Here is a 57,671-nt window from a genome sequence, read left to right on the forward strand (position 1 = left end):
GAAATGGACAAAATCGGAGTACACGACAACTTCTTTGAGATTGGCGGTCATTCATTGCTCGCTACCCAGCTTATCTTCAAGGTTCGCGAAGAGCTACAGCTTGAGGTACCGCTGCGAATCCTGTTCGAGACCCCGACTATTGCGGGTATGGCCAAGACCATCGAGGAAATTCTTAAACACGGTCTTTCTGCTGTTTCCCATGACATCGACGCCAAGGATCTCAAGGATGAAGTCGTACTCGATCCAGCGATTCAGGCTGAACATCCGTATGTGGGCGATCCAAGCCAGTTCCAAGCGGCATTGTTGACAGGAGCCACTGGTTTCCTTGGTGCTTTCTTGTTGCGTGACCTGCTACAGATGACAGACGCTGACATTTACTGCCTCGTTCGAGCTTCTGACGAAGAGGAAGGAATGGCACGACTACGCAAAACATTAGAGCTATACGAGTTATGGAATGAGGAGCAAGCGCATCGGATTATTCCAGTAATCGGTGATTTGGCACAGCCACGACTCAATCTGTCCGACGATCAGTTTTCCGAGTTGGCTGAAAAAGTGGATGTTGTCTACCACAACGGTGCTCTCGTTAACTTTGTTTATCCGTACGCAGCTCTGAAGAAAGCAAACGTAAAAGGGACTGAGGAAATCCTCCGCCTTGCTGCTGCCAAAAAGACCAAGCCTGTGCATTTCGTCTCAACGATTTTCACGTTTGCATCAGAAGAAACGGAAGAATCCATGGCCTTCCGCGAAGAGGACATGCCAGAGAACAGTCGCGTCCTCACTTCCGGTTATACACAGAGCAAGTGGGTAGCCGAGCATCTCGTCAATCTCGCACGCGAACGCGGCATTCCAGCGGCGATTTACCGTTGCGGACGGATGACTGGGGACAGCGAAACAGGAGCATGCCAGAAGGACGACCTGATGTGGAGAATTGCAGCAGGGATTATAGATCTGGGCAAAGCTCCTGACATGAGCGGCGATCTGGACATGATGCCCGTTGATTTTGCAAGTAAAGGAATCGTTCATCTCTCCATGACCGAACAGAGCTTGAGCGAAAACTTCCACTTGCTCAACCCGAACTCAACCGATTACGAAGACCTGATTTCAGCGATTGAAAACAGAGGATTTGTTTTGGATCGAGTCACCATGGATGAGTGGATTGAAGCGGTGCAAGAAGATGCGAAAGAAAAAGGCAATGAGGCCAATTCAGCCGCTCCACTCGGTAACCTGTTCACAGACGGCCACACTAGCAGAGGAAGTGTAGTCTATGTAGGCAATAAAACGACTCGTTTGCTGCGCCAAAACGACATTGAATGCGCGGAAATCGACGAAGAAGTTTTTGGTAAAGTCCTTGATTACTTTATCAGAAGCGGCCAACTAAAATTACCGGAACAAGCTTTACAATAAAAAAATAAAAGCCCATCCGTCACCTCATTTCATGGCGGCGGGTGGGAAAATTATCAAAATAATGATAAACTTTATAATAACTATAAAAATTGGAGGTTTTATCCATGCCATTCGACATTCAGCTTCTTGCGCCTATCATTGCTATTCAATTGATACTAGCAGTTATTGCTTTAATTGATTTGGCAAGACGCGAAGCATACCGAGTTGCAGGTGGAAAAAAATGGCCGTGGGCTCTCGGCATTATCTTTATAAACACCTTGGGTCCAATCGTGTATTTCTTTGTAGGCAGAAAAGACTAGCTCAAGAGAACCGAGGAAAGGGTTGACATTCTTTGCGAGTTATTGAATGTGAAGGCCTCACAAAGGAATATAAAGACCATAAAGCGTTAAAGAACGTAACCTTTTCCGTCGATGGCATCGGTTGTGTCGGTTTTCTTGGGGGGAATGGTGCCGGGAAAACGACGACCATTCGTATCCTAACCGGATTAGCTGCACCGACCAGAGGAAAAGTGAGAGTAGTAGGCTACGACGTCGTGACCGACCGCAATAAAGTCACAAGTGAAGTAGGGTATTGTCCACAAATCCCAGCCTTCTACAACTACATGACAGCGACAGAGTGGATGCATTGGGTGGGTAGACTTTATGGATTGGACAAGCGCACAATTACGCAGCGGACAGATGAACTCTTGGAGTTATGCGGAATCAATGAGGCGAGGAACCGCCCAATAAGCGGTTACAGCGGAGGGATGAAACAGCGTCTGGGGATTGCCCAGGCACTCATCCACAACCCCAAGCTACTTGTCTTGGACGAGCCCGTTTCCGCGCTAGACCCCATGGGCAGATATGACGTCTTATTGCTAATAGAAAAGTTGAAGCAACATATGACTGTCTTCATGTCGACCCACATTTTGGATGACATCGAAAGAATCGCCGACCATATCGTCATCATCAAGGACGGTACGGTGGTGCTTTCGTCCAGTTTGGATCAGCTGCGAGCAAACCATGTGGAGCCACTGATTGAGTTCAAGTTTGATCAACAGGACATCGATTTAACCGATGTATTGAATGGGCTAGCCTGGATCAGGGAATGGAACCTAGACGGCGGTATTTACAAAGTTCATACCAATGACATGGAAAAAGCCAAGGCACTCCTGCCTCACATTCTTCTGGAGTCTGGCGGGACACTGGAGTATTATCGCTTGTCCGTATCGACCCTCGAAGATATTTTCCTAAAGGTTGTGAATAACTGATGACTTCCCACCCAATGATCAGAAAAGAATTTAATGAATTGGTCAGAACCTACAAGATTCTCATTGTCCCGATTGTGTTTATTGCTTTAATGATTACACAGCCGATTACGATGAAAATGCTCCCTGATATTTTGGCCAATTCCACTGGACTGCCGGAAGGGGCAGTCATCAAAATTCCAACCCCGTCTGCTCCAGAAGTACTCTCGACGGCGATTAGCAAATTTAGCTCACTCGGCACGTTTGTGCTAATCCTTATCGTCATGGGATCCATTGCCGGAGAGAAAGCCTCTGGGGTAGCATCTATGGTATTCGTCAAGCCCATCAGTCGAGCCAAATACTATCTCGCCAAAGCCATTACCTATTACACTTTGACAATTGCAAGCATGCTGATCGGGATGGGGATAACCGCCTACTATACAGAGATCCTTTTCGGAAAACTAGATTGGACGCATGTATGGATAGGTACGTTGATGTACATACCGAATCTATTCCTTGTCGTCACAACAACACTGTGCGCCTCCAGTTTTTTTAACAATGCTGTTGGTGCGGGTGGAGCCTCGCTGGTATTCAATATCCTGATCTTCACGGTTCCACAATTTCTCGGTAAATTTTTGGATATGGTATCTCCAGGTGGATTGTCAAATGCGGCGATGATGATTATTCAAGAAAACTCAACTCTGTCGCAAGCATTCATCACAGGTTTACCGGGGCTCGCAGGTGTCTTTACACTCAACATCGTGTTTTTCTTCATGGGCTGGTACTTTTTAGAACGATCAGAAATCTAAAAAGGAGGCGTAGAAATGGAAGATTTTTGGCTGATCTGGTTGGTTAGCGTACTGTGCGCGCTATGCGCTATACCTATTCAATCCAACACGATTCGCCAATATGTGCAACTGCAAGCCGCCATCTACCCTAACAAAAAAGTCCCGCCTATTTCCGTCATGGTTGCGATTATGATCATTCAGAGTTGTGTATTTCTGGCTCTGGCGACTGCGATAGGCTTATGGCTCATACCTTCCACTGGTCTTCGACTCTGGATTCTCGATCACTGGGTGTCCGGAGCGGAGCTGCCTTTTTCCATCTGGTCGTTTTGGGCCGTATCTATTGGTTCAGGTATCGCGCTAGGTCTTTTGGTAAAATGGGTGGATCGTTCTTTCTTTCAACAGCACATGACCACAATAATGGGTAAAGAACCCATTTCATCACGGTTCTTCGGCTTTCTCTCGTCTTTTTACGGAGGGGTTTGCGAAGAAGTACTCATGCGTCTAGGGGTTATGACTGTTGTCGTATTTTTGGCACAGAAAATGGGATGGATGGGAATTTCCTATTGGTTGGGCATCTGTATTGCCGCCATTGTTTTCGCTGTATCCCATCTCCCAACCAATTACATGACGTACGGAAAAAGCAACGTGGTCACTGTATGGACGCTGTTGCTAAACGGTATCTTAGGCATCTTGTTTGGCTTCCTATATTGGCGATACGGTTTAGAAGCCGCGATCATTAGTCATTTTAGCGCTGACATCGTGCTACATGTGATCTTCAAAAATAAAAGCAGAAAGTAGGAGAAGCAAATGATCGTCGTAACAACAGAAAACATTCCAGGATATCGTGTCGTTGAAGTGAAAGGAACAACATTCGGCTTAATCGTTCGAGCACGCGGAATTGGGGGAGACATCATGGCAGGTCTTCGTTCAGTAGTTGGCGGAGAAATCAAGGAATACACGGTGCTCCTGGAGGACGCGCGGAAACAGGCGCTTGACCGCATGATTAAAAACGCAACTGCCATGGGAGCTAACGCTGTGGTAATGTGTCGTTATGACTCTGGAAATATGGGAAATATGGGGGAAGTTGTCGCATACGGTACAGCAGTTGTCGTTGAAAAGGTGTAATGAATGATTTATATCCTTTATTACATTGTTTTTCAGATCTTGCTTTTCATCACCTTGCTAATCATTTCCAAAATCAAGGACAAGCGACTGCACGCCGACCACGGAGAAATCGTCCCGCCCGGATTTGAGTCGACGAATGAAGTGACGATCGATCCGGTAACGCAGGAAAAGCGTCGTGTATATTTCAATCCGAAGACCGGGGATCGCTATTACAAAGTTGAAAAATAAGCGATGAGGATGATTGTCCAACTCGTGGGGCAGGAAAGTATGTAAATAGTAGATTAATAGTAGAAACGAGCCAAATCTTGTTAGATGACAAGATTTGGCTTTTGTTGTGTGCCCAGAAAGGCCTCTACGACCATTTGCAACACTGCCCATATTGTGACGACTCCAAAGTCATGATACCATTCTAAAAAATATCTTTTGGAGAGATAGAGGACGAGAGGTCATTAGCATGACGAAAACGATACTGATTGTGGAAGACCAGCAAGTTTTGCGAGAAATTATGAAGGAATACTTGATGGACGAAGGTTACGAAGTGCTGGAAGCGGGTGACGGGAGTCAGGGGCTGACGTTATTTCAGGAGCATGAAGTGCATTTGATCATTTTGGACGTTATGCTGCCGGAATTGGACGGGTGGTCAGTATGCAGACGCATTCGTAAAATTTCCAACGTCCCCATTCTGATGTTAACAGCTCGTTCGGATGAGGATGACACGTTGCTTGGATTCGAGCTTGGGGCGGACGATTATGTGGTGAAACCGTGCAGTCCACCCATCCTGCTGGCACGCGCCAAACGGTTGCTGGAAAACCGGCAAATGCACGAACCTGGGGATATGTTGTTCGGCGGCGGCATTACGATCCACTTGCCGTCCCGAACTGTTTCGATTGAGGGAAAGAATTATAGCCTGACGCACACGGAATTCGAAATTTTGGCCTACTTAATGAAAAACAAAGGCATCATCCTCACCAGAGAACAGCTCATTACAAAAATCTGGGGTTACGACTTTGACGGCGAGGATCGTACGCTCAGCAGCCATGTTCGGAATTTGCGTTCCAAGCTGGGAGAGCATGCGAAGCATATCGTCACAGTTGTTCGTTCCGGTTATAAATTCGAGGAACGGCCATGAGAACAAGCATTGTGCGCAAGCTGTTTCTGCTCACGACGGGATTATGCCTGTCTGTGATCGCGAGCATTTTTATCGGACAAACCGTTTTTTTTGAGCAGTATTATGTGCATCAAAAGGTAGAAAAGGTGAAGGAAGCCCTTCAATCCTATCGGCAAAACGTGTTGACTCATGCCGGAGCTTCTCAGGATGAAGTCAGGAAGGAACAGGAGTTTTATCAAAAGACGAATGCCTGGTTTGCTCGATTGGATGATAGAGGCCATTTGAAATACACGGACGATTTCCAGATGGAGGTCCGTCTGGAGGACTCAGACACCATCCCTGCTCTTTCTGGCAAGTCGATTGTCATTCCGTTGTACACGGTCATGGATGTGGAGGATGTAAGCACCGATACCCCCTTCCTCGATCCTTATGTGAAAGTGGGACAACAGCTTGCCATGGAAGGGATCATGTTCGATAATCAATGGTTTGCGCAACGGATCGGGAGGAGTGTCTCCAATCTCAGAGAGGAAGATCGACTGGAGAATCAGCAACTCGTCAAAAAAGAGTATGAGGTCGTCCCGAGATTCAAGAGTGGCACCGAATACCATGAGCGTTATCCCAGCGTTTTGGTGCGCGGAACCATCACACAGGTCCGGACACCGCAAGGCGCGGATGTATCCCGCTATACGAACCGCTTATTTCTTGAACGGGTGAAAGCTTTTCAAGCGGATCTTCTATACGGGGATGATGTGGAGCAAACAAGCACCATAACAGACTACCAAGAGAACAATATTGATTACAAAATATTCGTTGAGCGTGTGACCGATCAAACAGGGAAGCCCGCCTATCTGTTTGCCATGACATCGCTGCAGCCTGTGAACGAAGCGGCGGGAATCATGAGAAGTTATTACGGCTACATCATTGCAGGTACCTTGCTGCTCGTTCTGCTCGCCTCCTTCTATTACTCCCGCAGAATAGCAGCTCCTTTGCTCCGCATGGACGACATGACGCAAAAAATGGCTAAGCTGGACTTCTCTGAAAAAATTCCGATCAAGACAGAGGATGAGATCGGTAGCCTGTCACGGAATATTAATCGGCTTTCGGATATGCTGCATGCCCATATTGTCCGGCTGGAGCAGGATATTGAGAAAGAAAGGCGGCTGGAGCAAACGCGTAAAGAATTTATAGCGGGCGTGTCGCATGAGCTGAAAACTCCGCTAAGTATCATGGAAAGCTGCCTGTACATTTTGAAGGATAAGGCGGACAGCCCGAAGCGTGACTACTATTTTGCTGCGATGGAAGATGAAGTGCAGAAGATGAACGTGCTGGTTACCGATATGCTGGAATTGGCAAAATATGAATCCGGTGCGTATAGAATGCAGATGGATTCGTTCCGGATTGATATGCTACTGGAGAAAATCTGTGTAAAGTTGGCACCAGAACTCGCCGACAAGCAGTTACAATTGCACCACCGTTTAGCCCAAGTTGAAGTCATCGCCAATCAGCATCGAATCGAGCAGGTGATCGTGAATTTCCTGACAAACGCCATACGCTACACGCCGGAACAAGAGGATATTGTCATCGCAACGGTTGAAGGGGAGGATACCGTCAAGATTTACATCGAAAACAAAGGCATCCAGATTCCTGCCGAGCAGTTGGAGAAGATATGGGATCGTTTCTACCGCGTCGAGCATTCCCGCAACCGTTCGACTGGAGGAACCGGTTTGGGCCTGGCGATCTCCAAGCAGATACTAGAACTACATGGGGCGGACTATGGGGCAATGAATACGGACGAAGGAGTCTTGTTCTATTTTGAATTGAAGAAAAAGAAAGTGTAGAACCTCGGTTCTGCACTTTCTTTTTGCATTTCTACCCAATCTGCAACTGATCTGCATCTGATCTTGATATCCGACGTTTACTCTTTACCTTGTTCAAGAAGAAAGGGGAAAGATGAAAGTGCAAAAGAAACTGATGGGTATTACACTGTTCGCCATGGTCGCCTTAACGGTTGCGGCATGTGGCACCAATGGACAACCACAACCACCCGCTTCCGAGATTACCAGACAAGCTGGTGACATCTCCACTCCGGAGCAAACCTCATATGCATCACTGTATCAAACAAGCGTTTTTCTCGGAGATTCGATTACGGAGGGATTGTCTTACCATGATGTGTTGAAAGAGGAGAACGTGCTGGCAGGTGCAGGGAAAACGGCTGAATTCGCGCTGGAAGATGTGGACGAATTAGTCAAGCGAAAGCCTGAGCATATTTTTATCCAACTGGGTTCGGACGACATTTTATGGCCGACCGATCATCCCAAGGAATATTCGTTATCGTACTACGCCCAATTGATTGATCGCATCAAAGAAAGGCTCCCTGAGGCGTCCATCACGATATTATCCGTTACACCGGTTACGGCCAAGGCAGAAAAAACGGAGCCCCGCTATCAAAATATCGGCGACTACAATAAGGGATTGAAAGAGCTGGCAAGCAAGGTAAAAGTCGGATACATCGATGTATCGTCAATTGTTGCCGATCATCCTGACATGTACGATGAAGACGGGGTTCATTTCCAGGCCAAGTTTTATCCGATCCTGCTCGATTACGTAAAAGATGCGCTGGCGCGTATGGAGAGCTCAAAATAACGGCGCGGGAGGAAACGAACGTTGGTATTCAGCAGTCTGATTTTTCTGTTTCAGTTTTTGCCCGCCGTGCTGCTCGTTTATTATTTGTCGCCCAATAAGCTGAGAAATGCTGTTCTGTTCGCAGCGAGCCTCATCTTTTATGCATGGGGCGAACCGGTATATATCATCCTCATGATTTTTACAACGGTATTTGATTATATCAACGGGCTTGTGATCGACAAGTACAGACACCGCAAGCCGATCGCCAGAGCAGTGTTGTTCGGTTCCATCTGTGGCAGTTTGGCGATTCTCGGTTTCTTCAAATATGCCGGGTTTGTCGTTTCGAATGTGAATGATCTATTCGGTCTGCAAATACAGGTGGCTGATCTGCCACTACCCGTCGGTATTTCCTTTTATACGTTCCAAACGATGTCCTATGTAGTAGATGTATACCTAGGAAAAGTGCCGGCACAACGAAATTTCGTCGCTTTCGGTACTTACGTCACGATGTTTCCTCAACTGGTCGCAGGTCCGATCGTCAAATACGGAGATATTGCGGAGCAACTGGTCTTTCGTAAAGTGACGCTGGAGAGGTTCGGCGAAGGAGCGGAGTGGTTCATCCGAGGATTGGCCAAAAAAGTGCTGCTCGCCAACAATATTGGACTCTTATGGACGAATGTGAAGTCGACGCCGATGGAGGAATTGACGGTCCTATCCGCGTGGCTCGGCATTCTGGCGTTTACGTTTCAAATTTATTTTGATTTCAGCGGGTATTCGGATATGGCGCGCGGGCTCGGCAAAATGTTCGGTTTCGAATTCCCAGAAAACTTCAAGCATCCGTATATTTCACGAAGCGTTACGGAATTTTGGCGCAGGTGGCATATTTCCCTCGGTTCCTGGTTCCGGGAGTATGTCTATATTCCGCTCGGCGGCAACCGGATGGGCTTGGGCAAGCAGTTCCGTAACCTCTTGATCGTATGGTTCTTAACTGGTCTGTGGCATGGGGCGAGCTGGAACTTTATCGTTTGGGGTTTGTATTTCGGCTGTTTCGTTGTGTTTGAGAAGCTGTTTTTGCTGAGATGGCTGAAGCATTGGCCGAACTGGGCAGGACATCTCTACACGCTGCCAATTGTCGTTGTCGGGTGGGTTCTTTTTGAATTCGAACATTTGCCTTCCGCGTGGATGTTCATCAGTGCGATGTTTGGTTTCGGGGCGCACGAATGGGTGGATCGCCAGGCGCTCTACGACCTGACGACGTATGGGGGATTGCTCGTACTGTTGGCCTTGTGCGCGACACCTCTGCCCCGGAAAGTATTGGAGCAGATGAAAGCGCGATGGAATTCGGTAGGCATGATCGCTGCTTTGGCATTTTCTATCATCAGTTTGGTTGTGTCGTCAGCTTATTTGGTCTTTGAGGATTACAATCCATTCTTATATTTTCGGTTTTGAGGGGAGGGAGCGGTCTTGACCGGATATGACAAACGGACGCGAACCGTGACCGGCTTGTTGTTTTTGCTGTTTATCCTCATGATGGCCGTTTTGAACATACTGACACCTGATCAAGCATTCTCGGAATCGGAAAACAGGGTGCTCGAGAGGAGGCCACCTTTTTCATTACGATCACTGTTGGCGGGGAAATTCACTTCTGATTACGAGACCTATATCACCGATCAATTTGCTTTCCGGGACGTTTGGATCGGGCTAAAAACGGATGCGGATCGTGTTATGGGCAAAAAGGACAGCAACGGTGTTTATCTGGGCAAGGATGGGTACCTGATTCAATATTTCTCAACGCCGCTGGACGCAGAGGTGAAAGACAGAGTTCAGGCCATCCATTCGATTCACCAGACAACGCCCGACCTTCGCAAGTACTTCATGCTGGTACCGACCCCAGCAGCGTTGCTTCGGGATAAACTGCCCGCCTACGCACCAATTGGCGATGAACATGCTGCTCTGAATCGAGTTCGGCAATCGCTTCCACCCGATATTCGCTTCGTTGATGTCTATCCCGCGCTGTATGCGGGACGCGAAGAAGCCATTTTTTATAAAACGGATCATCATTGGACGAGCAAAGGCGCTTATTATGCTTACCGGGTGTTGTGCAAGCAGATGGGGATTGTTCCAAAAGACGAAGCTGCGTTCAACATCCGGCAGGTGACGGATGCATTCTACGGATCGCTCTATTCGAAGAGCGGCTTCCGTCATCTGCAGCCTGATCGTATCAATCTTTATCTGCCAAAAGAGGAAAGCAAAATGAAGGTGGAGTACGTGGACGAAGGCCGTACCGCGGATTCCATGTACCAGATGGACAATTTGGCCAAAAAGGATAAGTATGCGGTATTCCTGAACGGCAACCATGCACTGGTCCGAATCACAACCGACCATCCAGACAGGAAGAAGCTGCTGATAGTGAAAGATTCGTACGCCAATAGTCTGATTCCCTTTTTAGCCGAACACTTCGCAGAGATTGATGTCGTTGACCTTCGATATTACGAGGCATCTGTAACAAAGCTCATACAAGTTCGGCAGTTTCATGACATGCTATTCCTTTATAATGTCAAAACGATTTTTGAAGACACCTCTATTCTGAATATCATGGAGTGAATGTAATGAAGCGATTATTGTCTGTACTACTTATGTTTGCTATCGGAATGGGAGTGTTAGCCGGATGCTCCAATGACGGCGGGACTTCCGAAGAACTTTCGGCTGCAGAAGTGGGAGAAAGAATTCAACAAACGGTAAGTTTTCAGGATATGAAGCAAGGGGATCTGGAGAAACTGCAAAAGTTGTATCAGATCGAGGCAGGAAAAGTGGAGGATTTCATCCTATACACGGCTTCCTCCAATGTGAAAGCGGATGAACTGGCTATTATCAAAGTCAAAGATGCGAGCGACACCGAAAATGTAAAAGTGAACATACAACAACGGATCGAGGCACAAACAATCAAATTGAAAGACTATCGCCCAGAGGAGTATTTTCTCATCGAAAAGCATGTTTTGAAGACGAAAGGGCAGTTTGTCTTATTCGCGGTGTCGAAAGAGGTAGATCAAATAGAGTCTGTGTTTGACGAAGCGCTGAAGTGAAAACACGGTTGCTCCTTTTTCTGACGAATGGAAGCCCTTGATAATCCAGTGAGTTTCTCATAATTGAAATTGTGTATGTTGTAACAGCAGAAAACGGTAACTCTATTAGCTACCGTTTTCATACAGACCTACTTATCTTACTCGGATAAACACCAAAACATTATCTCTCGATAACACACGTTGGAACCCGTTATTCAAAAGACAACGAGCAGCTGGACCCACACGTCTACCAATCATTAAAAATCGGTTGCATGGTGCGGCACTTCCAATGATGCTAACGTCGCGAATAATTCGCCTCCGTACGCCATTCACTACGGTACGTCTGAAAAGGATCACTACTACGTCAGTCATATTCATCACCTCGCTTCACTCTGCATGGTATAGAGCATGCAATTGGGTGAAGCTTGGCAACTGATACGAGCCTGTAGTAAATGAAAATGTGCGAATGGATACGGCAATTTACAAGAAAGCGTTAGACAACTATTCTTCTTCTCCATTCTTATGTTTTAATGAAAAAAGATATTGCAGTCGAGTAGCTATGGAAGAGGGATAACATGAAGCGTCTAACGATCGGCTTGTTTGCCCATGTCGATGCTGGCAAGACTACTTTCGCCGAACAGTTGCTATACCATACGAACAGTATCCGATCGCGGGGCCGGGTGGATCATCAAGATGCCTTTTTGGACAGCCACGATATCGAGAGGAAAAGAGGCATTACCGTGTTCGCCGATCAGGCGGTTATGCACCATAAGGGCGACGTTTATTATTTGATCGACACGCCTGGACACGTCGATTTTTCTTCCGAGATGGAGCGGGCGATCGGGGTAATGGATTACGCTATCGTGATTGTCAGTGCAGTAGAAGGGGTTCAGGGTCATACCGAGACAGTCTGGCAGTTGTTGCGCAAACATCGGATACCGACATTTTTCTTCATCAATAAAACAGATCGGATCGGCGCGGATGCCAGCAGGACGAAAGAGGAGATACGCAGTCAGTTGACAGGGGATGTCTGTTCCGTCAAGGACAACTTCGCCAACGGTATCGTCGGTGAGGAGCTACGAGAGATGATGACGGAGCGGAACGAGTCATTGCTAGAAGCGTTCATAGAGGAACGGGACGATCAAGCTTTTTGGCTGGGTGCCTTGCAGGAGATGATACGAGATGGGAGTCTTTTCCCCTGCACCTGCGGTTCGGCACTGCAGGATGATGGTGTTGTAGAGTTCCTGAATCAACTGTCCTTGTTGACGACTGCGTCTTATGACGAAACGGCTCCGTTCGGGGGGCGCATTTATAAAATTCGACACGCAGCAAACGGGTTGAGGCTAACGTTCGTCAAAGCGCTAAGCGGCAAGCTGAAGGTACGGGAGCTGCTTAGCTATGAAAGCGGTGGGCTTCGATACGAAGAGAAGATTACACAAATCTTACTGTTTAATGGTAGGAAATCACACTCGGTTGAACAAGTGACTGCCGGCGATTTGTTCGCGGTCGTCGGCTTGTCCGAGGCCGAAGCTGGACAAGGCGTGGGGCTCTTCTCAGACAAGTTTGCTTATGAGACTGAGCCGACACTACAGTCGAAAGTACAGTTTGACGGTTCGCTTCACGTGCAGCAAGTGCTCGGTGCGTTTCGCATTCTGAATGCGGAGGACCCGTCTCTGAATGTGGTTTGGGAAGAGAGTTTGCAAGAGATTCACATTCGTGTCATGGGTCTGATCCAATTAGAAGTGCTGGAGCAGGTTGTGAAGGAACGCTTCGGTTTCGTTGTCTCATTCGGCCAACCAGAAATCTTGTATAAAGAAACGATACAGTCTGCTGTTACGGGATATGGACACTTCGAACCGCTCAGGCATTACGCGGAAGTGCACCTCCTGCTTGAACCGGGTGAGCGAGGCAGCGGGATCCACTTCACTAGCGTTTGTCATCCTGATGAACTGAATTTTAGCTACCAGAATCTAGTTCGGTCTCATCTCTATGAACGGGAGCATCATGGGCTATTGACAGGTATGCCGGTCACCGACATGAAAATTACGCTCCTAAGAGGCCGTGCGCACAACGAACATACGAATGGGGGCGACTTTCGTGAGGCCACCTTCCGCGCGCTGCGGCAGGGGCTGGAGAAAGCGGAGAATTTGCTGTTAGAACCCTATTATGACTTCAAAATAAAGGTGGGAATGAACGAGATGGGGAGGGTACTTTCGGATATTCAGCGCGCCTCAGGTTCATTCGAGCCACCGCAAATGTCGGATACGCATGCGGTCATTACGGGAAGGGTGCCTGTAGCAACATTCATGAATTACAGCACCGAATTCGCTTCTTTCACGCATGGACGAGGTAGCATCCGCTGTGTATTTGGCGGATACGATCGCTGCCATAACGCGGAGGAAGTGATTGAAAGGAAAAGCTATGAAAAGGATGCAGATCCGCTTTATACATCCTCTTCGATCTTTTGTGCCAAGGGGGCAGGCTACTCGGTGCCGTGGGACGAGGCAGAATCCAAGATGCATCTGCTCTAAGAAGAATCGAACAATGCTGTATCACAAGAGTTTCAAAGGTTATTTTCAATGCAGAAGGGCGAGCCTGATTAGGCTTCGCCCTATTTACATTGGATGCGTGAATAAATCTCACGCAATCCCTCTATATCCACAACTCGAATGGCACTACGCTCAGATAGCTCAATCAAGCCTTGCTGTCGCCATTTCTGCAAGGTCTTGTTCACTGTAATCCGAGACGTATCAATATAGCGTGCAAAAGACTTCTGATCGATAGGGATATGATTATTTCCGTGCACAGCTATCAGTTTGAGCAAATAATTAGCCATCGCAAGCTCAACCGGACTGTCAGTAAACGCGATGATTTCAGCCAGGAGACGGAGCTTATAGATTTGTGAGTTGGTGAAGATCACTGCCGACTGTGGGTGGTCTTGGCATACGCGCGATAAGACCTCGTCGGAGAAAAAGTACATGACGGAAGGAGAAGTAGTTATGGCTGATGTCAGGTATGAGCCGTTATAGGCGCCGTGCTCCCCGAACAACCCACCTGTGGGAATGTAATCGATAGACCGCTCATGCCCGTTCTCAGATAAGAGAGTGATCTTTACGCTCCCTTTGTCTAGATAATAAAATCCAGTTCCCACATCGCCTTGATGGTAGATCGTTGTATGTTTTCCCATTTCGATCTTCTTGCCATACATGAGGTATGGGGTCCACTGATAGCGGAGACAGGCCATTGTGACCACCTTTCACATGGATAGGCTTACACTGTGCGAGCAGTGTGTGCCGTGAGTTGTGGAGGCTTCAGCATATCTGGGCGTTTGACGACAAAGGATCGGTTTTTAATTTCAATGATGCCATGTTCCTTCCATGCCTTCAGGATCTTATAGACAGTGATACGGGTGAGGCCAGCACATTCAGCAAGCTCTTGTTGCGTAAGGGGAACCTCGTGGTTTTTAAAGTCTTCGCAAATGTTGAGCAGAAGACGAGCGATTTGTTCTTCTGAAGTCAGTGCCTTCATGTTGATGGCGGTTAGAAGAATCCGCATTTTTTGATTGAGTGTTTGGGTGAACAGAGACAAGAGTTCAGGGCGTACCTTCAGCATTTCGAGGAATTGCAAACAGGAGAAATGGTAGACGACTGCATTCTTTACAGCAATAGCCGTGGTGAAATGAGGTTGTTGATCCATCGTTTGAAGTCCCATGATTTGACCAGGGACTACGATGTTCACTAGGCGATCTTTCCCCTTGAAGGTAGAGGTCACAATCTTGACTAATCCCTTATGAAGATAATAAAAACCTTCTCCCATCGTCCCTTGCTTATAGATAGCTGTTTTTCCTTTCACAAATTGACGGGTGCCGTATTCTAAAAGGCTTTCCCATTTCAAATCAGTTTCAAAAGGGGATACCATCATCACCGCTCCTTTCCTCATCAATGATCTTGCCTCTTCCAATCACCACCCAAGATTAAGTCTTAATTTTCTGAACTCACTACTTTTGATTATATGAAAATAAAAAGCTCCTTACCAATATTTCAACGTGAAAATCACGTGCATTCGAAAGAAAAACAGAATGGATGTTAATTCGTTTACATATCCTCAGTGGCCCATGAATCGGGTGAGCGGCATTATATATTTTTCACCCATGATGTTAAGCGGGATACATTTTTCAGAAAAGACAGACATTATAATGCGGTTTAAGAACAAAAACGAGTCAACCAACCAAAAACAACAGGGAGGAATTGTGGTGGGAATCCGTACAGGTGACCAATACATTCGGGGATTGAGATCGCGGCAACCGGAGATTTGGCTGCAAGGCAGAAAGGTGACAAATGTATATGAGGAAGCTGTTTTTCGACAGCCGATTCATGAAATAGCCAAGCTGTATGACATGCAGCATGACGAGAAGTACCAGGAGAAGATTACCCATATTTGTCAGGAGACCGGCGAGCGTGTGAACAACGCCTTTCTCGTTGCAAAGACCCCTGAGGAATTGCAGGCGAAACGAACCTTGTACGAAGCTTATGCGGAAGCCACTTTTGGCTTGATGGGAAGAACGCCGGATTTTCTTAATGTCGTCTTGACGTCGCTATACAGCAATGCGTCTTTCTTGGAAAAGTACAATCCGCAGTGGGCAGAAAACGTGAAAAATTATTACAAGTATGTACGCGACCAAGACCTGTTTTTAACGCATGCGATTATCAATCCACAAAATGATCGCAGCAAGTCCTCGCACGAACAAAACGATGTGTACACCCATTTAGGGGCAGTAGAGGAGACGCCGGACGGGCTGATTGTCAAAGGAGCGAAAATGCTCGCGACACTGGCGCCGATCACGGATGAAGTCATCATTTATTCGTTTCCGGGGTTCAAGCCAGGAGATGAGCGTTACGCCTTGGCATTTGCCATTCCGATTAACACGCCGGGCTTGCGCATCATTTGTAGAGAGCCCATGCAGGATGGACTTCGTTCCGTTTATGACCATCCTTTGGCATCGCGCTTCGAAGAAATGGATGCTCTTCTTGTCTTTCATGACGTACTCGTACCTTGGGAGCGCTTATTCCTGTACAACAATGTAGAAGCAGCCAACCTGCTTTATCCAAAGACAGGCATCGGACAGCAGCCGGCGCACCAGACAGGGGTGAGAGGACTGTTGAAGCTCCAATTTGCCACGGAAGTTGCCATGCGGCTGGCAGACTCCATCGGGGTAGACGTCTATCCGAATGTCCAAAACAATCTCGGGGAGCTAGCGCAATCGCTGGAATCGGTCAGAGCGCTCCTAAGGACGGCTGAGCTGGAATACGAGACCTTGCCGTCGGGCGAGCTCATGCCGGGTTACGTACAGCTCGAAACCATTCGCGGACTGCTTCCGAAGCTGTACCCGCGGGCGATTGAAGTCATTCAAATTATTGGAGCAGGCGGATTGCTCATGTCCCCGACTGACAGTGATATGGAGCATCCCGAGTTGGTGGCGGATATGGAAAAGTTTTATGCCGGACGGGAGGGTATCTCCGGTACAGAGCGGGTTCGCCTGTTTAAGCTCGCTTGGGACCTGTGTGGGGAAGCCTTCGGACAGCGTTTGCTGCAATACGAGCGGTACTATACCGGTGATCCGGTGCGCAAATTAGCGATTTTTTACAACAATTATAAGAAGTCTCATGCATGCACGATGGTGGATGACGCGCTCAGCGTTTTTGCTGCCAAATCGACATCGCAGACGGAGCAGATTCTTTAAACAAGTAAAAACAGGGAGGGAATAGAGCATGCGTACATTGGCACCTATCCATTTGTGGAAGTTTATCGAGGATCACATCGATCAGCTCAAGCCACCGGTGAATAACAAGGTGATTTGGAAAGATGCAGAACTAATGGTCATGGTAGTGGGAGGGCCGAATAAGCGGCGGGATTTTCACATTGATCCATCCGAGGAAGTCTTTTACCAGCTCAAGGGTGATTGCTTCGTAGAGATCATCAATCAGGATGGGAAGCGTGAAATCATTACGGTCAGAGAAGGTGAAATGTTCCTTCTTCCTGCGAATGTCCCGCATTCCCCACACCGGATCGCGGATACAATCGGCCTCGTGATTGAGCGCAACAGAAATGAGGGAGAACTGGAGGACTTTGCTTGGTTCTGCGAAAACTGCGACCACGAAATGCACCGCGTACGGATTCAACTGACCAACATAGAGGTGCAGGTAAAAGAGGCGATCGAAGGATTCAACAGCAATCTGGAGCTGCGGACATGCCAAAAATGCGGGCACGTCATGTCTCCGGAAGCGAGTGAATGGAAATGCGAGTAGACTTCCATACCCACATTATTCCAGAGGATCTTCCCAACCTGGCTGAACGCTTTCATGGAGAACGCTGGCCAGTTCTGCACCGTACTTGCACATGCGGGGCAAATATCATGGTCGGGGGGAAAGTATTTCGCGAAGTGACGGATCAGGTGTGGGATCCCCAAAAACGGATTCATGACATGCAGCAAGAAGGCGTGGATATGCAGGTGTTATCACCCATTCCGGTCACGTTTTCCTACTGGGCCCTAGCGGCCGAAGCGGAAGTGATGGCGCGGATTCAAAACGATTTTATCGCAGAGACGGTCAACCAACATCCGAATCATTTCATCGGATTGGGTACAGTTCCATTGCAAGACACCGAGGCAGCCATTCGGGAAATGGATCGCTGCATGCACGAGCTCGGCCTGAGAGGGATCGAAATCGGTACCAACGTAAATGGCAACAATCTCGACGACCCGGGACTGATTCCTTTTTTTGAAATGTGCCAGACATGGGATGTGCCACTCTTCGTACATCCATGGGAGACGCTGGGCAGAGAACGTATGCCGCGGCACAACCTGATGTACACCGTCGGGATGCCAAGCGAGACAGCGCTTGCCGCAGCAAGTCTTATCTTGGGAGGCGTGATCGAGAAATTTCCCCGCCTGAAAATCTGCTTTGCCCATGGCGGCGGCTCTTTTCCTTATATTCTACCCAGGCTGGACCAAGGCTGGAAGGTATGGCCACATCTGCGTCTGACTGATCAACCGCCTAGTGTGTACGCGAAACAATTCTACTTTGATTCCTTGACGTACGACCCACTGAACATCCAATACATGATAAAGCGCTTTGGCGAAAATAAAATTATGATGGGATCGGATTATCCCTTCCTGCTTCGTGAAACACCTCCCGGGGAAGTCATCGATCATACTTTGGAGCTGACGGACGGGCAGAAGCGGGCGTTGCTGGGTGAAAACGCGCTTCGCTTCCTGAACATAAAGGAGATGAACGGACTGTGAAGCATCAGACTGAAACGCCGGAACAACGTCTACAGGCTATGGGCCTAGCCCTGCCCGAACCGAGACAGCCGGCTGGTAATTATGTCGGTTGTGTCCAAACGGGCAATCTCTTGTTCCTGGCAGGCCAAGGGACAAACGAATATCGAGGGAAGCTGGGACAGAATGTCACGATAGAGGAAGGCTACCTAGCTGCCAGGCAGTGTATGCTCAATCTGCTGGCTGTTGCCAAACATGAGCTAGGCGAACTGTGGAGAGTCAAACGAGTGGTCAAAATTCTCGGATTCGTTAACAGCGATCCAGCTTTCACGGATCAGCCTAAAGTCATGAATGGGGCGTCCGATTTGTTGGTGGAGCTATTTGGAGAGAAAGGCAGGCATGGGCGGTCCGCTGTGGGGATGGCACAGCTCCCGCTAAATAACGCCGTAGAAGTAGAGATGATCTTGGAAATCGAGAATTAGGAGGATTCCCATGAGTCAGACTACCAAGGAAAACCAGGTACGAAAAGACGCAAAGTTATTCATAGACGGAGAATACGTGGACGCTCTTTCCGGTGAAACCTTCGATACGATCAACCCAGCGACAAATCTCAAGCTGGCTTCTGTGGCCAATGCAAGTGAGCAGGATGTAAAAAGGGCGATCGACGTGGCGCAGCGTACGTTTGAGTCAGGCGTTTGGAGTGAGATGTCTGTAGATGAACGCGCCAAGATTCTCTGCAAAATGGCTGACCTGGTGATGGAGCGTGTGGACGAACTCGCTTTGGTGGAGACTCTCGATGTCGGCAAACCGATCAAAGAAAGTCGGGGCTTCGATATTCCGAGGGCGGCGGCCAATTTGCGCTTTTTTGCCGAAATGGCTAAGTACATGGTCCATGAGCATTATGAAATGCGCCATTTTATGTCCTACGCCAAATATGCTCCGGCAGGTGTGACAAGTCTGATCATTCCATGGAATTTGCCCTTCATGCAGATGACCTGGAAAGCATCGGCGGCTTTAGCGGCGGGAAATACCGTCGTTGTAAAACCAGCCTCGTACACGCCTCTCTCGGCTGTAATGCTCGGAGAGATTGCCAATGAAGCAGGTCTACCTCCTGGCGTGCTCAACATCATCACTGGTCCGGGCGGGACTGTCGGGACGGCGATGACGACGCATCCCCATGTGCGCAGGATATCTTTTGTAGGAGAATCCAATACCGGCAAGACCGTCATGCAGAATGCCGCTTCGCATCTGATTCCAGTATCGCTCGAATTGGGAGGCAAATCAGCCAATATCGTGTTTGAAGATGCCGATCTTGATGAGGTGGTAAAAGGATCGATTGAGGCGATATTCCGCAACCAAGGCGAGATTTGTCTGGCAGGATCGCGTTTGTTGGTACAAGAAAGCATTTATGATCAGTTTCTGGACAAATTTGTGGCGGCTGTTCAAAGGATCAAGGTGGGAAATCCTCTGGAACCAGAGACGGATATGGGAGCGTTGGTGTCCCGTAGTCACTTAGAGACGGTGGAGCACTACATCCAGATCGGACTGGAAGAAGGTGCCAAGCTAGGTTACGGCGGAAATCGGATCAGCGGGCTGGGTGACGGTAATTTCCTAGAGCCAACCGTTCTCTATGATGTAGACAACAAAATGAGGGTGGCGCAGGAAGAGATTTTCGGTCCGGTCATCGTGATCATTCCATTTCGTACAGAAGAGGACGCTATTCGGATCGCCAATGATTCGGCTTACGGCCTGGCAGGAGTGGTTTGGACCAACGACCTGAGGCGCGCGCATCGCGTGGCTGATCGAGTGAAGTCAGGTCTTTTATGGATCAATTGCTGGTATGTGCGTGACTTGCGAACGCCGTTTGGCGGTGCCAAGGACAGCGGGATTGGCCGCGAAGGCGGGCGTCACAGCTTCGAATTCTACTCCGAGGTCAAGACAGTCACAATGAAATTATAGCGAGAAGGTCAGAATCAGGGAGGGAGCCGTGTGGACATAGAAAAGATCACACGATACGCCGATCATTTAGCGGCGGCGAGTCGTGAAGGGGTGGGAGTAGCGCCACTCACTTTACTGGATCCGCAAATCAGCGAGATAGAGGCATACCACGTTCAATTGATGACGATTGAACGAAAAGTGAAAGAAGGCGCGAGGAATACAGGGAAGAAAATTGGCCTAACCTCTCGTGCCATGCAGACACTGCTTGGCGTAGAACAGCCAGACTATGGACATCTATTGGACGACATGGTCGTGGAAAACAACGGAGAATTGCCTTTCGAACATGTCCTTCAGCCAAAAGTTGAAGCAGAAATTGCCTTCCTGCTGAAACGCGATCTGGAAGGGCCACATGTAACCATCTATGACGTCTTGATGGCAACGGAATATGTAGTGCCTGCTTTGGAAATCGTGGACAGCCGTATAGCCAACTGGCAAATCAAACTAGAAGACACAATTGCGGACAATGCATCCTCGGGCTTCTATGTGCTGGGTGACCATCCCGTGAAACCGCAAGATCTGGATCTTCCTCTGGTAGGAATGGCGTTTTATAAAAATCAGGAGCTGGTCAATACCGGTGTTGGTGCCGCCGCATTAGGCAATCCCGCATCTTGTGTAGCGTGGTTAGCGAACAAGCTGTACGAATTAGGGATTACACTCAAAGCAGGAGAAATCATCTTGTCCGGTGCGTTATCGGCAGCGGTTGAAGCTAAGCCTGGCGATGTATTTCACACACGGATTGCTGGACTTGGTTCAGTAGGAGTCAAGTTTGGCAAGTAAAAAATAGGAAAGGGGTGCATGTATGAAGAAAGTAAAAGTAGCAATACTGGGCTCGGGTAACATCGGGACAGACCTGATGACCAAGCTTGGAAGGTCGCCAGTTCTTGAACTGACGTCCATGATTGGAATCGATCCTGATTCGGATGGTCTGCGTAGAGCAAAGGCAGTTGGATACTACGTATTTGACGGCGGATTAAAACCGTTTTTGGAAAGCGGTGCGGATCTTGCGGATATCGTCTTTGACGCTACTTCAGCCAATGCACATATTCGGCACGCTACGGCGCTCAGGGAGGCAGGAAAGCTCGCCATCGATCTGACACCTGCTGCTGTAGGGCCCTATGTAGTACCTTCTGTGAATCTCGGTGCACATTTGAATGAAAAGAACATCAATCTGATCACATGCGGCGGCCAGGCTACGATTCCGATCGTTCATGCGATAGGCAGTGTGAGTCCGGTCAGTTACGCAGAGATCGTGGCCACTATTTCCAGTAAAAGCGCGGGTCCTGGCACACGTTCCAACATCGACGAATTTACGGAGACGACTGCACATGGTATCGAAGCGATTGGCGGAGCGAAGAAAGGCAAGGCGATCATCATCCTGAATCCGGCGGAGCCGCCGATCCTGATGAGAGATACGGTCTATGCAGTAGTGGAGGAAGGTGCGGACCGACAGGCGATCGTGAAGGCTATCCACCAGACAGTTGTCTATATTCAAGCATACGTTCCTGGTTATCGACTGCGCTCAGAACCGATCTTTGATGAAAACAAAATCACCGTTTTTTTGGAAGTGGAAGGCGCGGGCGACTACCTCCCTACTTATTCAGGCAATCTGGATATCATGACGGCGACAGCAGTGAAGGTAGCAGAGGAATATGCCAAGCATGCTGTCGGCATCGGCACGGGTATATAGCCACGAATGAAAGGAGGACCCGCATATGAGTCGTGATATTGTGATCACCGAGGTAGCACTTCGAGATGGAAGCCATGCGATCAATCACCAGTTTACTGTTGAGCAAGTAACCGCTGTGGCGCGCGCATTAGATGAAGCGAACGTCCCGTATATTGAAGTCTCCCATGGAGATGGGTTGGCCGGATCGTCCCTGCAGTACGGGCTGTCCAGGACCCCTGAACTGGAGCTGATCAAGGCTGCCGTTTCCGTTTGCAAACAAGCGAAAGTGGGCGTGCTCTTGCTGCCGGGAATCGGCACGATCAAAGATTTGAAGACGGCTGCAGGGCTAGGGGTAGGCATGGCACGTATCGCCACACATGCGACCGAGGCGGACGTATCCGCTCAGCATATTTATCGGGCTAAAGAACTTGGCTTGACGACAGTTGGCTTTTTGATGATGTCGCATATGGCTACTCCGGAAAAACTGGCAGAGCAAGCTAGACTCATGCAAAGCTATGGAGCCGATGTCGTGTATATCGTCGATTCTGCTGGCGCTCTGCTACCTGATCAAGCAGGGGAACGAGTCCGGTCGTTGAAGCAATGCCTGCATATTCCTGTTGGCTTCCATGCACACAATAATTTGTCCTTAGCCATGGCCAATACGCTCGTTGCCATTCAAGAGGGTGCCACCTGGATTGACGGCAGTGTTCGGTGCTTGGGGGCTGGTGCGGGCAATACACAAACCGAGGTTCTCCTTGCAGTACTGGATCGAATGGGCATTCAGACGGGCGTCGATCTGTATAAAATGATGGATCTGGCAGAAGAAATCGTGTCACCGATTCTTCAAATACCACAGGAAATTACCAGAGACGCTCTGGTTCTCGGATACGCGGGTGTCTATTCCAGCTTCCGGCTTCATGCCGAGCGTGCAGCCAGGAAATTCGGCATCGACTCCCGGGATATTTTGATCGAGCTGGGAAGACGAAAGGCCGTGGGGGGACAAGAAGACATGATCGTGGATGTCGCAGCGGAAATCGCCCAACTGAACAGCTCTACCAAAATCATTTAGGGGGTGGTCTGCGTGCAATTGGAACTACTGTACAAAAAGCTGGCTCAGAAGCTGGTGGATGCGGAGTTGAATAGGGAGGTGGTCGTGAAACTGACGGCTGAATACCCCGAGCTGACAGTGGAAGATGGATATCGTATTCAAAATGAGCTGGTCTCCCTCAAGCTTGAGCAGGGACATCGAATCTTTGCCTCTAAAATGGGTTTGACCAGTCAGGCAAAAATGAAGCAGATGAATGTGCACGAACCGATTCGGGGCTACATTTTTGACTATATGAACATCGAGGACGGCATTCTACCGATCAATGAATTGATTCATCCCAAGGTGGAAGCGGAAATCGCCTTTGTTTTGAGTGAGGATTTGGAAGGACCCGGCATCACGGAGGATCATGTCCTGGCCTCCACTGACTATGTGGTTCCCGCACTGGAGATTATCGACAGCAGGTATGCGCAGTTCCAGTTTGCCTTGCCAGATGTCATTGCCGACAATACTTCGTCTTCCCGTGTGTTTATCGGATCGACGTGGAGAAAGCCTGATGAACTTGAACTCGATTTGGTAGGTGTTACTCTTTCGATCAATGGCGAGCTCAAAGACTTGGGGGCTGGTGCGGCAGTTCTCGGTCATCCAGCCCACGCGGTCGCGATGCTGGCGAACATGCTTGCTCGCGAAGGACGCAAGCTGCACAAGGGAGATTTGATTTTGTCCGGGGGCATTACCGGTTCCCACCAGCTATGGGAGGGGGATGTCGTAAGCGCCAAATGGGGTGGCCTTGGAAGCATTGAGTTTGTGGTGAAAACGAGATAGACAATAAGGCGAAGAGCCGAGAAGAATGCACGGAGTTATCCCGTATTCTCTCGGCTCCTTTTATGTTGGGAAGCGAATCCCCTAATGAATCATCTTGACAATCAGCGAAAGTAGGCGCTATTATCTAACTAACGTTAGGTAGAAAATGGTGATAAAATGAATAAAAGCGAAGCAACACGACAAAAAATTCTTGAAACGACCACATGGTTGATCGGACAGTATGGAATTGAAAAAGCTTCACTTTCCATGATTGCTCATTCTGTAGGCATACAGAAGCCATCCATCTATTATTATTACTCTTCGAAAGAAGAACTAATAGACGCTGTATTCGCTTGGATTTTAGAAGAATATAGTTTTGAACAATACTTTCAGATTAATGAGTATACGAAAAAGAATTTTGTAGAAAAGATGGTTCGTGACGGCTTGCAATTGTTGGTTGAAGAGACTACAGATACACAAATGCTTGTTGTACAGGTATTAAATGAGTTTCTTTTATATGGAAACCGAGAATCTTCTCATAATAAAGAGTACCGATTAAAAATTAAAGCCGTACAGGAAGGCTTTATTGACGGTTTTTTAAGATTACTACAAAAAGGTGAAGAATTTGGTCACACTGATTCAAAAGGCTTACGTGAAAAAGCATGTGTATTAGCGTTAACACTCGATAACTTATCAAATTATCCGATGATTGGTATTCAACTAGATGTTTCAGCTGTTTGGAGAGAAACCATTACAAGTGTATTATCTAAAAAAGGAGACTTTACATGAGTGAGAATCATACATTATTAAATTTTTCAAAAACGGATAAAGTTATCTTGTGGCTTGGTTTCCCTCTTATCGGTTTAGTGTTCGGCTGGTTTCTTCCGAGTATTGCTAAATGGGGGAGTTCTTTGCCGTGGATACCTTTCCAGGGGCCCTTACAACTAATTGCATCCTATAGTGGAGCATGGGTAGGCATTGTTACAATGATCCTTGGCCTGATTGCGGGCATTGCCTTGACTCTACTCTCTTTTCATGAAAGCTTAGAAACGTCTGTATACAATGATAAAATTACATGTAAACTTAGAGATGATGAAATTCTTTTTAAAAAGATAGATATCTCCCTTGTATTTATGGATAAAAAGCAATTGGTGTTTTTAGGTCATGATGAGAAAGAACTATTTCGTTCTAAGCAGGAACTTACGAAAAACACAGTAGGTGCTGCATTTAGAAAACATAATTATATTTGGAGCGATACGGATCCATTTCAAGATGATTTTAAAATATGGGTTGTGGATTCTCCTGATCTATCTCCTGCTGCGAATGCTCTATTAAAGGCAAGGGGAATAGCAATAGAAAAAGGAAATGATAAAGAAGCTTTTCAATTGGCGCAAGAACTTTGGAAGCTAAGAGTATCAGTAAAAGAAAAGGACAAAAGGCAATATTATCGATAAAAATCAACAGGCATTTCAATATTCTCGTTTTATGAGGTTAAGCAGCTTCATCTGCTTAACCTCAATTTCATTTAAAATAACGATAGCTGGGGAGGGCGATAAAATATCTGAGCATTAATCCCGTATTGAGTTTGTGTGAAAACGGGATAGGCAGTAAAGGCGAAAAGCCGAGAAGAATGCAGGGACTTATCCCGTATTCTCTCGGCTTCTTTTTACGTCTCTTCTAGCAACGGTCTCCGCTGAACAGCTTGCATCTACCAACACGAGATTCGCTTTATCTCTTTTTTGAAGGCGCTAGAGAGGAAGAGGTAAGTTCGGAGGGGGAATTGGAGCCCTTCTGTTAAAACTTTATAGGAACTTTTCAGTAGATGTAGCATCAGCAATTACTATTGCGGCCTTGGATCTTACCAGGGTGTCGCCTAAAAATATGAAAATCATTCATTATCCATGAGGTGATAGTTATGAGTACAGAATCCTTTGATGAAATTATGAAAAAGATAATAAATGATGAGGAAACGCTGCAATTCACTACATTTACTAACGAAGACGCTCTTCAATTAGGTTTGTTGATTGTTGATATGGCCAAACAAGAAGAAAAACAGATCGCTGTAGATATAACCAAAAATGGAGTGCAATTGTTTCACTTTAAGATGACAGGCACATCTCAGGTAAATACCGAATGGATTCAACGCAAAAATCGAGTTGTAGCACTGCATGATCACAGTTCCTATTATTTGCAAAGACAAAGTGAAATAACTGGAATGTCGTATCACGAATCAAATCGAGTTGATGTCTCTAAATACGCGGGATATGGGGGAGCTTTTCCCATCATGGCTAAAGGCGTCGGGATCATCGGGACCATAACGGTATCAGGACTAACTCCCGAAGAAGATCATGAATTGGTTACAAAAGCAATCCACTCCTATTTAAACAGATAATAAGAGGAGCAATCTTCTGATTGAAGAGGGTGGTTCATGCAATTCATTGTTCATGCTTATATAGAACATAGTTTGGTTATATTTAAGTAAACAGCTTCTTTTTATCTAAAATAAGGATGTGTACGAAATGCCATTCATTGTGCTAAATACGTGGCCAGCTATGTCGAAAGATATCAAAAAAGAATTCATTAGACAGGCAACAGAATTAACAACAAACGAATTGGAGATCGTACCGGATAAAATTCAAGTGTTGATACATGAACTTGAAAAAGAAAACTGGGGGAAAGCAGGAGCCTCAGCAGCGGATCATGACTTTGCTCTTAAGAGCCGGCGTATCAATTGGGTTACAGAAGAGTCTTATCACACAGATGATTCTGAAATAAATGGTATGGCTGTCGTTACAGTTGATATTTGGAATACGTTCGACCAGGTAACTAAAGATAAATATGTAAATGACCTGACTCACCTCACTATGAAATTCACCCGTGCACCTTTGGATAAAGTTTTAATCCTTATTCGAGAAATGGTACCAGGTAATTGGGGACAAAGTGGTGTGACAGGAGCAGATAAAGATTTTCTTTCAAAAAGTCGACAATTGTAAACCAAAATAACAATGATAAGGAAGATAATGTTCAATGGCGAAAAATTTGCAAGATACTACGACTCTTCACAATGGTGTTAAAATGCCTTGGTTTGGGAGTATTTAAAGTGGAGGAAGGTCCAGAACTTGAGAATGCGGTAAAAACATCAATCAAGCATGGATATCGCAGTATTGATACAGCTGCTATTTATGGAAATGAAGAGGGAGTCGGTCGCGGGATCCGTGAAGGGCTGAAAGAGGCTGGTATTTCCAGAGAGGAACTCTTTGTTACTTCAAAAGTTTGGAATGCAGATTTAGGATATGAGTCAACCTTAGCAGCTTATGAAACCAGCTTAAAAAAATTGAATTTGGAGTATCTGGATTTATACCTCATTCACTGGCCAGTGGAAGGGAAATTTAAAGAGGCTTGGAGAGCATTGGAAACACTTTATAAAGAGGGGCGAGTAAAAGCCATTGGGGTAAGTAATTTCCATATTCATCATCTCAAAGAGTTGATGAAAGATGCTGAAATAAAACCGATGGTGAATCAAGTGGAACACCATCCACGTTTGACCCAAAAGGAGCTTCAAGATTTTTGCAGAGAGCAAGGCATTCAATTTGAAGCATGGTCTCCGTTAATGCAAGGACAACTATTAGATAATCCAGTTTTAAAGGAGATTGCTGAAAAGCATCACAAATCCATTGCACAAGTTATCCTGCGCTGGGACTTGCAAAATGGTGTCGTAACGATTCCAAAATCTACAAAAGAACATCGAATCGTTGAAAATGCGTCGGTGTTTGATTTTGAGTTGACAAAAGAAGAGATGAATCGGATCGATGGCTTGAATCAGAATCTTCGAGTCGGTCCAGACCCGGACAATTTTGATTTTTAAAAGATAAAGGAAAAGGATATAGAGACTCTCTATATCCTTACTTTTTTTAGAGGACAACGTAATACACTCGGGTGTCATAACCCGGTTCTCCAAAATGGTCCCGGTGGTCAAACGTACGTTCCATTGCTAAGATTTGAAGGTTACCATAAAACTATGTGGAGTCTAATTTGACTCATTTGCCTTTATGTAAGGAGATTGAGGAAATGGAGCGGGGGAAGACAGATGAAAGCTATTCAAATGTCAATAAGATGTGTATAAAGCACTTGCCTTGGGAGCGAAGATGGTGTTCGTCGGTCGCCCATACCTTTAGGCGTCATCATACCTTTGTTCGTTCGGCTAACAGATCGCTAGGAAACGGCTGCCACGGGTGCAGCCGGTTTTACGTTTACGGACAACGCAGATATTTTCATCGCACTTTATTTTCTAGTCTAGACGAACGTTTTTACAAATCTGCTATTCAGCATGCGCAGGGAGCTTCTTAAACAAGCTCCCTATTCTTTTGTAGAAACATATTGTCGAAAACTAACGATTGAATCTCCTCTTGCTGGAGGTTTTATAATCGGGACCAAGGGGGCTGATACGTTTGCCAAATCGGCGCTTTAAACGTAAAGGAGGTCAGATATCTTTCAAAATTATGTCATCATGTAGATTTTTTAAACAATACAGAACAAGGGAGCTGTAACATGGTAAAGAAGAAACAGAGATTTCATGGCATTATTTTAGGATTCCTAATTATGATATGTACGTCGTTGGTGGTTGCATGCAGCACACAATCAACCACACCTGAACCAAATCAACAGCCAGAGGCTAACAAACCAAAGACAGGTGGAACCATCACTGTGGCTTACCCAAGTGAAGCAGATACCCTAGATGTTCACAAGTCAGTTGGCAACGATATGAGTGTTACTTGGAATATGGGTGGATCGCTGCTCTACAAGGATCCTGTTACAAAAGAATTCAAACCTAATCTCGCAAGTGAATTCAAGATTTCAGAGGATGGAAAAACGTACACCTTTACCATTCGTTCTGATGTTACGTTTCACGATGGAACACCTCTGACTGCCAAGAGTTTTAAGGATACCTTTGAACGCATTAAGAATCCGAAAACAAAAGCAAAACTGGCGGGAATAGTTATGATGCCGGTGAAGAGCGTCAGTGCCCCTGATGATAAAACCCTCATCCTTGAATTACATGAACCCAATGTGTCGATTCTTGAAGATTTAGGCACTGGTGTAACTCAACCGCTATCCATGAAGGCCATTGAAAAATATGGTGAGGAATATGGACGAAATCCTGTGGGAATGGGTCCATGGAAGTTTGAGAGCTGGAAGGCTGGCGAGGGGGTTACATTGATTCGGAATGAAGCCTTTAAGTGGGCCATGCCGCTCGATGAAAATCAAGGACCGCCAAGAGCTGATAAACTGGTGATCAAAACAATTCCAGATAAAAGTGTTATGTTGGCCGCTTTGGAAAACGGTACCATCGATGTTGCATTCGATGTACCCGCAAAAGATATCAAGAAGTATCGAAATAATCCAAAATATCAGGTTCTGGAACTCTTACGGGCTGGGATACCTCTTAGTTTATATATGAACTTGACAAAACCCGAGTTTCAGGATATCCAAGTCCGAAAAGCATTCAATATGCTGGTTAATAAACAAGCGATGGTCCAGGCGGTTTTGATGGGTGAAGCAGAAGTTGCCCAATCGTTGTTATCCCCTTCAACATTGGGGTATGATAAGTCATTGGAAAAATACGGGTACCAATACAATGTGGAAGAAGCAAAGAAGCTCCTTGACGCTGCTGGATGGAAGGTAAACGGAGAAGGCCTGAGAGAAAAGGATGGAAAAGTATTTACCCTTTCCTTTTTGAGTTCGGCTAGGTTTGAGATGCAAGCTCAGTTGTTGCAAGCTATGCTGGGCGAGGTGGGTATCAAAGCTACCATTCAAAATTTAGAGGAGTCAGCGTTTAGTGATGGACAAATGAAAGGAAATTTTGATGTGACGATGGTTACTTATAGTTACGATGACCCTGATGCTTTATACCAAAGTTTCCACTCTAGCCAAATTGGTGCTGGCTTTAACATAAGTGGTCTAAAAGACGGCAAGCTGGATGCCTTATTAACAAAAGGACGTGCAACCGCTGAAACGGAAGCCAGAAAACAGGTATATGTAGATGCCCAACAACATCTCCTTGAGCAAGCATATGTTGTTCCCATCTATAGTGACAAGCTCTTTGTGGTAGTAAGCTCGCGAGTAAAAGGCGTGAAATGGACGTCTTATTCTCCCAATTTCCAAGATAGCTGGGTAGAAAAATAAACGGAGTCTTTACGTCTACGTCAAGAACCTAATCGATACGCTAAGGAATAGCATCTTTTTTTAGAATGACTTGGAAGATTGCAACTGAGACAAGATTAAAATATGGCATCAGACGAGGGGGAATGATCGATGAATTTTCAACATGTGATTGATAAGGTTCCAGACTACAAGGTTTTTCTAACAGTAGATGAAATGGATGAAAGCACCAGAAAGCTGGCCGAAGAGTTTCCTGATGCTGTAACCGTATTTGAGGCGGGAAAGTCCCGCGATGGACACCCCATTCAATGTATCAAAATCGGAGACGGGCCCAAAAATGCGTTATGCTTTGCCTGCCCGCATCCTAACGAGCCAATTGGCGCGATGACGATGGAATATCTCTCCCGCGCATTGGCAGAGGACAAGGCTCTGCGCGACGAGCTGGGCTTCACGTGGTACATCATCAAATGTGTTGACCCTGATGGTACGCGACTAAATGAAAATTGGTTTAAAGGACCATACAATATTTTTAACTACATTAGAAATTACTATAGACCTGTCGGCTATGAGCAGGTGGAATGGACTTTTCCGTTTGAATATAAAGAATATCGCTTTGACAAACCATTGCCTGAAACGCAAATGCTCATGAAAATCATAGACGAGACTAGACCTGAGTTTATGTATTCTCTACACAATGGGGGGTTATGCGGTGCTTATTGGTATATTTCGCACGATTTGCCAGAATTATACGAGGGATTTCACAATTCAGCAAGGAAGGAAGACGTGCCTTTAGATCTAGGAGAACCAGAGACGCCATTTGCGACAGAGTTTGCTCCGGCCATCTTCAGTTTAAACGGGCAAGACGAATACTATGATTATATGGAGAAACATACAGGAAAACCCCCGACACTTGATGTGGGGGCAGACAGCCACACATACGCCTCTTCGAAAGCGAATTGTGTAACATTAATCACCGAGCTGCCATATTTTTTCGATCCACGAATAGAGGATCAGAGTGACTCAGATATCTCCCGCAGAGAGGCACTTCTCTCCGAAGCAGATCAAAGTGAGGCTTTCTTTGAAATGCTGGAGGGACTTGTGGGTGGCATACGATCCTATATTTCGCAGGATAACCCGTTTTTCAAGTTGATGGACCCCTCTTCCCCGGCACGCAAAGAAAGGAACGAAGCACAGAGAAAATGGGCAATGAGCGATCCTGAATTTGAAAAGCCGGCAAAGGGTTCCCAAGTTTTCAGCAGTTTCGTGGTATCGAAGTTTTATCGAGGATTGAGCTTAGGACTAGCGGTCCGCACTTGCGAATTTGAGCTAGAGCGGCTAGCAAAGGAAGGCTCAAACGACCAAGAAGCAATTACAAAACTGAAAGCAGTGCTGCAAGAAGGGCTTCGCCAATTGCGACAGTATACGGATGAGCTGGAACGAGAACTAAACTATACAGTTATTCCCATTCAGAAATTGGTACGTATTCAGTTGGAATGCGGTTTACTAGTCTCCAATCACATCAGCAAGAATCGGTAGTGGCCTATGATGGTTTGAGATTAGATCGTTAATATGGCTGCACAAAAAAACCACTTCTCATAAAGGTGGTTTTTTGTATTGAACTAGAAACCTCGACAAAAAGCAGAACAAATACTGGGCGTTTGAAGATCAAGAATAGATACCCTTGGTCAAGAGCAATCAACAGTGACTCTAATGCTACTCGAGCAGCTATCGCCGTCGGTTACAGAAAGAAGAAAGCCTAAGCAATTGGCTGGGAAAACCCGCGAAAATCTCAAATTAAAGCCGAGATCAAGCGTCACAAGGAAGCAACGGCTGATAACCTGGGACTTGGGGTTATCGCAGAATACATGAAGATTGTATTCGCGGACATTACAGACCTGATAGAATTTGCTCAAATGGATGAACCGTTGTTTGATGGAGAAGGTAGACCAGCCATCGATCCTGTAACCAGCGATCATATAAGTTGAACTGGGTTTGACGAGCAATTCATTCATGCTTCAACAAATCGTCAACCTAAATCCGAAGAAAAACCGATTGTTCTGGCATCGCTCATGGCTATGGGTAACAATATCGGCATAACAAAAATGGCTGATGCAACGCCTGGGATCTCCTATCATCAAATGGCCAATGCTGCTCAATGGCGGATGTACGATGATGCCATGAACAGAGCACAAGCTACACTGGTGAATTTTCACCATCGCCGTTCACTGGCTTCTTATTGGGGAGATGGAAGTACATCCTCATCTGATGGTATGTATGCGTGTACAGGTAAGCGTTTCGTCTCTTAGTGCTGATCCAAATCCGCATTACGGATCAGGAAGAGGAGCTACTATTTATCGATTCGTCAGTGATCAATTTTCATCGTTCTACACGAAAGTTATCAATACGAACGCTCGGGATGCGGTCAACGTCATAGATGGCCTACTGCATCATGAGTCGGACCTGACAATTGAAGAACATTATACGGATCAGGTATTCGGCTTGGCTCATTTTGTCCAGAGATATATTTTAGACTGATTAATAAAGTATTGGACTGGATAATAAAGTTCTAGACTGGGGCCACGTTAAAATAGCTGGCAGGATAGTATGAATAACTCACGAATTACTAGGATGAACCATGTCCCTCATCTGTCGTCTATATAAACGAAGGCAAAAATGAACACAAACTAATTTGACGAAGAGGTGTTTTGAAAATGGCATTAACGTCCGCATTCACGAGCTTCAACCTGCCTGTAAAAAACGTAGAACAATCGAAAGCGTTCTTCACCGGACTCGGATTCGAGCTCAACCCGCAATTCCCCGAGAACGAGAATTCGGTAGCCATCGTGATCGGCGACAACCTGCAGGTCATGCTGATCAATCAAGCATTCTTTAATACGCTCACGGAGAAGGAATCCGTCGATACGAGCAAGTATGCGCAGATGACGATCGCATTGGCCTTCGAGAGCCGGGAAAAGGTCGATGAAATCGTGAATACTGCGGTCTCCTTGGGCGGGAAATTGCACGCTGAACCTGAAGATCATGGGTTCATGTATCATTGGGGCTTCGTGGACTTGGACGGCCATCTGTGGGCCATTAACTACATGAACATGGATGCGGCACAAGGTTAAGGCTAACGGAGAGCACGCTCGTACTAGGGTTCAAAAAGAAAGACGCCGGGCATCTTCCCCGGCGTCTTCTTCGCGATGATTAGTTTTGTTCGGTATAGGCTTTGAAATTGTCCATGATCGCTTGGCAGCCTGCTTGCTGGAACTCGACGGGATTGGAGCTTTCCGCGTCGAACGTTTCAATGACCTTCGTCTCATTCCCTTGATCGACGAAAGCAATATCCACTCTTCTTCCGTCTCCCATAGAAGCACTAAGAAAACTTTATTATTCAGTTTAGATCCGTGGATGGCTTCATTCTGACGTATAGTCTAAAACTAATTTTACGAAGGCAGTTGATTTAGCACTGCAAGAAACTGATTAAATAAACAATGTCAGTCTAAAACTTTATTATCTTTGTACACATATTTCTTAAGTATTAGGGGAGAGACCTGCTCAAAATACTCGAATGAAAACTGTTGGCATAGAAGATACCATTTTCCTTGGCTTGGATTTTATCCGATACCTCAAAAGATAGAAAAGGGAACACCACTTTATGAAAGCCTAATCGATGAGTTTGTTGAAGCAGAAAAAAAGAGAGAGACTTCAAGTGTTTATAAGTCTTACTTCACACAGAAGGAGCATGAAAGGTTCAATAGAATTTAATGTCTATAAAAGAGTAAAAATAATACCGAAATTTCAGTACATGAAATGGCTCTTTTATGAACTGAAATGAAAAAATCAATAAACGTACGCCAACTTTCCATTTGATAGTAGTAATTTAGGTGCTACGCGAGTTCATAGGTATATTCCAGTATATTGTTATGATAATTGATTACTTTCTTATGCTGGTGTCGTTAACATTAATAAAACTGTGACACAAACAAGTATACTAAATTAAGAACTCTGGTATACATGTTTGTGTCACAGTTACAGCAAAGAAGTGTTAGTATACATGTTTGTGTCATTTTGGTATACATGTTTGTGTCACTAGACACCAGACAAATCCTATTATATTTACGCCTATGCGATTTCTGCTCTTTTTATAAGTTTACATAATATATATTATCGGACTCAACACGAAATGCATAATTTCTGAAAGGGGTACTCACCTGTTTTTATAAACTACGTGTCACAAACTCATTCGTACATGGATCTAATTGAAAGATGATGCAAAATAAATAGCTTTTTCCCATCTATCGATGCCATATGACATACATGTAATGTATTATCGAAACTTGCTCTCATAAAAACCTAACTAGTCATAAGGAGCTTTTCCAGTATGTTTATCAGCTTCACAATAAGACATGAACAGCAGCAACCAAACTGCTGATCATCTATTAAGACCACTCAGTCATTTATCATCTATCTACATAAACCACTTAAAATTCATCAGAATAAAAAAATTCATTTAAATTAAAAAAACACTATTTACATTTATTGTAAATTCACTTATATTATAATTAAGATCACTATAACTAAAAACGCCCGGAGGTCCCCAAATGACCAAAGTAATCCCAAAATCGAAAACGATCACCACTTCACCGAAAAAAAGATCGTACGAAAATACCTTGAATAACCTGGCGCAATACCTCGAACGAAATAAGAAAAAATAACCAATAAAAAGAGTGCCACCGGAGGCACTCTACTTTGGCGTCTATAAGCTTTTCTTCTCTCTTCCTTCCCGTTTCCCCCAACTTCTATTCTTCAGCCGTTCCCATCCAATCCAACAAGTAAAAATCTGTTACCAAACGAGCGATTTGTCCCTCGGCATCATAACCGATATAGCTCGCGTAGCTGCCGTCTCCCCATCCTGTTGAAAACATGGCAACATTACAGCCTTCCCCTATATCGATCAGACCCCAACTACGCGTGTGTTTATACGTTTGGTCCATTTTCTTCGTCAACGTCTCATAAAACATCTCGTCCTTCTCCATTTCTCGTTCCAAGAGCGCGCACGCTTCTGCATCCATGAACGAGCCTGTCCCTGCATCCACACCGTAGCCAAAGAATTCACCTTCGCCAAGTTGTGACACATCTGACTCCGCCCAAACAGCCATTTTCCAAGACACGACAGGTTTCTCTGAGAAGACAATCCGTGCCAATGCGACCCGTTCATCTGGCTCTAGAGAGTCATCCGTTTGCTCTTCTTTTGACAGGGATTGAACTTGCGCAATAGCGAGCTGTACGGAAAAGCTCCCCATCGGGAAAACCTCCACAAACGGTTCCGTCTCAAACATGACAAATGGATCATTCGCCACGATTTTTCCTGTATTCACCTGAAGCTTGCCTATATCTTGGCGGAACAACCGATATAAATAGCCATCCTGCTCTATCGTATACCCTTCGTCAAATGCCGTTTCAAAAAAGGCAGGGCAATTATGTTTCATGATTCCATCCCCTTTTTCTATCCTCTACATAAAATCCCACTGACGATAGTTTGCCAGTGGGATGTCGTCTGCATGCTAATTTACTTGATCAGAGCTGCGTCCAGCGCCACTTCAATCATTTCATTGAAAGTCGTTTGGCGCTCATCAGCGGAAGTTTCTTCACCGGTTAGAATGTGATCACTCACAGTGAGGATAGACAATGCGTTGCGCTTGTATTTTGCAGCCAATGTGTACAGCGCGGAAGATTCCATTTCAATGCCAAGCACTTGATAGGATGCCAATTTTTTGTACAAATCCAAGCTTTCGCGATAGAAGCTGTCGCTCGTAAAGATATTCCCTACTTTGACAGGCAGATTGCGCTCAGTCGCTACTTGATATGCTTTGTGCAGCAAATCAAAGTTAGCAGTAGGAGCAAAATCAATCTGATTGAACAGGAGACGATTCGTTTGGGATTCGGAGGATGCGCTCATCGCGATAATCACGTCACGAACTTTGATGTCTTCCTGGATCGCGCCGCAAGTGCCTACGCGGATCAGGTTTTGAACGCCATAAGATTCCATGAGCTCATTGACGTAGATCGAGATAGAAGGAACTCCCATGCCCGTTCCTTGTACAGAAACGCGCTTACCTTTGTATGTACCTGTGAAGCCGAGCATGCCACGCACGTTGTTGTAGCACTCTGCTCCTTCGAGGAAAGTTTCAGCAATGTATTTGGCCCGTAGCGGATCGCCCGGCAGTAGGATGGTTTCAGCAATTTGACCCTGCTTTGCTCCAATATGAATACTCATAATCTGTTTGCCCCTTTATCAAGAAAAAATGACCTACTTGCCTATCGTACTACAAAAACCGAACAATGCAAAGTCAAGAGATCAAATGATTCCAGCGGCTTATGATTGCACGTTTGCGCGAGACTTTTGAAAATAACGAATAAGCGATACCGACAGATGGCATCGCCTCGTCAACGGTTTCATTCATTTAAGGGACATCACGTAATCCATTGCTTCCAGGTGATCTCCCAGGATCGTCTGGTTAACGCTCGGTTTATTCTTTCTTTGTGTCGCTCTTTTTCTCGTAAGCTTTGCTGATGCAATGTAATGAGATGGCACGACTCGCAATTGATTGTGTAGAGCAATGGCGTGCGCAACGGCTGGTACGACCAAATGTTGAACGCCGATGATAGAGGCAGCTTGTCGCGTCATGGCAAAAGGTAAATCGTACATCGAGGAAGTTCCGAGTTCATATTGTGAAACCAAGGTATTGAGAAATGTCTTCGCTAGCAAAACGGTATCCGGTTCTATTGATGGTTGTCGAAGTGGCGTCATGCATTTTCTCAAGGCGATGTCTGCTCCGCGGTAACACGTTCTGACAAAGGACTGCATGTCATTTGCAGCAACCACGTGATCTGCATCGAGAAACAACCACACATCTCCTGTGGCCTCCTTGGCACCAATTGCTCTCCATACATCTTCCCCTAAAGGAAACGGGTACACAAACGCTGTGAGTGGACAAGAGGAATACGTCAGTATCTTTTTCACCGATTGATCCGGGCAGCCATCCACAACGAGTACGATTTCCATGGGCCTGAGCTTCTGGATTTGTTTGAGTACTTTTTTGATCGTCCGCTCGTGGTGAACAGAGAGGATGACACTTAATCGATTTAAATTCTGGCATTTTTCTTTGCCATTAATGTTCTCTTCTCTGCGATTTTTTGTGGGATCTCGCATATTTCGCTTTGCGTTTGCCACCCCATCCACCGCCCTCCTTTACACGCGATTCCAGATGATAGACCGAGCGCAAATGCAGAACACCTGATGAATCCACCAAGTCGCGGTGTCGTTGTCCATCCTGATCTGCGTGTCGCAGCTTCGTTCCAACCGTTAGTAACTGGATTGCCTTCGCATGCTCCCGATAAATCGTGCGGATGTCTTTTTGTACGATATCACGAGTGGCTGTTGGTAGTTTTTCCGAGGCAAACGGGGCAATTGTTGTTATTTTGAGCCCCAAGACGGACGCTTGAACCAAGGCAACTGCCGGATTGCATAAAGTCCCGGAACCAATTGCCTCCAGAGCATTTCGGCTCAAGGCAAATGGAATATTTTCAAAGGAAGCGGAGCCCATTCTTTTTTGACCAAGAAGATGGTTCAACAAGCAATAGGCACTTCTTGGTGAACGCTTTCCTCTTTTGGATACCGAGCGGTCCGAGCATGTCGTGATAATGACATCTGATCCCTTTTTGACCATCGTGACATATTTCTTCAAGTATAAAAGAGGCATCGCGAGGCGTTCGTCGATAAAGAGGACAACGTCCCCTCTCGCGTGAGCAGACCCGATCGCTCTTGCCTCATGGCTGTCTACATCCAAACCGATTGAAATGACTTGTGCCCCCCATACATTGGACATCATAGCCTCTTGGGAGCTCACTCTGTTGCATACGACGATTACTTCCGTGTGTGGATTTATTCTTTTGACAACAGAGAGCAGTTTTTTCATATTCCTGGCGTTGTCACTTATTGGGATGATGACGGACACGGCAGGGTGATCATAGATTCGGTTGTCCATCTCGCTCCCCCTCACCAGATGATAAATGATTACTCTAATGTACGCTCGTTTTCCACGATTGGACACGGCATCTATCCCTCACAACTCAACAAGAGATGACCTGCTTGGAACACTCGCTTTCACCAACGTTTCGCAAAAAAACAGGACGCGCATATTGCCACGTCCTGTTGTGATTCTCATTTTCGTATTAATAGAACCGCCGTTGAAGACTGCGCTCACGAATTCGTTTATTCCTCTGTGCACGGGAAAACGTATATACGATTAAGAAAAGGTTCATTCCTAACCAGACGATTAATACGCTATAGCGAGCCATTGGATGCGTGTTGTCGCTTTCTAAATCCCCAAACACAGTAGCAGCAGGAGCAGGCGGATCATGACGAAGCAACGGATAAGAGACGGCCAGGTTGCCAGCCTGGACAGATAGGTTCCCATCTGCTTTTAGCTCTACCAAAGGCTCCACACCTTTGGGAACCGTCGCATACAAGTCCTCCTTGGCTGAAAAAGTCACAACCGAGTTGTTACCAGGAACAGCTACTTCTGAAAAAGAATCCCCTTTTTTGGCGATTGGTTTGGTCTCAAATCCTTGAAAACCATAGTCCAGTAGCTTTTTCACATCTTTGTATGCATTTGCACTCGTAGAGGCCTTCATCGTGACAGCGATGAACTCCATTTCACCACGCTTGGCGGAGCCTACCAGCGTATGCATCGCCTGATCAGTAAAACCGTTCTTGATTCCCGTCGCCCCTTCGTAATCGCGCAGGAGCTTGTTGTGATTCACCAATACCGTTTCCCACGTTTGTCCATGCCAAGGCAGCCGCTTCGTACCGACAATTTCCCTGAAAACGGGGTTTTTCATCGCGTACTGCGAAATTTTGGCCATGTCAGCAACAGTCGTGTAATGATTCGGATCATGCAGTCCGTGTGGATTGGTAAAATTCGTTTCGGTGACACCTACTTTTTCTTTCAAATAGGCGTTCAAATCCACTGCAAAACGTTCTGTCGTCTGGCTCATATGCTCAGCAATCGCTGTACCAGCGTCATTACCTGAATTCATGAGGAGACCGTACAACAAATTGCGTAGGGAAATCTGTTCTCCCTCTTCCAAATAGACACGTGTTCCTTCTTCACGACGTGCTTTTTTTGAGACAGTGACAGTGTCATCCAGATTCCCTTTTTCTATCGCGTAAATACCTGTTGCGATTTTTGTAATACTAGCAGGGTACAACTTCTCATGAGGGTTCTTTTCAAACAAGACTTGTCCCGTTGTAGCATCAATCAGAATGGCTGATTGTCCAGTGAGAGTGCTAGGCTCCAGGCTTGATGACTCCTCGGCAAAAGCGGAAGGCATGCCAAGGTTGAACAAAACCATCACCACAACGAGTAGGTTCGTTAGCAAAAAGCGCATGTTAGTCAATATCCTTTCCTACTTTGTCGCGTTCTTTCAAGTTACATTTGGTCTGTAGACAACAAAAGACGTTATTTCAACCGGATCCCCAACAAATCGTGAATCATTTTAAACTTAGGATTGTCCGCAAAAGCCTCTTCGAACCCACTGACATGTTCTCTGTACAAGGCCGCAGCAGAATCCAAATCTTGCTTGACGTACAAGGAAAATATTTCTTCCAATTTTTCTTCCAGTGTCGTATCAACTTCTGCTGGTGTGAGAATTTCTTGACGCAAATTGTTCATCAACACGTCGAGCTGATGTGTAATCACGGACGCCTCATGAAGCTGCTCCAACACATCTGTCGGAATGTTGCCCGCATACTTGTAGCGCAGTTCGTGTTCATTCGTCGCCCAGAAGTTCATTCCCAATGTACGGATTTGGATCTCGCAAAAGAGTGTTTTCTTTTCGCTGCCGTGGTAGACCGTATAAGAAACAATCATGTGAATACTTCTGTAGCCGGAATCCTTTGGAGCTGCGATGTAGTCTTTGACATCGTGAATGACGATATCCTCCCGCTCCTGCAACAACTGCAGCACCTCGCGCACGTCGTCTACATAGCGGCATACGACTCGAAGGCCCGCGATATCCTGGACTTCCTTGGCGACGTCACTTTGCCAATGATCTCCCAAAAAGTCGATTCCTTTTTCGTTCGCCTTCTTTACTAAACTGTCGACTTTTTTCACTCGTCCGACAACAAATTCAATAGGAGAATAACGGCCGCTTTTTTGAAAGCCGTATTTAATTCCTTTTAATTTTAACTTTAGCTCTTCAACTGCCTGTTCATACGGCGCCAAGAAATGAACCATGTTGTTGAGCACTTTGCTTGGCACATTTGTGACTCTCATGAAGACACCTCCAATTACTTCCAGAGGAAAGGTGATGCATCAAAAAACGGCTGCGGATTTACATACGTATTACCCACTAACATGCCGTAATGAAGGTGAGGACCTGTAGAAAAACCGGTGCTACCCATTTGTCCAATCACCTGTCCCTGTTTCACTTCTTGCCCTGTCTTGACATCTAGCTTGGACAAGTGAGCATATATGGAAAAAATATTTAACCCGTGATCGATGATGATGGTATTGCCTGTTAAGTATAAAGAGTCGGCCAGAACCACTTTCCCATGGTTGCTCGCCCAAATTGGCGTTCCTGTTTTGTTTGCAATGTCAATCGCCGAATGCCTGTTGGCTGCTACACCATTTACTACGCGTTGATAGCCGAATGGAGTCGTTAATTTTCCGACTGCTGGCTGTTTAAACGGCTCCGAGAAATACGGAATCGCTCTCGAGTTGGACCTAGCTGCATTGATCTTTTTTTGATCTGCATTGATTCGATTCGTATCCTGTCGCATTTTGTTGAGTTGTTTACTTACCGTGAGCTTGTCTACTTCAAATTTTTTCGGTGCGATTGTTACAGATACGGAAAGTTTTTTGTCAGCAGATGTAACTTTATAGGTGCCCGCTTTCGTGTTAAAAGGAATCGGGATAAAACGGGCATACTCATCCTGTGTCTTTTGCAAACGATAGTTCTGAGAGAATACCGTTACGGTTTGTGGCTCTTTACTGCGTACAAAAATAACGTCCCCAGGATATGTTTTGGCTGGTGTTACGCTGATCGCTGGTTGCTGTTTCGTTGTTTGGGCGTAAACCCCTTCTGCTGTCTGGCTGAATATGCTTGTCCCAGAGACGAGCGTCAATGCTGTGACCAACATGAGACTAACCATTGATTTGAACATAGACATGCTCCCTCCCATTTTCTAGTATAACAAAACACACCCCGAAATGAAAAAGAAAAAGAAGGCTAATGAGCTAGCCTTCTCCAATCATACCAAATGTATTCTTATTGTTTCTTCGAATAATCCGACATCATTTCCATGATGGATTGCACGCCTGTCAGCATTTCGCTTGCACGTTTGGTTTTTTGCGAGATGCCTTCAAAATCAAGCATCCCCTTTTTTCGATCGTTCCATCTTTTAAACAATTCTTCCGCCATATCGGGGTTGCTTTTGACCGCTCTAATCCGCATGGAATCTTCGAGAACCCACGCTTCAAATTCGGGATGCTTTTTTAAAAGCAGCTTTACTTCTTTTTTCTTCATAGCCGGACGTCGCTCCTTTCCACTGGACAAACGAGGATAGTTAACTGTTCGTTACACCATATGACTAGTCCGCGATTGTGCTTGTGTGTTTGCACCACACAGGAAAGAAAAGGGCTTTTCATGGTAAACATAGAAAGGCCCCTAAAAAGGGACCTCTCTTCATCCAGCTATTTACTTGTCAGTTCGTTAGACTTGACGGCCTGCCATTTGTTGCTCAGCAAAGCTCACCAGACGCTTGGTAATTTCGCCACCAACAGAACCGTTTTGGCGAGAAGTAGTGTCTGGTCCGAGATTTACACCGAATTCAGATGCAATCTCATACTTCAGTTGATCCAAAGCTTGGTTCGCTTGAGGAACTACCAGATTGTTGGTGCCACCTTGGTTGTTAGCCATGATTGATTCCTCCCGACGCGTTTTTTCTCCCGGGACGGGTTTGAACCGTCAGCGTTTTGCTTCTCGCCTTGAGACCGGAAGTTGATTTCAAGAGGTGGTTGTTGACCTCTTGTGGTACTATCATCCCACGGTAATAAAAGTACATGCACGTTTCCTTACGATATTTCAGTTGTAAAATCTGACAAGGTTGTCCCGCTCCTTTATGCTATAATGGTGCGTATAGTTTGGTAGTGAGAGGGGCAAGGTTTTGTGAGTGATTCAGGAAAAGTACTGCTCATCGATGGCATGAGCTTTTTATTTCGCGCCTTTTATGGTTCTGCTTGGGGTGGAGCCTATCGCCAGACTTCAACAGGTGTGTACACAAATGCAGTTTATGGATTTACCAAAATGATGCTTGATTATGTAGAGTTAACACGTCCTACTCATCTCGTGGTGGGCTGGGATGTCGCTTCACGCGAGTCTTTGGTGCGCAGTCAATGGTATGACGGCTATAAATCCAATCGTCAAGCGGCACCGGATGAGCTCATTCCACAATTCGATTTGGTAAAAGAAGTAACGGATGCGTTTTCGGTTCCGAACATTGGTTGCCCAGGCTTTGAAGGCGATGATGTATTGGGTACGCTCTCCACACGTCTTTCCGAAGAAGGACACGAGGTTATCATTGCGACAGGTGATTACGATAGCTTGCAGCTCGTATCTGAGCGAGTTAGTGTAAAAATCCTGAAAAATGGTGGCAAACACGAACATTATAATCCAGCGAGCCTCTTGGCATTGCGTGGAATTTCAGCTGAACAAGTCGTTGACGTCAAAGCTTTAATGGGAGATGCATCTGACTGTATTCCAGGTTGCCCAGGAATTGGCGAGAAAACAGCGACAAAACTGATTACCGAGCATGGTGATCTGGACAAGCTATATGTAAATCTGGCAAGCTGTACGCCTAAAATGCGCAGCAAGCTGGAAGAAAATCGCGATCAGGTGTACTTGAGCAGAAAGCTGGCTACGATTATCCGGGATGTTCCGGTGGAGTATGCGCTAGAGGATGCCGTGTGGGAATACGATCGTCAAGTGGTTCAGAGCAAATTCGATGAGCTTGAATTCGGTCGTACGATGGCAGCAAGAGTCGGCTAATTGAGTCATGATCATCGGCTGAGAAAAGCGGTCCATCCACTTTTTTTCAGCCGATTACTTTATGCACTGCATAATCGCTCCGTCAGTGAAACCCACACGATTCGGCGATCGGTTCTGTCTCGGAATCTTCGTACCAAATTCTCCTCCTCCAGCCTACTAATTAAGCCTGAAGTTGTGCTGTTTGACAAATCGACAGCCTTACTGATGTCCCCCATTGTTTTTGGCCCGTTTCCAAGAAATTCGAGAATCAATACTTGCTGCCAATTGAGTTCATTTGTCTCTAGCTCTTTTTGTGCAATATTTGAAAATAAGACATTGGCTCCCCGTATAAGCTTGGCCAGCTTGATCAGTTCGTTCATGGTGTCCTCCTTTTACCATTTTCCTTTTGCTAACTACGCTCAGCATAGGCGAAACTATTAAAGAAAAAAGTGGGTAAGAGTTAAACTTTTTCTTAAGCTTCATAAAAAAATCCCGTCCCACATGAGGAGACGAGATTTGGAAGTGATGTCGAATCACTTATTTGGCTGTTTGAAATACATCCAGGAGCAGTCCCGTGTTCTCTTCCCCATCCGCTTCCCAGCTCGTCGCAAATTTGACACGGTGAGAAACGCCCAGCAAATCATACGCTTGTACGAGATGCTGCCTCGCAGAACCCACAATCAAGCTGTGCAAACGAACTTGTTTATGCTGGCCCAAAGAGATGAGCTTTTCTTGGACATAAGGAGAAATGCCCCCTATTCCATCCGTTACCATGACAAAATCTGCTCCACGCCACGCTTGTTCCTTTTCAACCAGCTCGATGGCTCGTTTCATCGGGGCGTCAAAGTGAGTCCCACCGCCAAACGCCATTTGCGCCAGGCCGTAAAAGGCAGGCCAATCTGGCTTCTTGTGATAGAGCGGTTGCTCTCTAATTTCGCCTTTTGCCCCGAACAAGAGGAGGATAAAATCACGCTTTTCCAGCATTGAGAGGGCGGCAAACGTCATGATGAAAATTTGTGCAAGCCGCAGCTTACTTCCGCGCATCGAATGGGATGTGTCCAGCATGCAGATCACCGGACCTTTTGGCGGTTCTTCTACCCATCCCGAGGTATCGTAGGTCATGAGCTTTTGTTCCAGCCATTTGAGCATGAAGTAACTCTCGAAGTCCGGATCAGCGAGAAGCACAGCTTCACCAGGCAGCATGTGTGCAATATCGCCCGATTGCCGCAAATCATAGTATTCCTCAGGAAAATGTCTGGAGCGAATTTCCTTGCGCTTCACACGAAAGCGATGGACTTGTCTGCCTACCTCGTTCAGAAAAGCGACCAGATCAGGATGTCGCTTTAATTTTTCAATCCATTTCAAATACTGCTCAAAGCTTTGCCTGCGCAGCTTGCCAAGCTCATGCCCCCAGCTTCGGTTGGCAAAACGTTGACTGGCTGTAAATACCTCTTCAACAAAAAGCGTATCGAGTTCTTCAGCGGAAAGCGTCGCCTTTAATGATTGCTCCAGCCATTGTCCCAGCTCTTTTTCAAAAGCAGCGATCGCTTCCTTCTCTTGCTTTTGGAGTCGATCCAATTGCTTTTCGCGTTGGGCGAGCTCATCCTCCAATTTTTTCACCTTTTGCAGGAGCTTGGTCCGTTTCGTGAACTGGACTTTCATTTCTTCTTGCAACTCAGTAATGCGATTTTGCAAAGACAATACCTCTGCCCGCACTAACGGCTTGGTATCCATGACCTCTTGCTTATCTTCCACGACCCGCTTCCCCTGTTGAAGTGTATAACCAACTAACTCGAGCTTGGCCTTTTGTTTTTCTGTCAGTAGCTCGGAAAGCTGTGCTTGTTGACTTCCTTCCTCGCCTTGCTGGTCTTTCAAGCCAGTTAAGAGCGGAGAAAGCCGTTGATCCTTCTCCCGCTGCTTCACTTCCTCAGAAAACGTCTCTGTCAACCACAGCAAGGCCTTGATTGCGGTTTTGAACGACGCGCTTTCCTGCCCGACTGTACGAGGATGAATCATGCGTGTAAAATACTGCTTCATGAGCGTACGAATCATCCACTGATGAAAAGGAGTAGATTCTTGCGTCAGGTCGATCTCCGGCTTTTCCAAATAAAAGACGAGGAAAAAATCGGCCAATAGATCTAAATCAAACCATGCTGCTCGTGCCCGCGCCTCATGAACCCATTCCTGAGCGGTGCGCGAAGAAGCGAGGTACGTTTCAAATACATAGCGATCAACACCGCTAGCGCGAATGATCATTCGAACTACCCCCTACAACGTAAAATCATAATCCGCCCCGGGGATTTCCTTGTCAAAAATCGTCCGATACGTGCGCTGTAGCTGCTGCAAAATCCGTTCGCCTTCAATTCGCAGGTACGAATATTTGACCGCGTATTTTTCTATATGCGGAATCAAGCGGTTTTTTTCCAGGACATAGGCATGCAGATCGTGCTCCCGCTTCTCCCACTGAATGAGACGATTACGCAAGTCTCGCGCCGTCTCTTCTATCTCATCGCGACTCTCCTCCAACAAACGGACATTGCGCTCCATCGCTTCCTTGCCCAGCTTTGCGCCCACTTCCTTTTTAAACTGGAACGCATGCAGCTCCGATTCTTTTTCCTTCCATTTATCTGCAATTTGTCCGAAGCGCTGGAGTGGCAATTCATTCTCCATATCATTCTTCAGCATTTCCGTAAATTGTTGTTCAAACGCTTCTTGCATGACCGTCAAGTCCTCAGGAACATTCCACAGCATATGCGGAGTGAAAACCGTGTCCCAGATTGTCACCTGGTCACGTCCTTGCAAGGCAGCAGAAGTACGCCATACATGCGCAATTTTGCTCCAACGACGGTCTGAGAGCACATACTCTTTTGCTTCCAGGTCTTGTTTTAGACGGTATAGAAAATAAATGATGGTTTCTGGAATGACCACATGCTTCGCTGCCGCTTGAATATCCTTCACGTCATAGAGAGAGAACACAACAGGAAGAGGCGTCGTTGGCAATGAAAACATGCGCTCATAACTGGAAGCATGCTTCAAATAGTGAACCTCATAGCGGAACAGGAAGCGGTCATAAAGAGCGGTCAATTGATCATCGTCATCGGGAAGTTCATTCGATGCAGCGATTAAGAACTGCAACGGAACCTCCTCTTTTTCTCTGCCATTGAAATAAATTCGTTCATTCAATATAGAAAGCAGCGCATTCAGAATCGCGCTGTTCGCTTTGAAAATTTCGTCCAAAAACGCAAACTGAGCGTTGGGCAAATAGCCTGCTGTTTTTCGTACGTATTGATCCAGCTTCAATTGTTGAAGAGAGACTGGACCGAATATCTCATCGGGAGTCGTAAAACGGGTAAGCAAATACTCGAACCAATGTTCCGATCCGAAAAGCTGAGAAACAGATCGTGCTAGCTGAGACTTGGCTGTTCCCGGCGGACCGATTAACAAAGCATTTTCCCCGCTCATGATGCCAAGCATTAAAAGGCGAATCAATTCACTTCTTTCCAGGAAACGACGTTCCAAAAGCTCAATTGCCTGGTCCATTTTACGTTGGATGGGTGTAGTCGAATTCATCGTAGTTGGCTGCACGACGTACTGGTTAAGGACGTCGATGTGCCGATCCCCCTCTCTTGCTTGGAACCCAAGTATTCGTCACTCATTAATAGTGGCATATCATGTACAAAAATGCCAGTTTCCCAGTTGATTCATTCGTCCGCTCTACGGTGCGCGTTCACCCATGGCCTATTTTTCGCATATATTGTCACATCAAGGTACTTTCATCGGAGTAACGAAAAAGGAGGGTGCGACATGGGAATCGAGCTTTTGTGGATACATGGTGTGTATGTCTTGTTCGTGATCGGCATTATTCTCGTAATGGTTTTGCGAAAAGATACGAGTCTGATTAGTATCGTAGGCATAGCGATCCTCGGGTTCGTCGCGACAGGGTCTGTGACAACTGCCGTCGGCGGAATATTCGGCAGCTTCATCTACGCGATTACCGAGCTATTGCCGACGATTTTAGTTATCTGTATCATCGTTGCCATGAGTCACGTTTTGACGGATACGGGCGTAAATGAAACGATGATTCGGCCGATGACCCATTTGGTTCGAAATCCTACATTGGCTTATTGGGTGATCGGGATCGTCATGATGGTCATTTCCTGGTTTTTCTGGCCTTCTCCAGCTGTCGCACTGATCGGTGCTGTGATGTTGCCCGTGGCATTGCGCGCTGGCCTGCCGGCGATGGGTGTCGCCGTTTCGATGAACTTGTTTGGACACGGAATTGCACTGTCCGGCGATTATATTATTCAAGGGGCTCCCACTTTAACGGCCAAAGCCGCAGGACTTCCTGTCTCGGACGTGATTTCGGCCAGTGTCCCGCTCGTTATCATTATGGGCGTCGTGACGACTGCAATCGCATTCTGGTATTTGAAAAAGGACATGAAGCTCGGCGTGCTTGCGTCTCCCAAAGAGACAGTCGTACCCGATGATGTTTTTACTTCCGCACGAGTCCCGTTGTCAGATGGCGTGCGTCGTACGTTAGCTGGACTCGTACCGGTCTTATTTATCCTCGATGTCGTGGCCATGTTTGCTTTTGATTTACGCGGAGGCGATGCAACGGCGCTTGTGGGCGGAACCGCCTTGCTCATTCTCATCATCGCAACGATGCTCGCGTACAAGCAAAGTGGTTTCGAGCAAGTAACCACACATCTCATTCAAGGCTTTCAGTTTGGCTTTAAAGTATTTGGTCCGGTCATCCCGATTGCTGCTTTCTTTTATATGGGCGACAGTGGGTTTATCAAGGTGTTTGGGGAGGTCCTGCCACAGGGTTCACACGGAATCGTGAACGACCTCGGCGTGGCGCTTGCACAGACGATACCCATTAACAAGGAAGTAGCTGCTCTTACTGTATCCGCAGTAGGGGTCATTACAGGGCTGGATGGCTCAGGGTTTTCGGGTATTACACTGGCTGGCTCTTTGGCTCAACTATTCGCAACAGCTTTGGGTGCTGGTGCGGCTACGTTAACAGCGCTAGGACAAATTGCCGCCATCTGGGTCGGCGGTGGAACGATCATTCCTTGGGCATTGATTCCTGCTGCGGCGATTTGCGGAGTAGACCCATTTGAGCTGGCGAGACGCAATCTGTATCCCGTGGCGATCGGACTTTTGGTGACGACAATCGTGGCGATGTTTCTTCTGTAAAATGTCGGTATCTATACGAAAAAGCGAATGGTCACGTGCCATTCGCTTTTTTGTAGGTTATGTTATGAGAGAGACGAGTTTTCTCATTCTGTTTTTCTCCGAGACTCATACACTTGTACTAGCATCTATTTGGATGGGAAAGGAAAAAACCAGTATGAAGTTGTGGGGAAAAAGTATCCAGGTCGCAGCAACGTACATTGGAACCGTCGTAGGCGCCGGGTTTGCGAGCGGTCAAGAAATTCTCGCGTTTTTCACCGCTTACGGTCATGCCGGAACAATCGGCATCCTGCTCGCTACATCTCTTTTTGTTTGGTTGGGCTACAAGATGATGCTAATCGCTCATCATTTGCGCACACCCTCCTATGAATCCTTTAATCAAAAACTTTTTGGACCGATGATCGGTCGTGCGATGAATATTTTGGTCTTTCTCACCCTTTTTGGCGTAACGACTGTCATGTTGGCAGGCGCGGGTTCGGTCTTGGAGGAGCAGTTTGATATTCCATATTTGGTCGGGACCACAGCCACCGTTTTGTTCGCTCTGTTGCTTCTGCGTAAAGGGTTGGAGCAACTACTCGTCGTGAATGCGATTGTCGTTCCGTCCATGTTATTGTTCGCTTTGCTCATTTTGCTGGATGGCACCGCAGAATCCCCCATGCCGCTTTCACCCCCATCCGATTATTCCTTCTTATGGAAAACAGTCTTATACGTGTCCTTTAATCTGGCTATGGCCCAGTCCGTTCTCATCCCGATCGGCTATGCGATCCGCGAAAAGGTCGTTTTGTTTCGGGCAGCCGTCATTGGCGGGGTCGTGCTTGGATTCATGCTCCTCGTCGTCCATACTGCCATGTTGGCCAACTGGGACGATGTCCGTCTCATGAATATCCCGATTCTTTTTGTAACGGACCAATGGAACGAGTGGCTGCAGCTGTTCTTTGTTTTCGTGCTCTATTCCGAGATTTTTACTACACTCATTTCCAACGTGTTCGGGATTGGTCAGCAGCTGCGTGAATTATTGGACGTTCCGGAATCGCGGCTTTACTTGTATTTATTCTCTGCTTCTTTCGTATTGTGCCTGATTGGGTATAGTCAGTTGCTCATGTTTTTGTATCCGTTGTTTGGATATTTGGGGTTGTCTACGCTCTGTCGGATTTCGGTTCCAGGGACTATTCCTCGGCATAGATTTTAAACGTGTGCTTGTCATTTGCGCAAGTTAGTCTGATACTTATCGTTCGGTTTTGAGAGAGCGACACACTCTTGCCAAAAGTATTACCCCCGAGAATTTTTTAACAAAAAGCAAGATACTACCAACAAACACGAACGAAAACAAAAATTAGCCAATTAACGTACGTAAATATTCCAGCACTGTCACTATTTTGTATCAGACTACTGTTGCCTGTGTACGCAATTCGATTTTATAGAAAGAAAAAAAGAGTGATCGGACCATGTCCTTCACTCTTAGCCTTCATTTATTCCAATCCCGCAGGCTTTTCCCTTCCATCCAACGGATACCAGCGAAGCACATCACGCGGAGGGCTTGCTAACCCTTCCTCCTGCAAGACACACTTCCAAATTTCATCCCCCGGCCCATCGGTTGTATCGCCGTCATTAATAACAGGACCATTCTCGTATACATAGTTCGATATATTACGTAGAAAACTCGCGACCTCATTCGGATCGTAGGCATCCCCATTAAATACCGCCTCATGATCGATCACATCCAACTGCTGCATGCCGACAGTATCCATCAGGAGCCATCCCTCTGGAAGATTGAACAACCGGACATTGGACCATAGCTCCAGCGGAAGAAGCTGGATTTGCTCATAGCGTTGATTGAGCTCTTGCATCAGCTCGGCAGACGCGAGGCACTCCCCATTCGGATTAAAAAAGCAAAGAGCTTCTGGCATTTTCAACAGCGACTCTGCAATGGCGGTGACAGTCATCAACTCAGGGAGCGACTCATAATCCTCAGGCAGTACTGGAGCCTGATCATCCGACTCCCCCAACACGAAAGAAGAGCGGATTCGAATAAACGCTCCGTGCTCGGTTGCGGCTTGCCGCCCTTCGGGAAATCCCCACGACTGCTGAGTTGCCCGCTCCAGGTTATTCGAGAATGTAAACGGTCCGAAAAAGCCCATCGACCAAGCGCCAAACAGCATCGTATCTTCTGCCGGATCTCCCATACTATCCGGCCAAGGCTTATCGACGACATCGACCTGGATATATCCGTTTACTTCTGGACGGTACGGAATAAGCAGGCTAGGGCCGCTGAACACCCATTGGTCGAACGTTTCTATGATATTCGCAATTTCGAATTGATCTTTGAGCCTGTCTGCTATTTTGTGAATCGGAACCGCTGTTGACAACAGGACGGCAAGTCCTTGAGAATACATACCTTTTGGCATATCGTCATCTTCTTTCCATTTTATTTTTGTGAGTCATGGGTACTTTCCGCAACTGTAAAACCGATTGCTTGAAGCTCCTTCATCGCCATTTCCAGATCAACTTCTGGATTTAGCTCCATCATCATTTCTTTGGTGATGGAAGTATTCGTAAAGACATAACCAATTACATCAAGCGGGACCTTCACCTCGTAGTAGTCCTCTGCCCACTCTACATAGTTTTCTGGACTATCATATATCATTCCTAGCAAAAAATCTGATCCATCATCTAACCCATGCGGATTATGTACCTCTCCCGCTTTCCATACGTGATCAGTAGATTCTCGCCAAAGGCAAAATGTAACTTCCTCCTTGGTCAACGCTTCGTCATTGAGTCGATTAAGCAATGCGGGAGGGACTTGCTCATAGATACCAGTCCAAACCTCGTATTCTTCCCTAGCATGTGGGCTCATTTCCGATTCATGATCGAATCCTTTTACAATAACGCCCTCGGGGGTGAACAGGATGTAAAGATCGTCGCCTGAACCGTTGCTAACGCTCGCGAATGTCGTGTTTTCATCCCATTGCGGATCGAACTGATATCGGCGCAGCCATTCCTCTTCACACAATACGATATCCAGTGCGCTCAGGATAAGCAGACGCTGTTTTAATACTTCTGGCTCCAAGAAAGGCTTAGGCCAAATGTTCATGTGAGATTCTCCTTTAATTCCCTATATATTGTCAATAACCCGTCTAAATACTCGACCTTATCTAACGCCAGACCGTGATCAAGCTCCTCATCGACAGGCTTAGATGGCATTTTCTCTATACATCGGGGACAATCATAGCCGTTCTTATATGTATCGGAATCTGACTCCATATGTAAATAGGTGGCATTTAGCAGGTAATTGCATTTCTCGCAAATATATAAACCTTGAAAGCAGCTTATATGCTTCTCCCATGCTATTTCCCTCCTCTACTGAGGAAAATTTTTCGCTATGCTAAGAATCGATCCAGCAGACTAAAACACAAATTTATCAGCACCACGACAAAAACGGCCCGGACACTAGTTCCACCCAGCTTCTTTGTCTCTTCTAGATCAAGCGTTGTATGTTTACTATGAGCTTTTTTAATTGTCTTCACAGCCGAAACATAGTATAAAAAATTGGCTGTTAATGCGAAAAGCACTCGTTGAAGAATTGCGAAGACAATGTATATTTCATAAAAAGTAGCATCATCAAGTCCAATTAAACCCAATAGTAAACCCACACATAGATTCACAGAATAAATAATGGCTGCAAACAGATACATCTTCCGGAAGGCAAACCATGCTTCTCCAAAAAGTGCAGCTCCCCAATTCCAAGAGAGCCCTTTCGTACGCCAAGCATCCAAATAGTACTTATGTTGGTGGACATACGCAGATAAAAAATTTAGTGTTAGTTGAGTGTCCAAATATTCCCCTCCAAATCTATCGTGCTTTTCTAACCGATTATTGTAATCTACCAATCCACATATCTATCTGCTCGTCCTCAAAAATGATCAATTGGACTCCATACTGTGGCTTTTCAACCCAAAATTCTCCAATCTCCATCACGATATCAATTGTCCTCTCATCTGTTTTTGTAAATAAATCGTCTTCATCCGATCTCCATCTTGACCAAAATAGAAAACACCACATTGCGACTTCTTCATGGGAAAGTGTTCTCGTTCTTGATCGTTCAAGTAAGTAACGAAGACTCTCTTTGTTATGAGGATATTCCTCTGGATTGATCATGCAATACTGTCACTTCCCATTCATGTTCGATTCAGCCCCCAAGGCTTCAATGCCCTTCATTATACCAATAATAACCAACCCATTCGACACCGAACCCGATTTTGTATGATTTATTCCTCTATGGACAGCAACTCTTGAAGCTAATCCAAAAGAGTAAGTTAGTCGACAAAGCAAAAGGACTCACTAGGAGTCCTTTTGCCATTTTCTATTCTATTTGACTCAAATAATCACGCAACTTACCGATCATTTTCACATCCAAATCAAAAACATAGTGAGGCTCCAATTGTTTCCTCAATTTGTCCGCCAGCATCAGCGCATGCCTATAGGCTTGTTCCAACTCGTCTTTCCGTAATCTTGCTGTGATCAATGCATAATCCTCGTAGGCTTCTGGACTCAAGTCTCTCTCCAAATTCTTCGTGCTGTTTAGCCACCTCTCTACATTCTGCTCATTGATTCTAAGGAGCTGCAACATATACTTTTGCACATAGGCTAACACCTCTAGAGATCGTGCAAGTTCTCCTCTTCTTAACACGTTTATTCCCAACAACCAAGCGTTAACAAAGTTATGAAAAGCAAAGGTAACATTTTCGTCTGTCATTCTCTCTGGACCTTTGCCCCCTATATAATCCAGACATTCTCTCAGCATTCCCGTGTTGTCGTAAATAAACATGGAGTCTAGATCAGGGAAGACCCCCGTCGGCTTGAAGCTTTTTATGATTTCGAGTTTAGAGGCAGGTAAGAAATGAAACTCACCTCGGATTAAATTCGAAAAAATCACGACTTCGGTTCCGTATTCATTGAAAAACATCAAATCGTACGGAGCGACATTGGCAACCCATTGTTTGGATGAAAAAGTCTCGAAAGAAGAATCTTCAATAAAAATATAAAACTCAACATCTGAGTACTGATCTCCCTCGCCCTTCGTAAAGGAGCCATACATCATGCATGATGTAACTTGTTCATCTTGCTTACAAGCTTCTTGAACGGCTTCTATAATCTGCTTTTGTTTTAACATTCCACACACTCCCTTTCAAAAATTTTACAACAGTTTTTTCTTTTGGTATACCGACTACCTAAATTTTGGAGAAGTGAAAGAATGAAATCTATGCCCTTGACCTTCACATTAGCGTGAACGTTTAGACTACATTCAGAAAGATAACTCATTCACTAAAGGAGGAACAAAAATGAACAACTATACAGGGAAAAAAGCTGTCGTAACTGGAGGTACACATGGTATGGGCTTGGCCGTGGCAAAAGCATTGCTGGCAGGCGGCGCCGAGGTTATCGTCTCTGGTCGCAATCCGAAAAATGCGGACGAAGCAAAGCGTGAGCTGGGCGAACGGGCACATGTTGTGGTGTCTGATGTATCGAACATGAAGGATGTGCAAGCACTCGGAGATTATGTTGAAAAGCATTTTGGCAAGATCGATTTTCTCCATGTGAATGCAGGCACTTCCATTCTGGAACCGTTTTTGGAAGTCACTGAGGAGACCTACGATCGGATTTTTGAGATAAATACGAAAGGGGCATTTTTCACCGTTCAGCGATTGGCGCCGCTCATTCATGAAGGGGGTTCGATCGTATTTACATCTTCCGTAGCAGATGAAGGCGGCTACCCCGGCATGAGCGTATACAGTGCATCCAAAGCGGCATTGCGTTCCTTGGCCTCCGGGTTTGCGGTGGAGTTGCTAGACAAGGGGATTCGCGTCAATGTCGTGAGTCCCGGTTTCATTAACACGCCTTCCATGGGAGTTGCCGGCTTCACGGATGCAGAACGCGCTATCTTCCAAGAACATGGCGATAAGGTTACACCAATGAAACGTCATGGTTCATCAGAAGAAGTGGCGAAAGCGGTGCTTTTCCTCGCCTTTGACGCTACCTTTACGACTGGTGCGCGGCTAACTGTGGATGGTGGCATCGGGCAAAACTTACATTCCTTGTAAAAAGACGGCCCCGGAGCGAGTAGCTGATCGCTTCAGGGCCGTGACTGTGAACTAGCTCGTAACTTTTTTTCCACGTGTAATTGATATTTGCCTCTCCAGCGTTTTCTTCCACTCCTGAAGTGCCTCAATCTGTTCGTTCACTCTGCTGAGCTTTTGTTCGTAAGTCGCCAGCATTTCCTCGCAATATACGTAATCGTCGGGAGATGCCACTTCCCCTCTGAACAACGTTCTGATTTCATCCGCTGTTAACCCCAGCTTCAAGTACAGTTGAATCATCTTGACGCGCTTGACTGCCGATTCATTGAAATGACGGTAATCATTTTCCAGTCGTTCTGCCTGTAGCAAGCCCTTTTCTTCATAATGGCGGATCGACCGGGTACTGACATTGGTTAATTGGGATAATTCGCTTATTTTCACGCAGCAAAGGACCTCCCTGTATGAGAATGCTATCCCAATTATATGCCAGAACATCAGGGTATCCATATCGTTTTTGATTACGAATCTATGATTGTATTTTCGTTGATTTTTGACCTGCTTTTGACGAAAAGCAATGTCGCCCCCATCAGCATCACAATTAATGCTACTACGGCAAAAGGCAGATATTTATTCAGCTGGTAAAGACTTGTGCTTAGAATCGGTGCGATTACAGCGGAAATTCCTTGGACCGATGCCACAAGTCCCGCAACGCCTCCTTGCTGTTCACGCGAAACGGCAAGGGAAGCCCCTGCCATAAATCCTGGCATCATGAGCCCAGCTCCAACACCAAACAAGAAAAATGCCACGTAATAGACGATCACATTGATGAAGAAAAGAAAGAGAGACAAGCTGATTATTAAAAGCACCGCCCCAAAAAGAATGAGCGATCTAGGTTGCCATTTTGGATTTTTCATTTGCAGTCCTTGTGTGACAATCATCGCTACGCCAGAAATCATAAGGCCTACTGATAACATTCTGGCGGTTTCCTTTGTTGTCAAAGACAGCTGATCCTGAAAATAAAACCCTCCAACGACTTGTAAGGTGATAATGCTAAGCATCGTTGCCAAACCGGCAAACAAATATAGGGGGAGACCTTTTTGAAAAGGATTCACCTTGGGAGGTTTTTCGTGAATAATGGGTTTTTGAGCCGGAATCAAGAAGCATACAATGGCTAATGCGACTAGCGGCAACAGTGCACCAATGTATAACGGCCAAATCAGACCGATCAGCGCAAAGGCTGCAGCAATCGCTGGACCAAGAACGAGACCCATCCCATTGGCTGCACCGATTAAGGCCATTCCTGCCGCTCTACCATTTTCGCTCGTTACATCCGCTATATACGCCTGTGCGGCAGATGGAACTGCCGGGATAAACATACCGATCAATCCGCGTGCCACAATGAGCAATACAACGAGAAGCCAGCCACTTATTATTTGCGATAATCCTGCATACATGGTCGCTGTGAACAGGACATAACTCACAAACATGCCAAGGAAACCAATGACAATGACCGCTTTCCTTCCTTTCAGATCGCTTAACCGCCCCCAGACAGGTGCCATCACAGCCATTGCAATAGAACCGAGTGAAATAATGATGCCAGAGTGAATTTCACTGAGTCCTAATTCACGGATAAGCGGCGGCATTACGGGGGCAATAATCATCAACCCCACCATCGCGACAAATACACTCAAAAATATACTGAAACGGATTCGAAACATCGCACATCCTTCTCCTTCCATAGCGCACGCTTTTTATAAAAATCGTAAAAGAAATGCGTGAACGCTACTACCTAAGAACGGAGAGTTTATGCCCCGAAACGGATTTTGTTTGTCGCTCCACTTGATCAATCAGGCAAATGAATAATAAATCGAGTGCCTTGAAGGGAGAGGATCATAAGTGAACTCCAGAATTTTTTACATGATAAATAATATTTGATCGTTCTATAGAGTCAATATCAATAGGAGGTAGTAAAATACTATCATCTAGAAGGGTTAACGAAGGTGTTTTTGCGTTAGCTGAATGGGTAGCGTTTACATTCAGTGTACTTCCCCCGACATAAGGTCCATCAACTATTTCATCCATTAATTGACTGTCTGTAAGGATAACTTTATCAGAAGTGACATTTCCTGTTGATTCAATATTTACATTTCCACTTGATACAGAAATAGATTCACTTACATCTAAAATTTCATCAATTAATTCACCATCTGTTATGAGAGCCTCGCTAAGTTGAGACCCCTTTTTGTCGAAATTTCCTGTATCATTTATAGAAATAGTAACGCTACTTCGTATACCATTAGCTGCATCTACTATCTCATCAACTAATTCACCACCAATAATTTCAAGTTTATTTCCAGAAACTTTAGCTGATGAGGTCATGGTAAGATCCATAACTGTATTGGTAAAATCATCCTCAATATCCACAGTTTCATCAATAAGTTCACCTTCGATAATTTTTAATTCTTCACAATCAATATTACTAGTATTGTTTAGATTTATTTTTATTGTAGAAGCATTAGAAATTTCACTATCGATTACCTCGTCAACTAATTCACCTTCTTCAATAAACAACTGTTTTCCATAAAAATTTGAAGAATCATTAAAATCTATTTGAATATTTGAAGTATAATATCCCTCACCATCTAAGGTTTCATCAATTAACTCACCTTCATAAACAGATAATATGGGACTAGTAACATTTGAAGTCCTTAATAAATTAACACGTATAGTTGAAGTGTAAATATTCTCCATATCAAGTATTTCATCAATAAGTTCACCATCTTTTACTTCTACCTTAGTCAGTGCATTAACGTTTCCAGTATCAACAAATTTCACTTTAATTTCACTAGATGTAATGTCTTCAGAGTCAATTAATTCATCGATTAATTCACCATCAATAATGGTAATTGATTTTGATGATACGTTACTGGATTTTCCAATAGTAAGATTTATTTTGCTATTTGCAATTACTCTACCATCTATCATTTCATTAATTAATTGCCCTTTATATATTCTAACTATTCC

Annotated in this window: 58 protein-coding genes and 2 pseudogenes (2 of these 60 cut by a window edge); 37 read left to right on the forward strand and 23 right to left on the reverse strand. The window is 45.8% G+C overall.

Translation table 11 applies throughout. The annotated features are described in order from the left end of the window. The 14 genes from lgrD to PMI05_RS27735 all read left to right on the forward strand — a co-directional run. Window positions 1-1,404: the 3' end of a linear gramicidin non-ribosomal peptide synthetase LgrD gene (gene lgrD, locus PMI05_RS31710; RefSeq protein WP_039961529.1), read on the forward strand. 13,851 nt of this gene lie to the left of the window's left edge; only the last 1,404 of its 15,255 coding nucleotides appear in the window; its start codon lies off the left edge, out of view; its stop codon occupies window positions 1,402-1,404. Window positions 1,405-1,508: 104 nt separating this feature from the next. Then, window positions 1,509-1,703 carry a PLD nuclease N-terminal domain-containing protein gene (locus PMI05_RS27675; protein ID WP_007729128.1) on the forward strand — a complete coding sequence of 65 codons (195 nt, stop codon included), beginning with the start codon at window positions 1,509-1,511 and terminating at the stop codon, window positions 1,701-1,703. Window positions 1,704-1,735: 32 nt separating this feature from the next. Further along, window positions 1,736-2,653, forward strand: a complete 918-nt coding sequence (locus tag PMI05_RS27680; RefSeq protein ID WP_007729132.1) for an ABC transporter ATP-binding protein — start codon at window positions 1,736-1,738, stop codon at window positions 2,651-2,653. After that, complete coding sequence (locus PMI05_RS27685) at window positions 2,653-3,438, forward strand: ABC transporter permease (RefSeq protein ID WP_007729133.1); 786 nt, start codon at window positions 2,653-2,655, stop codon at window positions 3,436-3,438. Before PMI05_RS27680 ends, PMI05_RS27685 begins: the two co-directional genes overlap by 1 nt. Window positions 3,439-3,453: 15 nt before the next feature. Continuing rightward, a complete protein-coding gene (locus tag PMI05_RS27690; RefSeq protein ID WP_007729134.1) occupies window positions 3,454-4,215 on the forward strand; it encodes a type II CAAX prenyl endopeptidase Rce1 family protein in 762 nt (253 codons plus the stop codon). Between the two features lie 9 nt (window positions 4,216-4,224). Then, window positions 4,225-4,542 carry a heavy metal-binding domain-containing protein gene (locus tag PMI05_RS27695; protein ID WP_007729137.1) on the forward strand — a complete coding sequence of 106 codons (318 nt, stop codon included), beginning with the start codon at window positions 4,225-4,227 and terminating at the stop codon, window positions 4,540-4,542. A 3-nt stretch (window positions 4,543-4,545) separates the two neighbouring features. Then, window positions 4,546-4,770, forward strand: coding sequence for a hypothetical protein (locus PMI05_RS27700; protein WP_007729139.1), 225 nt, complete (start codon window positions 4,546-4,548; stop codon window positions 4,768-4,770). Window positions 4,771-4,996: 226 nt separating this feature from the next. Continuing rightward, a complete protein-coding gene (locus PMI05_RS27705; protein WP_007729141.1) occupies window positions 4,997-5,671 on the forward strand; it encodes a response regulator transcription factor in 675 nt (224 codons plus the stop codon). After that, on the forward strand, window positions 5,668-7,488 hold the full coding sequence (locus PMI05_RS27710; RefSeq protein ID WP_007729142.1) for a cell wall metabolism sensor histidine kinase WalK: 1,821 nt from the start codon (window positions 5,668-5,670) through the stop codon (window positions 7,486-7,488). The genes PMI05_RS27705 and PMI05_RS27710 overlap by 4 nt, the downstream gene beginning before the upstream one ends. 112 nt (window positions 7,489-7,600) lie before the next feature. Then, window positions 7,601-8,293 carry a GDSL-type esterase/lipase family protein gene (locus PMI05_RS27715; protein ID WP_007729145.1) on the forward strand — a complete coding sequence of 231 codons (693 nt, stop codon included), beginning with the start codon at window positions 7,601-7,603 and terminating at the stop codon, window positions 8,291-8,293. A 21-nt stretch (window positions 8,294-8,314) separates the two neighbouring features. Next, window positions 8,315-9,721 (forward strand): MBOAT family protein, encoded by a 1,407-nt coding sequence (locus tag PMI05_RS27720; RefSeq protein WP_007729146.1) that lies wholly within the window; start codon window positions 8,315-8,317, stop codon window positions 9,719-9,721. 15 nt (window positions 9,722-9,736) lie between these two features. Beyond that, window positions 9,737-10,876, forward strand: coding sequence for a DHHW family protein (locus PMI05_RS27725; RefSeq protein ID WP_007729148.1), 1,140 nt, complete (start codon window positions 9,737-9,739; stop codon window positions 10,874-10,876). Between the two features lie 5 nt (window positions 10,877-10,881). Further along, window positions 10,882-11,355: a DUF4358 domain-containing protein gene (locus PMI05_RS27730; protein WP_007729150.1), complete on the forward strand. Its 474-nt coding sequence runs from the start codon at window positions 10,882-10,884 to the stop codon at window positions 11,353-11,355. 554 nt (window positions 11,356-11,909) lie between these two features. After that, a complete protein-coding gene (locus PMI05_RS27735; RefSeq protein ID WP_007729153.1) occupies window positions 11,910-13,865 on the forward strand; it encodes a translation factor GTPase family protein in 1,956 nt (651 codons plus the stop codon). Between the two features lie 80 nt (window positions 13,866-13,945). Here PMI05_RS27735 and PMI05_RS27740 read toward each other — a convergent pair whose 3' ends face one another. Next, entirely contained in the window at window positions 13,946-14,578 is a 633-nt protein-coding gene (locus tag PMI05_RS27740; protein WP_007729155.1) for a Crp/Fnr family transcriptional regulator, read from the reverse strand. 26 nt (window positions 14,579-14,604) lie between these two features. Beyond that, window positions 14,605-15,252, reverse strand: coding sequence for a Crp/Fnr family transcriptional regulator (locus PMI05_RS27745; protein WP_007729164.1), 648 nt, complete (start codon window positions 15,250-15,252; stop codon window positions 14,605-14,607). A gap of 334 nt (window positions 15,253-15,586) precedes the next feature. Between PMI05_RS27745 and PMI05_RS27750 the strand changes: the two genes are divergently transcribed. The 19 genes and pseudogenes from PMI05_RS27750 (at window position 15,587) to PMI05_RS27835 (ending at window position 33,410) form a co-directional block, all read left to right on the forward strand. Further along, complete coding sequence (locus PMI05_RS27750) at window positions 15,587-17,074, forward strand: 4-hydroxyphenylacetate 3-hydroxylase family protein (protein WP_007729167.1); 1,488 nt, start codon at window positions 15,587-15,589, stop codon at window positions 17,072-17,074. A 28-nt stretch (window positions 17,075-17,102) separates the two neighbouring features. After that, window positions 17,103-17,639 carry a 3-hydroxyanthranilate 3,4-dioxygenase gene (locus PMI05_RS27755; protein ID WP_007729170.1) on the forward strand — a complete coding sequence of 179 codons (537 nt, stop codon included), beginning with the start codon at window positions 17,103-17,105 and terminating at the stop codon, window positions 17,637-17,639. Then, window positions 17,624-18,634: an amidohydrolase family protein gene (locus PMI05_RS27760; protein WP_039961531.1), complete on the forward strand. Its 1,011-nt coding sequence runs from the start codon at window positions 17,624-17,626 to the stop codon at window positions 18,632-18,634. The genes PMI05_RS27755 and PMI05_RS27760 overlap by 16 nt, the downstream gene beginning before the upstream one ends. Then, complete coding sequence (locus tag PMI05_RS27765) at window positions 18,631-19,092, forward strand: RidA family protein (RefSeq protein ID WP_007729176.1); 462 nt, start codon at window positions 18,631-18,633, stop codon at window positions 19,090-19,092. The genes PMI05_RS27760 and PMI05_RS27765 overlap by 4 nt, the downstream gene beginning before the upstream one ends. A 10-nt stretch (window positions 19,093-19,102) precedes the next feature. Next, window positions 19,103-20,569, forward strand: a complete 1,467-nt coding sequence (locus PMI05_RS27770) for an aldehyde dehydrogenase (RefSeq protein ID WP_007729178.1) — start codon at window positions 19,103-19,105, stop codon at window positions 20,567-20,569. Between the two features lie 30 nt (window positions 20,570-20,599). Beyond that, window positions 20,600-21,385: a 2-keto-4-pentenoate hydratase gene (locus PMI05_RS27775; protein WP_007729180.1), complete on the forward strand. Its 786-nt coding sequence runs from the start codon at window positions 20,600-20,602 to the stop codon at window positions 21,383-21,385. A gap of 22 nt (window positions 21,386-21,407) precedes the next feature. Then, on the forward strand, window positions 21,408-22,295 hold the full coding sequence (locus tag PMI05_RS27780; protein ID WP_007729181.1) for an acetaldehyde dehydrogenase (acetylating): 888 nt from the start codon (window positions 21,408-21,410) through the stop codon (window positions 22,293-22,295). 25 nt (window positions 22,296-22,320) lie between these two features. Continuing rightward, entirely contained in the window at window positions 22,321-23,343 is a 1,023-nt protein-coding gene (dmpG, locus tag PMI05_RS27785) for a 4-hydroxy-2-oxovalerate aldolase (protein WP_007729183.1), read from the forward strand. 12 nt (window positions 23,344-23,355) lie between these two features. Continuing rightward, a complete protein-coding gene (locus PMI05_RS27790; protein WP_007729185.1) occupies window positions 23,356-24,144 on the forward strand; it encodes a 2-keto-4-pentenoate hydratase in 789 nt (262 codons plus the stop codon). Between the two features lie 156 nt (window positions 24,145-24,300). Next, complete coding sequence (locus PMI05_RS27795; RefSeq protein WP_007729187.1) at window positions 24,301-24,912, forward strand: TetR/AcrR family transcriptional regulator; 612 nt, start codon at window positions 24,301-24,303, stop codon at window positions 24,910-24,912. Next, window positions 24,909-25,577 (forward strand): hypothetical protein, encoded by a 669-nt coding sequence (locus PMI05_RS27800; protein ID WP_007729192.1) that lies wholly within the window; start codon window positions 24,909-24,911, stop codon window positions 25,575-25,577. The genes PMI05_RS27795 and PMI05_RS27800 overlap by 4 nt, the downstream gene beginning before the upstream one ends. Before the next feature lie 461 nt (window positions 25,578-26,038). Further along, window positions 26,039-26,515 (forward strand): heme-degrading domain-containing protein, encoded by a 477-nt coding sequence (locus tag PMI05_RS27805; protein ID WP_007729194.1) that lies wholly within the window; start codon window positions 26,039-26,041, stop codon window positions 26,513-26,515. A gap of 127 nt (window positions 26,516-26,642) precedes the next feature. Next, complete coding sequence (locus PMI05_RS27810) at window positions 26,643-27,116, forward strand: tautomerase family protein (RefSeq protein WP_007729197.1); 474 nt, start codon at window positions 26,643-26,645, stop codon at window positions 27,114-27,116. A 34-nt stretch (window positions 27,117-27,150) separates the two neighbouring features. Beyond that, window positions 27,151-27,988: pseudogene (locus PMI05_RS27815) on the forward strand (aldo/keto reductase). Window positions 27,989-28,238: 250 nt separating this feature from the next. Continuing rightward, window positions 28,239-28,298: a hypothetical protein gene (locus PMI05_RS31870; protein ID WP_157230981.1), complete on the forward strand. Its 60-nt coding sequence runs from the start codon at window positions 28,239-28,241 to the stop codon at window positions 28,296-28,298. Between the two features lie 373 nt (window positions 28,299-28,671). Then, window positions 28,672-30,306 carry an ABC transporter substrate-binding protein gene (locus PMI05_RS27820; RefSeq protein ID WP_007729202.1) on the forward strand — a complete coding sequence of 545 codons (1,635 nt, stop codon included), beginning with the start codon at window positions 28,672-28,674 and terminating at the stop codon, window positions 30,304-30,306. A gap of 129 nt (window positions 30,307-30,435) precedes the next feature. Continuing rightward, window positions 30,436-31,818: a M14 family zinc carboxypeptidase gene (locus PMI05_RS27825; protein ID WP_007729205.1), complete on the forward strand. Its 1,383-nt coding sequence runs from the start codon at window positions 30,436-30,438 to the stop codon at window positions 31,816-31,818. Window positions 31,819-32,267: 449 nt separating this feature from the next. Further along, window positions 32,268-32,796 (forward strand): annotated as a pseudogene (locus PMI05_RS30455) (Tn3 family transposase); the annotation flags it as partial. A 197-nt stretch (window positions 32,797-32,993) separates the two neighbouring features. Further along, window positions 32,994-33,410 carry a VOC family protein gene (locus PMI05_RS27835; protein WP_007729208.1) on the forward strand — a complete coding sequence of 139 codons (417 nt, stop codon included), beginning with the start codon at window positions 32,994-32,996 and terminating at the stop codon, window positions 33,408-33,410. A 79-nt stretch (window positions 33,411-33,489) separates the two neighbouring features. Here PMI05_RS27835 and PMI05_RS30915 read toward each other — a convergent pair whose 3' ends face one another. From PMI05_RS30915 to PMI05_RS27885, 10 genes are all read right to left on the reverse strand, one after another. Next, window positions 33,490-33,633 (reverse strand): hypothetical protein, encoded by a 144-nt coding sequence (locus tag PMI05_RS30915; protein ID WP_007729211.1) that lies wholly within the window; start codon window positions 33,631-33,633, stop codon window positions 33,490-33,492. A gap of 1,451 nt (window positions 33,634-35,084) precedes the next feature. Next, on the reverse strand, window positions 35,085-35,774 hold the full coding sequence (locus tag PMI05_RS27845; protein WP_007729216.1) for a DUF4241 domain-containing protein: 690 nt from the start codon (window positions 35,772-35,774) through the stop codon (window positions 35,085-35,087). 80 nt (window positions 35,775-35,854) lie between these two features. Continuing rightward, on the reverse strand, window positions 35,855-36,562 hold the full coding sequence (gene deoD, locus PMI05_RS27850; RefSeq protein WP_007729218.1) for a purine-nucleoside phosphorylase: 708 nt from the start codon (window positions 36,560-36,562) through the stop codon (window positions 35,855-35,857). 183 nt (window positions 36,563-36,745) lie between these two features. Then, a complete protein-coding gene (locus tag PMI05_RS27855; protein WP_039961536.1) occupies window positions 36,746-37,498 on the reverse strand; it encodes a glycosyltransferase family 2 protein in 753 nt (250 codons plus the stop codon). Further along, window positions 37,458-38,333, reverse strand: a complete 876-nt coding sequence (locus tag PMI05_RS27860; RefSeq protein WP_007729226.1) for a glycosyltransferase — start codon at window positions 38,331-38,333, stop codon at window positions 37,458-37,460. Before PMI05_RS27860 ends, PMI05_RS27855 begins: the two co-directional genes overlap by 41 nt. Before the next feature lie 187 nt (window positions 38,334-38,520). After that, window positions 38,521-39,738, reverse strand: a complete 1,218-nt coding sequence (locus tag PMI05_RS27865; protein ID WP_007729227.1) for a D-alanyl-D-alanine carboxypeptidase family protein — start codon at window positions 39,736-39,738, stop codon at window positions 38,521-38,523. Between the two features lie 71 nt (window positions 39,739-39,809). After that, entirely contained in the window at window positions 39,810-40,625 is an 816-nt protein-coding gene (locus tag PMI05_RS27870) for a GTP pyrophosphokinase family protein (protein WP_007729228.1), read from the reverse strand. 14 nt (window positions 40,626-40,639) lie between these two features. After that, window positions 40,640-41,515 (reverse strand): M23 family metallopeptidase, encoded by an 876-nt coding sequence (locus PMI05_RS27875; protein WP_007729229.1) that lies wholly within the window; start codon window positions 41,513-41,515, stop codon window positions 40,640-40,642. 104 nt (window positions 41,516-41,619) lie between these two features. Then, window positions 41,620-41,877, reverse strand: a complete 258-nt coding sequence (locus PMI05_RS27880; protein ID WP_007729230.1) for a hypothetical protein — start codon at window positions 41,875-41,877, stop codon at window positions 41,620-41,622. A 186-nt stretch (window positions 41,878-42,063) separates the two neighbouring features. Further along, window positions 42,064-42,270, reverse strand: a complete 207-nt coding sequence (locus PMI05_RS27885) for an alpha/beta-type small acid-soluble spore protein (RefSeq protein ID WP_007729231.1) — start codon at window positions 42,268-42,270, stop codon at window positions 42,064-42,066. A 249-nt stretch (window positions 42,271-42,519) separates the two neighbouring features. Between PMI05_RS27885 and PMI05_RS27890 the strand changes: the two genes are divergently transcribed. After that, a complete protein-coding gene (locus PMI05_RS27890; protein ID WP_007729234.1) occupies window positions 42,520-43,398 on the forward strand; it encodes a 5'-3' exonuclease H3TH domain-containing protein in 879 nt (292 codons plus the stop codon). Between the two features lie 59 nt (window positions 43,399-43,457). Here the strand turns inward: PMI05_RS27890 and PMI05_RS27895 are convergent, their stop codons facing one another. The 3 genes from PMI05_RS27895 to PMI05_RS27905 form a co-directional block, all read right to left on the reverse strand. After that, complete coding sequence (locus PMI05_RS27895; RefSeq protein WP_007729235.1) at window positions 43,458-43,757, reverse strand: MarR family transcriptional regulator; 300 nt, start codon at window positions 43,755-43,757, stop codon at window positions 43,458-43,460. A 157-nt stretch (window positions 43,758-43,914) separates the two neighbouring features. After that, window positions 43,915-45,633 carry a hypothetical protein gene (locus tag PMI05_RS27900; RefSeq protein WP_007729237.1) on the reverse strand — a complete coding sequence of 573 codons (1,719 nt, stop codon included), beginning with the start codon at window positions 45,631-45,633 and terminating at the stop codon, window positions 43,915-43,917. A 12-nt stretch (window positions 45,634-45,645) separates the two neighbouring features. Beyond that, complete coding sequence (locus tag PMI05_RS27905) at window positions 45,646-46,947, reverse strand: AAA family ATPase (protein WP_039961572.1); 1,302 nt, start codon at window positions 46,945-46,947, stop codon at window positions 45,646-45,648. 234 nt (window positions 46,948-47,181) lie between these two features. Here PMI05_RS27905 and PMI05_RS27910 point away from each other — a divergent pair, with 234 nt between their 5' ends. Both PMI05_RS27910 and PMI05_RS27915 read left to right on the forward strand, forming a co-directional pair. Further along, window positions 47,182-48,576, forward strand: coding sequence for a hypothetical protein (locus tag PMI05_RS27910; protein ID WP_007729239.1), 1,395 nt, complete (start codon window positions 47,182-47,184; stop codon window positions 48,574-48,576). A 154-nt stretch (window positions 48,577-48,730) separates the two neighbouring features. Continuing rightward, window positions 48,731-49,762 carry a hypothetical protein gene (locus tag PMI05_RS27915; protein WP_007729240.1) on the forward strand — a complete coding sequence of 344 codons (1,032 nt, stop codon included), beginning with the start codon at window positions 48,731-48,733 and terminating at the stop codon, window positions 49,760-49,762. A 280-nt stretch (window positions 49,763-50,042) separates the two neighbouring features. On the opposite strand, the gene PMI05_RS27920 is transcribed toward PMI05_RS27915, so the two are convergent. From PMI05_RS27920 to PMI05_RS27940, 5 genes are all read right to left on the reverse strand, one after another. Then, window positions 50,043-50,978: a DUF4261 domain-containing protein gene (locus tag PMI05_RS27920; RefSeq protein WP_007729242.1), complete on the reverse strand. Its 936-nt coding sequence runs from the start codon at window positions 50,976-50,978 to the stop codon at window positions 50,043-50,045. A gap of 20 nt (window positions 50,979-50,998) precedes the next feature. Further along, window positions 50,999-51,664 (reverse strand): hypothetical protein, encoded by a 666-nt coding sequence (locus tag PMI05_RS27925; protein WP_007729244.1) that lies wholly within the window; start codon window positions 51,662-51,664, stop codon window positions 50,999-51,001. Window positions 51,665-51,950: 286 nt separating this feature from the next. Beyond that, window positions 51,951-52,406: a DUF2628 domain-containing protein gene (locus PMI05_RS27930; RefSeq protein ID WP_007729247.1), complete on the reverse strand. Its 456-nt coding sequence runs from the start codon at window positions 52,404-52,406 to the stop codon at window positions 51,951-51,953. A 37-nt stretch (window positions 52,407-52,443) separates the two neighbouring features. Continuing rightward, window positions 52,444-52,728, reverse strand: a complete 285-nt coding sequence (locus PMI05_RS27935; RefSeq protein WP_039961538.1) for a hypothetical protein — start codon at window positions 52,726-52,728, stop codon at window positions 52,444-52,446. 205 nt (window positions 52,729-52,933) lie between these two features. Then, a complete protein-coding gene (locus PMI05_RS27940) occupies window positions 52,934-53,743 on the reverse strand; it encodes a hypothetical protein (RefSeq protein WP_007729249.1) in 810 nt (269 codons plus the stop codon). 169 nt (window positions 53,744-53,912) lie between these two features. Here PMI05_RS27940 and PMI05_RS27945 point away from each other — a divergent pair, with 169 nt between their 5' ends. Beyond that, entirely contained in the window at window positions 53,913-54,671 is a 759-nt protein-coding gene (locus PMI05_RS27945; protein ID WP_007729251.1) for an SDR family oxidoreductase, read from the forward strand. 51 nt (window positions 54,672-54,722) lie between these two features. Here PMI05_RS27945 and PMI05_RS27950 read toward each other — a convergent pair whose 3' ends face one another. The 3 genes from PMI05_RS27950 to PMI05_RS27960 form a co-directional block, all read right to left on the reverse strand. Further along, the gene (locus PMI05_RS27950; protein ID WP_007729253.1) at window positions 54,723-55,088 is read right to left on the reverse strand and encodes a MerR family transcriptional regulator; all 366 of its coding nucleotides are present in this window, start codon (window positions 55,086-55,088) and stop codon (window positions 54,723-54,725) included. A 77-nt stretch (window positions 55,089-55,165) separates the two neighbouring features. Then, the gene (locus PMI05_RS27955) at window positions 55,166-56,365 is read right to left on the reverse strand and encodes an MFS transporter (protein WP_007729255.1); all 1,200 of its coding nucleotides are present in this window, start codon (window positions 56,363-56,365) and stop codon (window positions 55,166-55,168) included. 172 nt (window positions 56,366-56,537) lie between these two features. Then, window positions 56,538-57,671, reverse strand: the end of a protein-coding gene (locus tag PMI05_RS27960) for a hypothetical protein (protein ID WP_007729257.1). It continues 1,380 nt past the right edge of the window; only the last 1,134 of its 2,514 coding nucleotides appear in the window; its start codon lies off the right edge, out of view; it ends in the stop codon at window positions 56,538-56,540.

It is taken from the genome of Brevibacillus sp. BC25 (assembly GCF_000282075.1).
Taxonomy (GTDB): Bacteria; Bacillota; Bacilli; order Brevibacillales; family Brevibacillaceae; genus Brevibacillus.

Coding starts and splice junctions, on each gene's coding strand:
- PMI05_RS27675 (WP_007729128.1), top strand. CDS start 1,509: ATGCCATTCGACATTCAGCTTCTTGCGCCTATCATTGCTATTCAATTG.
- PMI05_RS27685 (WP_007729133.1), top strand. CDS start 2,653: ATGACTTCCCACCCAATGATCAGAAAAGAATTTAATGAATTGGTCAGA.
- PMI05_RS27690 (WP_007729134.1), top strand. CDS start 3,454: ATGGAAGATTTTTGGCTGATCTGGTTGGTTAGCGTACTGTGCGCGCTA.
- PMI05_RS27695 (WP_007729137.1), top strand. CDS start 4,225: ATGATCGTCGTAACAACAGAAAACATTCCAGGATATCGTGTCGTTGAA.
- PMI05_RS27700 (WP_007729139.1), top strand. CDS start 4,546: ATGATTTATATCCTTTATTACATTGTTTTTCAGATCTTGCTTTTCATC.
- PMI05_RS27705 (WP_007729141.1), top strand. CDS start 4,997: ATGACGAAAACGATACTGATTGTGGAAGACCAGCAAGTTTTGCGAGAA.
- PMI05_RS27710 (WP_007729142.1), top strand. CDS start 5,668: ATGAGAACAAGCATTGTGCGCAAGCTGTTTCTGCTCACGACGGGATTA.
- PMI05_RS27715 (WP_007729145.1), top strand. CDS start 7,601: ATGAAAGTGCAAAAGAAACTGATGGGTATTACACTGTTCGCCATGGTC.
- PMI05_RS27730 (WP_007729150.1), top strand. CDS start 10,882: ATGAAGCGATTATTGTCTGTACTACTTATGTTTGCTATCGGAATGGGA.
- PMI05_RS27735 (WP_007729153.1), top strand. CDS start 11,910: ATGAAGCGTCTAACGATCGGCTTGTTTGCCCATGTCGATGCTGGCAAG.
- PMI05_RS27740 (WP_007729155.1), bottom strand. CDS start 14,578: ATGGCCTGTCTCCGCTATCAGTGGACCCCATACCTCATGTATGGCAAG.
- PMI05_RS27745 (WP_007729164.1), bottom strand. CDS start 15,252: ATGGTATCCCCTTTTGAAACTGATTTGAAATGGGAAAGCCTTTTAGAA.
- PMI05_RS27755 (WP_007729170.1), top strand. CDS start 17,103: ATGCGTACATTGGCACCTATCCATTTGTGGAAGTTTATCGAGGATCAC.
- PMI05_RS27760 (WP_039961531.1), top strand. CDS start 17,624: ATGGAAATGCGAGTAGACTTCCATACCCACATTATTCCAGAGGATCTT.
- PMI05_RS27770 (WP_007729178.1), top strand. CDS start 19,103: ATGAGTCAGACTACCAAGGAAAACCAGGTACGAAAAGACGCAAAGTTA.
- PMI05_RS27780 (WP_007729181.1), top strand. CDS start 21,408: ATGAAGAAAGTAAAAGTAGCAATACTGGGCTCGGGTAACATCGGGACA.
- dmpG (WP_007729183.1), top strand. CDS start 22,321: ATGAGTCGTGATATTGTGATCACCGAGGTAGCACTTCGAGATGGAAGC.
- PMI05_RS27795 (WP_007729187.1), top strand. CDS start 24,301: ATGAATAAAAGCGAAGCAACACGACAAAAAATTCTTGAAACGACCACA.
- PMI05_RS27800 (WP_007729192.1), top strand. CDS start 24,909: ATGAGTGAGAATCATACATTATTAAATTTTTCAAAAACGGATAAAGTT.
- PMI05_RS27805 (WP_007729194.1), top strand. CDS start 26,039: ATGAGTACAGAATCCTTTGATGAAATTATGAAAAAGATAATAAATGAT.
- PMI05_RS27810 (WP_007729197.1), top strand. CDS start 26,643: ATGCCATTCATTGTGCTAAATACGTGGCCAGCTATGTCGAAAGATATC.
- PMI05_RS27820 (WP_007729202.1), top strand. CDS start 28,672: ATGGTAAAGAAGAAACAGAGATTTCATGGCATTATTTTAGGATTCCTA.
- PMI05_RS27825 (WP_007729205.1), top strand. CDS start 30,436: ATGAATTTTCAACATGTGATTGATAAGGTTCCAGACTACAAGGTTTTT.
- PMI05_RS27835 (WP_007729208.1), top strand. CDS start 32,994: ATGGCATTAACGTCCGCATTCACGAGCTTCAACCTGCCTGTAAAAAAC.
- PMI05_RS27845 (WP_007729216.1), bottom strand. CDS start 35,774: ATGAAACATAATTGCCCTGCCTTTTTTGAAACGGCATTTGACGAAGGG.
- deoD (WP_007729218.1), bottom strand. CDS start 36,562: ATGAGTATTCATATTGGAGCAAAGCAGGGTCAAATTGCTGAAACCATC.
- PMI05_RS27855 (WP_039961536.1), bottom strand. CDS start 37,498: ATGCGAGATCCCACAAAAAATCGCAGAGAAGAGAACATTAATGGCAAA.
- PMI05_RS27860 (WP_007729226.1), bottom strand. CDS start 38,333: ATGGACAACCGAATCTATGATCACCCTGCCGTGTCCGTCATCATCCCA.
- PMI05_RS27865 (WP_007729227.1), bottom strand. CDS start 39,738: ATGCGCTTTTTGCTAACGAACCTACTCGTTGTGGTGATGGTTTTGTTC.
- PMI05_RS27870 (WP_007729228.1), bottom strand. CDS start 40,625: ATGAGAGTCACAAATGTGCCAAGCAAAGTGCTCAACAACATGGTTCAT.
- PMI05_RS27875 (WP_007729229.1), bottom strand. CDS start 41,515: ATGTTCAAATCAATGGTTAGTCTCATGTTGGTCACAGCATTGACGCTC.
- PMI05_RS27880 (WP_007729230.1), bottom strand. CDS start 41,877: ATGAAGAAAAAAGAAGTAAAGCTGCTTTTAAAAAAGCATCCCGAATTT.
- PMI05_RS27885 (WP_007729231.1), bottom strand. CDS start 42,270: ATGGCTAACAACCAAGGTGGCACCAACAATCTGGTAGTTCCTCAAGCG.
- PMI05_RS27895 (WP_007729235.1), bottom strand. CDS start 43,757: ATGAACGAACTGATCAAGCTGGCCAAGCTTATACGGGGAGCCAATGTC.
- PMI05_RS27900 (WP_007729237.1), bottom strand. CDS start 45,633: ATGATCATTCGCGCTAGCGGTGTTGATCGCTATGTATTTGAAACGTAC.
- PMI05_RS27905 (WP_039961572.1), bottom strand. CDS start 46,947: ATGAATTCGACTACACCCATCCAACGTAAAATGGACCAGGCAATTGAG.
- PMI05_RS27910 (WP_007729239.1), top strand. CDS start 47,182: ATGGGAATCGAGCTTTTGTGGATACATGGTGTGTATGTCTTGTTCGTG.
- PMI05_RS27915 (WP_007729240.1), top strand. CDS start 48,731: ATGAAGTTGTGGGGAAAAAGTATCCAGGTCGCAGCAACGTACATTGGA.
- PMI05_RS27920 (WP_007729242.1), bottom strand. CDS start 50,978: ATGCCAAAAGGTATGTATTCTCAAGGACTTGCCGTCCTGTTGTCAACA.
- PMI05_RS27925 (WP_007729244.1), bottom strand. CDS start 51,664: ATGAACATTTGGCCTAAGCCTTTCTTGGAGCCAGAAGTATTAAAACAG.
- PMI05_RS27935 (WP_039961538.1), bottom strand. CDS start 52,728: ATGATCAATCCAGAGGAATATCCTCATAACAAAGAGAGTCTTCGTTAC.
- PMI05_RS27940 (WP_007729249.1), bottom strand. CDS start 53,743: ATGTTAAAACAAAAGCAGATTATAGAAGCCGTTCAAGAAGCTTGTAAG.
- PMI05_RS27945 (WP_007729251.1), top strand. CDS start 53,913: ATGAACAACTATACAGGGAAAAAAGCTGTCGTAACTGGAGGTACACAT.
- PMI05_RS27955 (WP_007729255.1), bottom strand. CDS start 56,365: ATGTTTCGAATCCGTTTCAGTATATTTTTGAGTGTATTTGTCGCGATG.